Annotated in this window: 37 protein-coding genes, 4 pseudogenes and 1 other annotated feature; of the genes and pseudogenes, 17 read left to right on the top strand and 24 right to left on the bottom strand. The window is 66.3% G+C overall.

Annotated elements, in window-relative coordinates:
• Nucleotides 1-92: 92 nt before the first annotated feature.
• Complete coding sequence (locus J2852_RS29345) at nt 93-1,994, bottom strand: glycosyltransferase family 47 protein (protein WP_209882535.1); 1,902 nt, start codon at nt 1,992-1,994, stop codon at nt 93-95.
• A 15-nt stretch (nt 1,995-2,009) separates the two neighbouring features.
• Complete coding sequence (locus tag J2852_RS29340; protein WP_209882534.1) at nt 2,010-2,351, bottom strand: tetratricopeptide repeat protein; 342 nt, start codon at nt 2,349-2,351, stop codon at nt 2,010-2,012.
• Nucleotides 2,352-2,821: 470 nt separating this feature from the next.
• On the opposite strand from J2852_RS29340, the gene J2852_RS32170 reads away from it, so the two are divergent.
• On the top strand, nt 2,822-4,396 hold the full coding sequence (locus J2852_RS32170; protein ID WP_209882533.1) for a M10 family metallopeptidase C-terminal domain-containing protein: 1,575 nt from the start codon (nt 2,822-2,824) through the stop codon (nt 4,394-4,396).
• A 13-nt stretch (nt 4,397-4,409) separates the two neighbouring features.
• On the opposite strand, the gene J2852_RS29330 is transcribed toward J2852_RS32170, so the two are convergent.
• Nucleotides 4,410-5,648, bottom strand: coding sequence for a tetratricopeptide repeat protein (locus tag J2852_RS29330; RefSeq protein ID WP_209882532.1), 1,239 nt, complete (start codon nt 5,646-5,648; stop codon nt 4,410-4,412).
• A gap of 10 nt (nt 5,649-5,658) precedes the next feature.
• Nucleotides 5,659-6,732 (bottom strand): M23 family metallopeptidase, encoded by a 1,074-nt coding sequence (locus tag J2852_RS29325; protein WP_209882531.1) that lies wholly within the window; start codon nt 6,730-6,732, stop codon nt 5,659-5,661.
• A 142-nt stretch (nt 6,733-6,874) separates the two neighbouring features.
• Between J2852_RS29325 and J2852_RS29320 the strand changes: the two genes are divergently transcribed.
• A complete protein-coding gene (locus tag J2852_RS29320) occupies nt 6,875-8,935 on the top strand; it encodes a glycosyltransferase (RefSeq protein ID WP_209882529.1) in 2,061 nt (686 codons plus the stop codon).
• Here J2852_RS29320 and J2852_RS29315 read toward each other — a convergent pair.
• Nucleotides 8,921-10,141, bottom strand: coding sequence for a glycosyltransferase family 4 protein (locus J2852_RS29315; protein ID WP_209882527.1), 1,221 nt, complete (start codon nt 10,139-10,141; stop codon nt 8,921-8,923). The two genes, J2852_RS29320 and J2852_RS29315, sit on opposite strands and share 15 nt — an antisense overlap.
• Between J2852_RS29315 and J2852_RS29310 the strand changes: the two genes are divergently transcribed.
• Entirely contained in the window at nt 10,141-11,298 is a 1,158-nt protein-coding gene (locus J2852_RS29310; protein ID WP_209882525.1) for a hypothetical protein, read from the top strand. The two genes, J2852_RS29315 and J2852_RS29310, sit on opposite strands and share 1 nt — an antisense overlap.
• Nucleotides 11,299-11,604: 306 nt before the next feature.
• Here J2852_RS29310 and J2852_RS29305 read toward each other — a convergent pair.
• Both J2852_RS29305 and J2852_RS29300 read right to left on the bottom strand, forming a co-directional pair.
• A pseudogene (locus J2852_RS29305) lies at nt 11,605-12,178 on the bottom strand (transposase); the annotation flags it as partial.
• A gap of 34 nt (nt 12,179-12,212) precedes the next feature.
• Nucleotides 12,213-13,182 (bottom strand): annotated as a pseudogene (locus J2852_RS29300) (IS3 family transposase); the annotation flags it as partial.
• Nucleotides 12,803-12,919, bottom strand: a sequence feature (AL1L pseudoknot). It overlaps the preceding pseudogene by 117 nt.
• A gap of 308 nt (nt 13,183-13,490) precedes the next feature.
• On the opposite strand from J2852_RS29300, the gene J2852_RS29295 reads away from it, so the two are divergent.
• Genes J2852_RS29295 through J2852_RS29275 form a run of 5 tightly spaced genes read left to right on the top strand, consistent with a single transcriptional unit; the run spans nt 13,491 to nt 19,558 of the window.
• A complete protein-coding gene (locus tag J2852_RS29295; protein ID WP_209882523.1) occupies nt 13,491-14,618 on the top strand; it encodes a DegT/DnrJ/EryC1/StrS family aminotransferase in 1,128 nt (375 codons plus the stop codon).
• A complete protein-coding gene (locus tag J2852_RS29290) occupies nt 14,618-16,318 on the top strand; it encodes a class I SAM-dependent methyltransferase (protein ID WP_209882521.1) in 1,701 nt (566 codons plus the stop codon). Before J2852_RS29295 ends, J2852_RS29290 begins: the two co-directional genes overlap by 1 nt.
• A 32-nt stretch (nt 16,319-16,350) precedes the next feature.
• Complete coding sequence (locus J2852_RS29285; RefSeq protein WP_209882519.1) at nt 16,351-17,343, top strand: NAD-dependent epimerase/dehydratase family protein; 993 nt, start codon at nt 16,351-16,353, stop codon at nt 17,341-17,343.
• A 41-nt stretch (nt 17,344-17,384) separates the two neighbouring features.
• The gene (locus tag J2852_RS29280; RefSeq protein WP_209882517.1) at nt 17,385-18,494 is read left to right on the top strand and encodes a CgeB family protein; all 1,110 of its coding nucleotides are present in this window, start codon (nt 17,385-17,387) and stop codon (nt 18,492-18,494) included.
• Between the two features lie 29 nt (nt 18,495-18,523).
• A complete protein-coding gene (locus J2852_RS29275) occupies nt 18,524-19,558 on the top strand; it encodes a glycosyltransferase family 4 protein (RefSeq protein WP_209882515.1) in 1,035 nt (344 codons plus the stop codon).
• A 17-nt stretch (nt 19,559-19,575) separates the two neighbouring features.
• Here J2852_RS29275 and J2852_RS29270 read toward each other — a convergent pair whose 3' ends face one another.
• From J2852_RS29270 to rfbC, 5 genes are all read right to left on the bottom strand, one after another.
• The gene (locus tag J2852_RS29270) at nt 19,576-20,529 is read right to left on the bottom strand and encodes a UDP-glucuronic acid decarboxylase family protein (RefSeq protein ID WP_209882513.1); all 954 of its coding nucleotides are present in this window, start codon (nt 20,527-20,529) and stop codon (nt 19,576-19,578) included.
• A gap of 47 nt (nt 20,530-20,576) precedes the next feature.
• On the bottom strand, nt 20,577-21,440 hold the full coding sequence (rfbA, locus tag J2852_RS29265) for a glucose-1-phosphate thymidylyltransferase RfbA (protein WP_209882511.1): 864 nt from the start codon (nt 21,438-21,440) through the stop codon (nt 20,577-20,579).
• A gap of 55 nt (nt 21,441-21,495) precedes the next feature.
• A complete protein-coding gene (gene rfbD / locus J2852_RS29260) occupies nt 21,496-22,404 on the bottom strand; it encodes a dTDP-4-dehydrorhamnose reductase (protein ID WP_209882509.1) in 909 nt (302 codons plus the stop codon).
• On the bottom strand, nt 22,401-23,480 hold the full coding sequence (rfbB, locus tag J2852_RS29255; RefSeq protein WP_209882508.1) for a dTDP-glucose 4,6-dehydratase: 1,080 nt from the start codon (nt 23,478-23,480) through the stop codon (nt 22,401-22,403). Before rfbB ends, rfbD begins: the two co-directional genes overlap by 4 nt.
• An 84-nt stretch (nt 23,481-23,564) precedes the next feature.
• Nucleotides 23,565-24,116, bottom strand: coding sequence for a dTDP-4-dehydrorhamnose 3,5-epimerase (gene rfbC / locus J2852_RS29250; RefSeq protein ID WP_209882506.1), 552 nt, complete (start codon nt 24,114-24,116; stop codon nt 23,565-23,567).
• A 229-nt stretch (nt 24,117-24,345) separates the two neighbouring features.
• On the opposite strand from rfbC, the gene galE reads away from it, so the two are divergent.
• Nucleotides 24,346-25,356: a UDP-glucose 4-epimerase GalE gene (gene galE, locus J2852_RS29245; RefSeq protein ID WP_209882504.1), complete on the top strand. Its 1,011-nt coding sequence runs from the start codon at nt 24,346-24,348 to the stop codon at nt 25,354-25,356.
• A 63-nt stretch (nt 25,357-25,419) separates the two neighbouring features.
• On the opposite strand, the gene J2852_RS29240 is transcribed toward galE, so the two are convergent.
• The 4 genes and pseudogenes from J2852_RS29240 to J2852_RS29225 all read right to left on the bottom strand — a co-directional run bounded on the left by J2852_RS29240 (nt 25,420) and on the right by J2852_RS29225 (nt 29,209).
• Nucleotides 25,420-25,716 (bottom strand): hypothetical protein, encoded by a 297-nt coding sequence (locus J2852_RS29240; protein WP_209882502.1) that lies wholly within the window; start codon nt 25,714-25,716, stop codon nt 25,420-25,422.
• A gap of 105 nt (nt 25,717-25,821) precedes the next feature.
• A pseudogene (locus J2852_RS29235) lies at nt 25,822-27,024 on the bottom strand (aminotransferase class I/II-fold pyridoxal phosphate-dependent enzyme).
• 38 nt (nt 27,025-27,062) lie between these two features.
• A pseudogene (gene pseB, locus J2852_RS29230) lies at nt 27,063-27,981 on the bottom strand (UDP-N-acetylglucosamine 4,6-dehydratase (inverting)).
• Nucleotides 27,982-28,270: 289 nt separating this feature from the next.
• Entirely contained in the window at nt 28,271-29,209 is a 939-nt protein-coding gene (locus J2852_RS29225) for a replication protein RepA (RefSeq protein ID WP_209882500.1), read from the bottom strand.
• A gap of 533 nt (nt 29,210-29,742) precedes the next feature.
• Between J2852_RS29225 and J2852_RS29220 the strand changes: the two genes are divergently transcribed.
• From J2852_RS29220 to J2852_RS29200, 5 genes are all read left to right on the top strand, one after another.
• Complete coding sequence (locus tag J2852_RS29220) at nt 29,743-31,179, top strand: mannose-1-phosphate guanylyltransferase/mannose-6-phosphate isomerase (RefSeq protein WP_209882498.1); 1,437 nt, start codon at nt 29,743-29,745, stop codon at nt 31,177-31,179.
• A gap of 122 nt (nt 31,180-31,301) precedes the next feature.
• Entirely contained in the window at nt 31,302-32,372 is a 1,071-nt protein-coding gene (gmd, locus tag J2852_RS29215) for a GDP-mannose 4,6-dehydratase (protein ID WP_209882496.1), read from the top strand.
• Nucleotides 32,356-33,324, top strand: coding sequence for a GDP-L-fucose synthase (gene fcl, locus J2852_RS29210; protein ID WP_281418495.1), 969 nt, complete (start codon nt 32,356-32,358; stop codon nt 33,322-33,324). Before gmd ends, fcl begins: the two co-directional genes overlap by 17 nt.
• Before the next feature lie 10 nt (nt 33,325-33,334).
• Nucleotides 33,335-34,384 carry a glycosyltransferase family 61 protein gene (locus J2852_RS29205; RefSeq protein ID WP_209882494.1) on the top strand — a complete coding sequence of 350 codons (1,050 nt, stop codon included), beginning with the start codon at nt 33,335-33,337 and terminating at the stop codon, nt 34,382-34,384.
• 12 nt (nt 34,385-34,396) lie between these two features.
• Nucleotides 34,397-35,329 carry a glycosyltransferase family 2 protein gene (locus J2852_RS29200; RefSeq protein ID WP_209882492.1) on the top strand — a complete coding sequence of 311 codons (933 nt, stop codon included), beginning with the start codon at nt 34,397-34,399 and terminating at the stop codon, nt 35,327-35,329.
• 27 nt (nt 35,330-35,356) lie between these two features.
• Here J2852_RS29200 and J2852_RS29195 read toward each other — a convergent pair whose 3' ends face one another.
• The 5 genes from J2852_RS29195 to J2852_RS29175 form a co-directional block, all read right to left on the bottom strand.
• Complete coding sequence (locus J2852_RS29195) at nt 35,357-36,283, bottom strand: hypothetical protein (protein WP_209882490.1); 927 nt, start codon at nt 36,281-36,283, stop codon at nt 35,357-35,359.
• Nucleotides 36,284-36,780: 497 nt separating this feature from the next.
• Nucleotides 36,781-38,346, bottom strand: a complete 1,566-nt coding sequence (locus J2852_RS29190) for a glycosyltransferase family protein (RefSeq protein WP_209882488.1) — start codon at nt 38,344-38,346, stop codon at nt 36,781-36,783.
• On the bottom strand, nt 38,346-39,560 hold the full coding sequence (locus J2852_RS29185) for a glycosyltransferase family 4 protein (RefSeq protein ID WP_209882486.1): 1,215 nt from the start codon (nt 39,558-39,560) through the stop codon (nt 38,346-38,348). The genes J2852_RS29190 and J2852_RS29185 overlap by 1 nt, the downstream gene beginning before the upstream one ends.
• A 19-nt stretch (nt 39,561-39,579) precedes the next feature.
• A complete protein-coding gene (locus J2852_RS29180; RefSeq protein ID WP_209882484.1) occupies nt 39,580-41,220 on the bottom strand; it encodes a tetratricopeptide repeat protein in 1,641 nt (546 codons plus the stop codon).
• Nucleotides 41,199-43,127 carry an O-linked N-acetylglucosamine transferase, SPINDLY family protein gene (locus J2852_RS29175; protein WP_209882483.1) on the bottom strand — a complete coding sequence of 643 codons (1,929 nt, stop codon included), beginning with the start codon at nt 43,125-43,127 and terminating at the stop codon, nt 41,199-41,201. The genes J2852_RS29180 and J2852_RS29175 overlap by 22 nt, the downstream gene beginning before the upstream one ends.
• A 100-nt stretch (nt 43,128-43,227) precedes the next feature.
• Between J2852_RS29175 and J2852_RS29170 the strand changes: the two genes are divergently transcribed.
• Complete coding sequence (locus J2852_RS29170) at nt 43,228-43,509, top strand: hypothetical protein (protein ID WP_209882481.1); 282 nt, start codon at nt 43,228-43,230, stop codon at nt 43,507-43,509.
• Between the two features lie 5 nt (nt 43,510-43,514).
• On the opposite strand, the gene J2852_RS29165 is transcribed toward J2852_RS29170, so the two are convergent.
• Both J2852_RS29165 and J2852_RS29160 read right to left on the bottom strand, forming a co-directional pair.
• The gene (locus J2852_RS29165; RefSeq protein ID WP_209882479.1) at nt 43,515-45,014 is read right to left on the bottom strand and encodes a calcium-binding protein; all 1,500 of its coding nucleotides are present in this window, start codon (nt 45,012-45,014) and stop codon (nt 43,515-43,517) included.
• Nucleotides 45,015-45,453: 439 nt separating this feature from the next.
• Entirely contained in the window at nt 45,454-47,079 is a 1,626-nt protein-coding gene (locus tag J2852_RS29160; RefSeq protein ID WP_209882477.1) for a tetratricopeptide repeat protein, read from the bottom strand.
• A 90-nt stretch (nt 47,080-47,169) separates the two neighbouring features.
• Here J2852_RS29160 and J2852_RS29155 point away from each other — a divergent pair, with 90 nt between their 5' ends.
• Nucleotides 47,170-47,913 (top strand): hypothetical protein, encoded by a 744-nt coding sequence (locus J2852_RS29155; protein WP_209882475.1) that lies wholly within the window; start codon nt 47,170-47,172, stop codon nt 47,911-47,913.
• Nucleotides 47,914-47,926: 13 nt separating this feature from the next.
• Nucleotides 47,927-48,094 (top strand): hypothetical protein, encoded by a 168-nt coding sequence (locus J2852_RS29150; RefSeq protein WP_209882473.1) that lies wholly within the window; start codon nt 47,927-47,929, stop codon nt 48,092-48,094.
• Between the two features lie 148 nt (nt 48,095-48,242).
• Here J2852_RS29150 and J2852_RS29145 read toward each other — a convergent pair whose 3' ends face one another.
• Nucleotides 48,243-48,923: a glycosyltransferase gene (locus J2852_RS29145; protein WP_209882471.1), complete on the bottom strand. Its 681-nt coding sequence runs from the start codon at nt 48,921-48,923 to the stop codon at nt 48,243-48,245.
• Nucleotides 48,924-49,130: the final 207 nt, after the last annotated feature.

Genomic DNA, 49,130 nt, shown 5'->3' with positions numbered 1-49,130 from the left:
ACTCCTCAAACCGACGCTCCGCCGCGTCCTGCCTATCCAAACTCGCCTGTGTCATAGACCCTATATGGGATCAGATTTATGACACAGTAGTACTAGGGCAGGTCGCGACCGGCCCGTAGGGCCGACCTGATCTGGTTGCGCCAGTAACCGACCATGGCCTTGTCGAGCCGGCGGGGAGTCGCCTGTATCCGTTGATACTCACGCTCCAGGAAGGCTTCGTCGATGATGTCCCACCGGTCCACCGCGACCAGGGGCAGGTCCGCGAAGGAGCGCATCCACGTCCCGGTCTGGACAATCGGGATGACGCCGAGGGAGACCGCCTCCCAGGTTCGGTGGCAGTCTGGCCCGTTGCCTGGTGGCGAGATGCAGAAACGGTGGCTTGCCAGTTCCTCCAGATAGGGCCGGTAGGGTTTGGGTGGGGACTGCGTGACGAAGGGCTTGTCCTTCAGGAGATCGAAGATGGGCTGGCGCGCCGCGCGGTTCGTCCTGATCTCGAAATTTGCGTAGAGCAGGCCGGTCTTTGGCCGGTCCTCGCGGGCGACGGCGCTGAGCGCTGCCGTGTCCCCGTGCGGCCATTGGGCGTTGGCGAGACCAATGGGAAGCGCCGACAGCTTGGGATGCTCCGTCTCCGCGTTCTGGGCGAAGCAGTGAATCAGCCGGACATCGTCCAGGAAGGGCCGGTAGCGATCGCCGATCCGGTGGTCGCTGTTGTGACAGACCAAGACGAAGCGCTGCGTCAGGTGCGGCAGGATATGGAGGATGAAGCTGTCGAGCAGATATGGATAGACGAAGATGACGGACGCCCGCTGCAGTTCGCGGAGTTGGGCCGCCCCCTCGACGGTCAGGTGGTTGCGAGGGCCTGCGAAGCGGCACAGGCGGATCGCCGGGGTGGCCCGCAGGCTGGTGTGGAATGCATAGGTGGAGTCGTCGATCACCGAGATGTCGGCTAGGGCCTGAAGGCGCTCCCCCGTGATGATCTCCGCTTCCGGCAGATCGGCCGGAATGGCCGGGGGCGGTGGGGCAGGCGGTACGGCGACGATGGGCGGGCGTGACCGGTGGACGGCCAGATCCTTGGAATGGATGTGCAGGTTGACGATGGGCCAGAATCGCTCGCCGCCCTCCGGTCCTGTGCCGCCCAGATGCGGGATGCGCCGCCCCTCGGCATCGGGAATCAGGCGAAAACGGTAATTGGATGGCTGATAGACGGCGCTTTCGTTGAGGAAACCGACCGTGCGCCGTCCCCGCACGTTGCGCGGATCGACGCCGCCCAGATACTGGCCGAGCGCGCCGGTGTCGAACACGGCCTGGATCGCGTCGAAGTTCCGGCTGTAGAACGCCGGGTCGGCCGGGGTGTGTCCGGCTAGGCTGCCCACCGGCGGCGGACCACCCGTGGGGATGACGGGAAGCGCGTCCATGAAGGCCGGCCCCAGCCGCTCACGAAACAGGCCCAGCAGGATCATGTCGTTGATCCGCACGCCGGGATTGCGCGCGAAGAACTCGGCGATGAAATGGGTGAAGCTTCCCATCGCAGCGGCGTCGCGGGCATACATCAGCCCGGCAATGCCGCGCCGGTCGTTGTCGAAAGGAACGGCGAGGCCGGGATAGAGCCGCTCCAGTTCCGGACACAGCTGTTCGGTGTCGGCGTAGAGGAGGTTATCGGTTTCCAGGTGGAGGACATTGGTGAGGCCGAGCGCGGCCATTGCAGCCTCGACATGGAAGAACCGCTCGATGACGTAGGTCCAGAAGCCAAAGCGGAAGGCGCGGTCCGTAGTGGCGGTTTGGCGGAATGTCTCCAGCTTCGGCGAAACCGGCAGTTCCTCCACAGGAAGCAGGCGGATGCCGAGCGCGGGGTCCGGCGGCGTGGCGGCCATGGCCGCCGCGTTGCCGATCAGCAGGATCTCGCCCTCGTTGAACAGCCGCGCCTGGGCGAGCGCGTCGTCCAGATAAGGCGGCAGCGCGTCACCCAGGTGAACGAACACGATGGCTGAAGACATGGCTGGTCCGGTGTTTCAGCGGCCAAGCGGCGATAGCCGCGGGGGAATCGGCGACGCGGCGTGGGCGTACGCCGCGTCCACCGTGAAGCCGAGGTCGAGTTCGACGGTACCGGATTCGGCCCTGCCCCTGCAGGCGCGCCAGTGTGGCACCGGCCGCTCCGGAAGATGCGAGGGGGCGAGCACAATGGCCTGATGGAAGCAGGGCAGGGCTTCGTCCAGCCGACCGAGAGCGGTCAGAATCACCCCGGCGTTGTGGTGGGCCTCGGCGGCCAAAGAGGCGACGGCGATGGCGCGGCGCGCGAATCCGAGGGCTACCGCGCTGTTCCCGCCGCCATGCAGGGTTAGGGAAAGCATCATCAGGACGGCCGGGTGATGGGAATGCTCCGCCAGAAGAGCCCGGCAAATTCTCTCCGCTTTCCCAAAATCACCGGCCCGCCAGCACGCGAGGGAACAGGCCAGAGAATGAGCCAGGACGTAGGAGGGATCGTCGGTGGGGGGCATCACGCGAAGCGGGGCTCGCTTGTGTTGCGAAGAGATTGCCTTGCGGAACAAGATGATTGCACACGGGCGCGCGGACCGTTCTTGTAGCAGAGCAGCGTCCTTTCCGTCCATTGCCGATCGTGTGTTCGGTATGGGCGATTCGGTCCAGCTTTTCTCTCAAGCCGAGGCGAAACATCGCATGGACATCACGGCAAGAAGGAAAAGAGCGACGTTGTCGGGGCACCGTGAATTCGCTAATTTCCCCACAATTTGCAGAAAATCGCGCAACCAGCAGGCGCACTGCGATAGAACGAATTTCCCCGGTCCGGGGCCAGGAGAGATTGCTTATGGCGACGCCCACCAGCAGCGAGCGGGTTTCTGAGGTTCTCAGCTCTTCGCAGGCCTACATCAACGCGCTTTTGTCCGAGACCAAATGGGGCGGACCGGTCGGAACGGGCCTGTCGCTGACCTACAGCTTTCCCACCTACGGCAGCAGCTGGTCGTCGGCACCGGTGGGCACCGGCGGCTATGGCCCCAGCACCGGCAGCGGGGAGCCCTGGGGGAACAACCTGACGCCCCTGAACGCGATCCAGCAGAGCGCCTTCGTCCAGGCCCTGCAATCCTGGTCGGCCGTCGCCAACGTCAGCTTCGTGCAGGTGTCCGAAACCCCGTCGCAGGTGGGCGACATCCGCGTGGCCTTCAGCGCCACCCTGCCTTCCAGCACCTCCGGCCACGCCTATTTCCCGTACAGCTCCGAGGGGGCGGGCGGAGACATCTGGCTCAACCCCAACGGTTCGGCCAACCAGTCGCCCCAGCCCGGCAACTTCGGCTTCATGGTGATGGTGCATGAGATCGGCCACGCGCTGGGGCTGAAGCATCCCTTCGACGGCGCCATCACGCTTCCGTCCGGCACGGAGACCAACCAATACACCGCGATGTCCTACAACAACGCTCCTGGAGCGGGGGTCTTCCCGGCCGGGCCGATGCTGTACGACATCGCGGCGATCCAATACCTGTACGGCGCCAACACCTCCTACCAGACCGGCAACGACACCTATCAGTTCAGCGCCTCGGCGGAGGAACTGAGGACCATCTGGGATGCCGGCGGGATCGACACGTTCGACGCGTCCAACCAGGTTCTGGGGGCGACCATCAACCTGAACGCCGGCGGCTTCAGCTCCATCGGCGTGAAGGGCGGCGGCTCCCCGGCGCGGCAGAACATCGCCATCGCCTATGGGGCCGTCATCGAGAACGCGGTCGGCGGCACCGGGTCCGACGTGCTGACCGGCAACGCTGAAGGCAACGTCCTGGAGGGGCGGACCGGCAACGACACGCTGTTCGGCGGGGCCGGACGGGACGTCCTGCGCGGGGGCGCCAACAACGACCTTCTCTGCGGCAACCAGGGCGAGGACACGCTGTTCGGCGACGACGGCGACGATCAGCTCTACGGCGGGGTGGACAACGACACCCTGTGGGGCGGTGAAGGAAACGACCAACTGAACGGGGACAACGGCGCCGACCTCCTGTTCGGCAATCGCGGGTCCGACACGCTGTTCGGCAACATGGGCTCCGACAGCCTCTACGGCGGTGCCGGCGATGACCTGCTGTACGGGGGCCGCGACGACGACCGGCTGTACGGCGACGTCGGCAGTGACACGTTGGTCGGCGGTCTCGGGTCCGACATGCTGTTCGGCGGCGATGACGCCGATGTGTTCCGCTTCCAGGTGGGGGATGGAGCCGATACGATCCTGGACTTCAACTACGCCGCCGGCGACCGGATCGAGCTTGCCAGCGGGCGGGGCTATGCCCTGAAGGCGGTCGGTTCCAGCAGCATGATGCTCGACTTCCTGAACGGCGACACGATCACCTTGGCGGGCAACACGCCAAGCCAGTTTTCCGCGTCCTGGCTGGTGTTCGTGTAACGGGAACTCCTCCTCACCCCCCCGACGTCGCCGCGACGAGCTGGCACAGCTCGTCGCGGAGTTGGGCGACGACCGGTTCCCAAAGGCCGAGGGACGGCTGCCGGAAAAGCCGCAGGGTGGGATACCAGGGGCTGTCGGACCGGCCGCGCATCCAACGCCAGTCCGGGTCGGCCGACAGCAGCACCCACGCCGGCTTTCCGAGCGCGCCGGCCAGATGCATGACCGCCGTGTCCACGCCGATGACCAGATCCAGCGTGGCGACGACCGCCGCGGTGTCGGCGAAGTCGCCGAGCGTCGCGCCATGCCGGATCACCCGCTCGCCGCCCGCCACCTGCTCCAGATCGGACTCGGCGGCTCCCTTTTGCAGGCTGTGGACCTCCACGCCCGGCAGGGCGAGAAGCGGGGCCAGTTCCTTCAGGGTGCAGGAACGGTGGAGATCGTCGGGATCCTCCGCCCGCCCCGCCCAGACGAGGCCCACCCGCAAGGGGCCATCACTCCCGGCACGCTCCGGGATCGGCGTCTTCAGATAAGGCACCGAAGCGGGGATCGTGTCGAGGGTGGTCCCGAACAGGAGCGGCAGGCTCATCAGGGGGACATGGGCGGCGTAGGGCGGCACGGCCTCCCCCTCGGACAGGACGCTCGCGCACCCTTCCAGCCCGGCCATCAGACGCCGCAGCTCCTTGGGCACGGCCAGCACCACCCGCGCGCCACGGGCGGCGGCCAGAGGCACATAGCGGGCGAACTGGATGCTGTCGCCGAAGCCCTGCTCGGCATGGACCAGGAGGGTTTGGCCGTCGAGCGGCCGGCCGTCCCAGAACCGATCCCAACGCGAAATCCAGGGGACCGGCCCCTTGAGCCGCCACCGCTGCTCGTACAGCCGGAACCCCTCCTCGACGGCACCGGCGCCCAGCAGGGCCATGGCCAGATTGTAGCCGATGCGCGCGTCCTGCGGGGCGAGCGCATGGGCGGTGCGGAAATGCGCAAGCGCCTCGTCCGCACGGCCCGCCTTCATCAGGCTGACGGCCAGGTCGCCGTGGACCGCCCGATTCCCGGCCGCCACCGCGGCGGCGAGCAGGTGGGCCGCACCGGCATAGTCGCGGCTCAGATGATGAAGCACGCCGAGCCGGTGGAGGACGCCGGAATGGTTCGGCTCCTCCCGCAGCAGGGCGCGGCAGGCCTCGACCGCCTCGGCGAACCGGCCGGCCTGGAAGAAGGCATCCACGTCAGCAAGACGGCGATCCGCGTGCGTCATGGCCGGAGGCCTACCGGATCTCGACGCGGCGTTCCAGCTCAACCACGGGCTTGCCGCCGCGAACCAGCGTGAAGACGCCACGGTACGAACCCGGCACCCACCCTTCCGGAGGCTGCTTCACGCCGCTGAAGCCGAACCAGGAGACGTTGGACGCGGAGAGGACGTTCATGCGTTCCGACAGGACGCGCCCGTTGGGCGCCACGATGCGGAACCGGGCTTCGTCGCCGGCCATGGTCCCCATCACATCGACCCAATAGACCAGGCTGCTGGAAGCGCGGCCCAGCACCTCCTCGCGATGGGCGCCACGCCGGGTCTGTTCGGCGTCCGGCGGATCGGCAGCGAAGCCGGCGACCAGACCGGCGCTCTCGCGGTAGGCGAGCTTGGCGGCGGCGGCGGCGCTCCACAGCGGCGCGCGCGGGGCGTTGCAGTCGCCAGCGTTTTCCGGCCCACTGTTTTTCGGGCCGACGAAGGGGTCGATCGTCGCCGAACCCCGGCGCAGCTCGAAATGCACATGGGGAAACATGGTCAGGCCGGACAGCCCGATCAGCCCCAGCTTCTGGCCGGCTTCCACCCGTTCCCCCGGCTTCACCGCGACGCTGCCCCGGCGCAGATGGCCGTAGATCGTCTGCCAGCCGTCCCCGTGATCGAGGATGACGGTGTTGCCGCCGCCACGGTTGCGCAGCGTTGCGGGGTCGGCGTCCCGCATGTCCACATCGTCCATCTCGTCGCGCGTCGCGCGCACGATGCCCGGCGCCGCGGCGACGACCGCCACGCCCTGGCGCATGGCCGGATGATCGGGAACCCGGATGTCGGTTCCGCCGTGCCCGTCGTAGGACAGCCGGCCGCAGGCGTAGTCGCGCCGGCCGGGGCCGGGGTCGTGATCGACGTAGTTCTGCACGAAGCAGCGCTCACCCATCGCGCAATCGACCGGCAGTTCCAGCACGGGCGGATCCGCCGCCGCCGGAGCCGCAAGCCCGCCGGACAGCATCAGGGTGAAGGGAAGCAGAACGGCCGCGAAGCTGAGAAGGGCAAGGCAGCGGAACCGGCGGACCGGCGGGGTTCTGTCGGTCGGAATCTCGGGCATGAAAACTCCGCGTGAAAACTCTGGCTGGTCCGGAAGGGCCGCGTTCGGACGGACGGGCGGCGGCACCGGATACGGAAGTGGCTTGGCCTGAGGGGGGCTTCGGCGCTACTCCTCGGGAACCGCCTCATGGGACGTGGGAATAGTGCCCAGGGCACTCCTGGAATGCAACGAGATGCCCGACCCGTCAAAACCCGTTTCCGTCTGCATCGTCACGCATGAATTCGCCGGCCTGCCCGGCAGCGGCGGCATCGGCACCGCCTTCGCCGGCCTCGCCGAGGCACTGAGCGCGGCGGGCCATGCCGTGACCGTCCTGTGCACGGGCCTTCTGCCGGTGCCGGCCGGGTTCGAGACCGATGGCGCGGCGGCGAAGGCCGGGGTGACGGTCGTCCGGCTGCCGGACAGCCCGGTTCGGGTCGAGGGCGACCAGTTCCTGCGCCTGTCGCACGACGTGTTCGCGTGGCTGGCCGAGCGGCGCTTCGACGTCGTGCATTTCGCCGACTGGACGGGGTTGGGCTTCTGCGCGACCGCCGCCAAGCGTCAGGGTCTCGCCCTCGCCGGCACCACGCTGGCGGTGGGGCTGCACGGCCCGACCCGCTGGGTGCGCAGCGCCACCGGCGGCGGGCTGGAAGGCTCCGGCGAACTGGCCATCGATTTCCTGGAACGGCGGTCAGCCGAATGGGCGGACGTCGTCGTCAGCCCAAGCCGCTATCTGCTCGACTGGCTGCGCGGCGCCGGCTGGTCGCTGCCGGCGCGGGCCGAGGTGCGGCAGAACATCCTGCCCCGCCCCGCCGGATCGGCCGTCTCCCCGCCCACCGCGCCGCGTCCCGTGCGCGAGCTGGTCTTCTTCGGACGCCTGGAAACCCGCAAGGGCGTGACGCTGTTCTGCGACTCCCTGGACCGGCTGGCGGCGGAGGGCGGCTTCCCGGATCTTGGCATCACGTTCCTGGGCGGTTCGGCGCCGGTCGATGGCGAGGACGGAGCCGCCTACGTGCGCCGCCGGGCGCGGGCTTGGCCCTGGCCGGTGGGTTTCCGGCACGGCCTTTCCTCCTCCGAGGCCCTGGCCTATCTGGGCGGCGAGGGCCGGCTGGCCGTCATTCCCTCGCGCATCGAGAATTCCCCCTGCACCGTGGCCGAATGCCTGATCCGGGGGCTTCCCTTCCTGGCGAGCCGGGTCGGCGGAACCGCCGAGTTGATCGCCGACGAGGACGCCGAACGGGTCCTGTTCGTCCCGGAGGCCGAGGCTCTGGCGGCCCGGCTCGGCCGGACGCTGCGGGACGGCGCCGCCTCGGCGCGGCTGCGCATCGCCCAGGATGCCGTTGCCAAGGAGTGGCGCGCCTGGCACGTCGCCGAGGCCGCCGCTCCGCCGGCACCAAGCACGGAACCGCCGGCCGAGCGGGATCCGGCCGCCATCGGCTACACGCTAATCGCCGATCCCCGGATGCGCCTGCTCGACGGGGCGGCCGGGCGGATGGCCGCCGTGGCCGCACGGACCGGAGCGGCCGTCGTCACCGGAGCCGTGGACGAGGAGGGGGGATCACGCCGCTGGCTCGCCCCGGGCGGACCGGCGGCGCTCGCCGCGTGGGGCGACGTGGCCGGATCCGGTCCCCTGCTCGTGCGCCGTGACCTGCTGGACGGAACGGCCCAGCGGAACGGCTGGCTGACCGGTCTGCTGCTGGCCGGGCACCGCATCGAGGTCATGCCGGTGCCGATGGCCGCCGCCGTGGAGCCCCCGGCACCGGCAACGCCCGCGGAGCGTCTGGCGCCCTTCCTGGCGACCGGCACGGATGAGACGGTCGCCGATCTGGCGCGGCTGGCCGTGGGGCTGGACGCCTTGGCGGCACGGATGTCGGCCGAGCGGAACGGCCTCGCCGCCGCCCTGGAGCAGGCGCGCGGCGAAGCGCAAGCCCTGCGGACCGAGCGGAACCGGCTGGCCGCCGCCCTGGAGGGCACCACCGTGCCGCCGGAAGCGGCGGAGCGGACGGCGCGCCTCGCCGGGCTGCTCGGGTCGCGCTCCTGGTCCCTGTCCGCGCCCTTGCGGCGGCGGTTCGGCGGGGTCGAGGACGCGCGGCTGGCGGGTTTGCCGGCGGACCGCGCGGCCGAGACGATGCTCACCTCAGTGTGGTGGGACCTCGCCGCCCCCTGGCGTCTGGCCGCCCGCCTGTGGCGGTGGGGGCGCCGCCGGCTGCGCTCACCCCGCGCGTAGACCCAGGCTCTTCAGCATCCGGTCGATCCGCAGGTCCCAGGTCCATTCTTCCTGCATCCGCCTTGCGGCCGCCTCGCCAACCGCAAGGGCGGCGGCGCGGTCGGTGTAGACGCGTTCCAGCGCGTCCACGATCTCGTCGATCGCGGATTCGCCCCAGCCGTCGGTCCCCATCCCGTCCGGGCCGGCGGTCACCGGCGCCTGCGCGCGCAACGGGTAGCAGGGAATGTCGGCGATGAGGTCGCGGTGCCCGGTGTTGTCCGACAGGATGGTCGGAACCCCGCAGGCCATCGCCTCCATGGCGACCAGATTGGTGCCGCCTTCGCACCGGTTGGGAAACAGGGCGACGTCGGCCTGCCGCAGCAGCCTGCCCATTGCCGTGTTGGGCACGGGCGGCGCGACCTGGAAGGAGCCTTCCGGCAACCCATTGTCCCGCAGCCAGCCGGCCACATCGACCCGCCCCTGCGCATCGAGCCGGGGAGCAACGTCAAGATGGGGAGAGCGGGCCATGCTTTGCGCCACGGTGGGCCAAGGGCTGAACCAGCCCGCGACCAGAAGCGCGTCCGGATGGCGTTCGTGGAAGCGGCGGAAGGCGGCGACGGTGATGTCCTGCCCCTTGCGGAATTCCAGCTTGCCGCCGGAATAGACGACGAAACGGCCGCGCGCGTGGTCGCGTGGCGGGCCGGCGTGGAAGATGCGGCTGTCGATGCCCTGGGGGCAGACGTCCACGTGATCCAGTCCGGCGCCGCGCAGCACCTCCGCGGTCCAGGTGGCGCCGGCCGCGATGCGGGCGAACCGCCGGCCGCGCTCCACCGCGTCGGGACCGAGGCTGGTGTCCTCCAGGAAGACGATGGCCAGATCCGGCGCCCCGAAGAGCGAGGTGGAGGCCGGCGCCCAGCCCAGCCCGTTGCCCAGACCGTGCAGGATCGGGAACGCCCCCCGCACGGGGCTGGACGGGTCGGGCCGGCCAGCCAGGGCGTCGGCGATGATGGCGGCGTTGGCGTTCAGCCGCTCCATAAGGCCCGCGTCAACGGTGTTCCGGTCGACGGAAGCAAGCGTGTAGAAGGGCATTGGATCCAGATCGCCGCCCGCCAGCATGTGACGCGCGATGCTCAGACCAAGAACACCCCATCCTGAATAGCTGCCAAGCTGCCAGACGATTCCGACCTTCCGAGCGCCGCCGCCGAGATCGACTTTCGTGCCGGTCATTGGAACGCGCACCGTTCCGGCTGGGGATGGTGGTCATCGGTCGCGGTCGGACCGTTCATCGTCGTCTCTTTCCTGAAAAGGCCGGTGCCGACCCGCGGCCCGACAGTTGTCTACAGGGCGTCCCAGGGCATGCTTGGGGCAGGGTGGCGGCACCATGCGGCAATCTTCCCCTGGATGGCAATCGGCTTTCCGGGATGAGGCCGCTCCTCCTTGACAGGGCGGAGGGGAAAGCCGAAGGTCTGGCTTCTTTTCGTTCAGGACCCGGCCGGCGCGTTTCCCGCACCATGCGCATACTGATCACGATTCCGCACTATTGCGGTCCGCCAAAACCGGATGCGACCGTCCGCTATGGGTCGACGCACGGGGATCAGGCGGATCGCGTCACGGCGCTGCGCGATGCCATCATCGCTTGCCACCGCCATTTCGGTCCACAGGGCATGATGCACAGTCAAGGAGCCAAGCGCATCGTGCGCCGCTCCAACACTGGCTTCGTGACCGGCATCGACGTGGTGGTGGTCACGACGGGCGGGCGGCATCTTCTGGATGCGCTCGACCTGCCGGCCGGCTTCTTCGAACATCAGCCGGTGGACGCGGCCCCCATGATGCTGGGCTTCGCCTGCCACAAGGTGCTGGCCGAGCGATTGGGTCGTTACGATTACTACGGCTACATCGAAGACGATCTGGTCATTGAGGACGCCAGCTTCTTCGACAAGCTGAGCATCTTCAACAAAGTGCACGGGGAATCCAGCGTTCTGCTGCCCAACCGTTATGAAACGGCCCTGGTGTCCAATTACCGGAAGCTCTACATCGACCGCGCAATGCTGGAGCATTTGCCGATCCAGAGCGTCGAGGGGGACGACCGGCGCATCATCCAAGGGCCTTTCCTGAACCGGACGCTGGTGCTGGAACGCCCGTCGAACCCGCATTCCGGCTGCTTCTTCCTGGATGAACGCCAAATGCGGATATGGCGGTCCCGCCCCTTCTTTCTCGACCGCGACACGAGCTTCGTCGGTCCGCTGGAGAGTGCCGCGACGCTTGGAATCCTGAAAACCTTCAAGATCTTCAAGCCGCACGAATCCTGCGCGAGTTTTCTCGAAATCCGTCACGCCTGCAACCGCTACTTGGAGCAGGAGGTGAAAACCATCGCCGATGGATGAACGAGCGGGTGCCGCTGCCGGGCGTCTTGGCAAACCGGCCCTTCGGCGCACCCGGCTGGACCGGGTTTGCGAAAGGACCAGTTCCTGTAGACGTTTGGCGCTGTGTCGGGTTCATTCCACGGACACGACAAAAAGAGAGATGGGCACAACGAATCACCTTGTAACGGTTTCAGCCATCCCCTAGGTTAAAAGAGCCCATCTAACCAGATTCGATGCCGCTTCGTGGCGGCTGATTCCATAGAAGACCAATAGGGAAAACTATTGGTCTTTCTTTTTCGCCTAAATTTTGTGCGGCGCTAAGGCCTGTTAGCTCTTGCCCCAATGGAGAGCGGCGGCGAGGCAAAGAACGCCGATGAGGGAATTGGCGGTTTTCTCGTAGCGGGTTGCGATGGCCCGCCACTCCTTGATCCTGGCCCAGAAGCGCTCGACGAGGTTGCGGTTGTTGTCGATCCACGCTGGGCAGGCGACCGGTGCATCGGTCCTTTTGTGCGGGATCGCCGGCAGATCGGGGGCTTGGCCGGGCGCTAGGGCGAAGCCGAGAGCGCGCCCACCACCTCCACGATCACGCAGGCTTTTGTGCCATAGCCACCACGAGAGCGCCCAAGCGCTTCACGCTCGTCCCGCTGTGCTCCAGATCCCCCTTTCTCGACGCGCCCGCTGCCTTGGCGTGCGCCCGGATGGTCGTGCCGTCCAGGAAGGTCATGCCCAAGACGATCCCCCTCTGCTGGGCAAGATCGAGCAGACGCTCCCACACGCCCAAGCGAGCCCAGCGGATGAAGGTCTGCGCCGCCATCCACCATGGCCCCAACTCGGGCGGGACACTCCTCCACTTCGCTCCGTTCTGGTTCCGCCAGAGGATCGACTCGATCGTCCGGCGCAGGATCTCCCATTCTGCCTCCGTCAGAACCTCTACTGGCGGGAGGACTGCTGCCGATGGGGTCGAGGAGGAGGCGATGGTTTGAACCAGTCGACCCATTTCAGGGTGGCGAACTCGACGGCCTCCATGGTACGCCATGGTCTGCGGCGCCAGATCACCTCGGCCTTGTCGAGGCCATTGATGGTCTCGGCCAAGGCGTTGTCGTAGCTGTCGCCGACGCTGCCACGGAGGGTTCGACGTCGGCGTCGGTCCCACGGTCGGAGTGATGGATGAGGCCGCTGCCCTTGGTCGGCCGGCGGTCGTGCAGCGCCTGCTCGAGCGCATCTGGAACTGGCACTTCACCCGGTCGGCCGGGCACGGCACCGCCCGGTCGCTGATCGTGGTGTGCACCGCCTTACCGCGCGTCGCCTCCTTCAGACCCATTTGGCGCATCAGCCGGGCCACCGTGCAGCGGGCCACGTCGAGACCCTCCCGTCGCAACTGCCGCCAGACTTTCCGCACCCCATAGACCTGGAAGTTCGCATCCTAGACCCGCCGGATAGCCACGCTCAGCTCCGCGTCGCTTCGCGAGCGGGCCGGCGCCTTGGACGGATCGGCCCGCCGGGCGGCGTGAGCGTGATAGGTGGACGGGGCGATCGGCAGCACCTTGCGGATCGGCTCGACTCCGTAGACGGCACGATGCGCGTCGATGAAGGCGATCATTTCTTGAACGGGCGGTCGAACTCCGCCTGGGCGAAATACGTCGACGCCTCGCGCAGGATCTCGTTGGCCTGGCGTAGCTCGCGGTTCTCGCGCTCCAGCGCTTTGATCCGCCCCTGCTCTTCCGTCGTCGGACCGGGCCGCTTGCCCAGGTCGCGCTCGGCCTGCCGGACCCAGCTCCGCAGCGTCTCGGGATTGCAGCCGATCTTCGCCCACTGCGAGGCGTGCTCACCTTCGTGCTCGAACACCATCCGAACCGCGCGCTCGCGGACTTCAGGAGCGTATTTGGGTGATGCCGGTTTCGTCATGATGACCCCAGCCTCTCAGAAGATGGGGCCTCCGGGAGACCCAGCGCAGTTCGGAGCAAGGTCTGCCTCACCCCCTGGGTTCCCTCTTCCACCGCTTGAATTCACAACCATCTCCGGAACCACCCGGATCGGGCGCCATGACCCTGGGGACGGGGTACAGACCGCTTGAAACCAGCGGGGAAGCACGCTAGTCATCCCGAGCCTCAGGTTGCCGTCCGGGACCTTTCTGCCCATTGTTGGCGCCGCCAACGGTGGACCGGCATCTGGTGCGAAAAGCGGCGCCACCACATAATCCAGGCGGGACATCCATGATACTCCAGGTTGATCCGCATGCGGGCTATCGCGAAGACAAGGCTCTCGTCGATGCGGCCGTCCTGCGCGTGCTGGACTCCGGCCAATACATCATGGGCCAGGAGGTCGAGGCCTTTGAGGCCGAGTTTGCCGCCTACATCGGCGTCCGCCATGGCATCGCAGTTGCCAATGGCACCCAGGCGGTGGAGATTGCCCTGCGCTCGGTCGGCGTCGGCTCCGGCGATCTGGTCCTGACCGTCTCGCACACCGCTGTCGCCACCGTCACCGCCATCCGCTCCTGCGGGGCCGAGCCGGTGTGGGTGGACGTCGCCGAAGGCGGCTTCACCATGGATGTTGGGCTGCTCGACGAAACCGCCGCGACCCTGCGCGCCGGACCGGACAGTTCCCGGCTGAAGGCCGTGGTCGCGGTCCATCTCTACGGCGCCATGGTGCCCCCCGAGGCCTTGCTGGAGGTCTGTCGGCGCCATGGCCTGAAACTGGTCGAGGACTGCGCCCAGGCGCATGGCGCCGCCTGGAACGGCAAACGGGCCGGCAGCTTCGGCGACGCGAGCGCCTTCAGCTTCTACCCGACCAAGAATCTCGGCGCGCTCGGCGACGGCGGCATGGTCTGCACCGGCGACGATGGTGCCGCCGAACAGGCCCGGCTGATCCGTCAATACGGCTGGAAGGAACGCTACGTCAGCGCTATAGAGGGCATCAACAGCCGGCTCGATCCGGTGCAGGCGGCGATCCTGCGCATCGGCCTGACCCGGCTGGACGAGCGCAACGCCCGTCGCCGCGCCATCGCCGCCCTCTACGATGAGGAGCTGGCGGGAACGGCGGTTGCCACCCCGGCCGTGGCGGTGGAGCTGCTTCACGCCTATCATCAATATGTCGTGCGCACCGCCGGCCGCGACGGGCTGGCCGCCCGGCTGCGCGCCGAGGGCGTAGGCTCCGGCATCCATTATCCGGTCCCGGTCCACGCCCAGCCGGCCTACCGCGGGGGCTTCGACCGCCATTGCCGGACGCTGCGCAACACCGAGGCTCTGGCCGGCGAAATCCTCAGCCTGCCCATGTACCCGCAACTCGCGCATGACAATGTGCGGCGTGTTGCCGGCCTGATCCGACAGTTCCAGGGGTCCTGATGGTGCCGCCCGTCCGTTACTATTGCTCATACTTCGACCATCGCTACCTGCCGCGTGGACTGGTGCTGATGGAATCGATCTGGGCTTACAATCCGGCTGCGCGTTTCTTCGTCCTGTGCTTCGACGAGGAGTGCAAGCGACTGCTCGATCGGATCGCCCATCCCAACATCACCGCCATTCCCTTGGCGGAGTTGGAGGCGGCCGATCCGGAGCTGCTCGCGGCCAAAGCCAACCGCTCGTTGGTGGAGTATTACTTCACCTGCACGCCGAGCTGGCCGTCCTACCTGCTCGACCGCTTTCCCGAAATCGACCTCATCACCTACCTCGACGCCGACCTTTGGTTCTTCGCCGATCCGGAAACTGTGCATGAGGAGATCGGCGACGCCTCGGTCGCCATCATTCCGCACCGTTTCTCGTCCGAACGCCGCCACCTCGCCAAGTTCGGCCTGTTCAACGTCGGCTGGGTCTCCTGGCGCAACGACGAGGAGGGCCGCCGTTGCCTCGCCGACTACCGGACCGACTGCATTGCCTGGTGTTACGACCGGCTTGAGGGTGCGCGCTTCGCCGACCAGAAATACCTGGACTCCTGGCCTACCAAATACCCGCGCCTGCACGTTGTTGAACACATCGGCGCCAATCTCGCGGGCTGGAACATCAACAACCACAGCCTGTCGATGGTGGACGGCATCCTGTTCTTTGGCGACAAGCGGGTGGTCTTCTACCATTACCACGCCCTGCGCGAGACCCCGGACGGGCGCTGGAATCTGAACATCGACAACGAGCTGGTACGCCGCCACCCGCTGCTGGTCGAGGCCATCTACCGGCCCTACGTTGAACGGCTCAAGGCCAAGGGCGCCGAGCTGGAGGAACGCTATGGCCCGATCCAAAAATACACCGACATCCGCTACACCAGGGAACAAGAGGTCAAGGTGAAGCCCGTCCCCACCTCCGGCTGGGTCTATGTCGGAGCGGAATGGCCGGCGCCTGTCGATCCGCAGAGCGGTGGCTGGTCCTTCAAGGACATCGCCGACATCCGCCGCAAGCAGATCGCCGATTTTCGCAAGCGCCCGCCCGTCTTCGCGGCCGGCGACACGATCCTGGAGCAGGCCAACACCCTGATCCCCGCAATCGCGCTCCACCATGCCCAGGCGCGGCGGCACGGCGCGGTCGATCCGGTTTCAGTGCTCGACTGGGGCGGGGCGATCGGCCTGACCGCCGAGGTGCTGCGCCTGTTGGTGCCCGCCGTTCCGCTCACCTACACGGTCAAGGAGGTGGACGACATCTGCCGGATCGGTGCCGAGCTGATGCCCGGCATCGCATTCATCAATGACCAGGACAAGGCTCTGGCCGCGCGCTACGATCTGGTGATCGCCAGCGGCGCATTGCATTACAGCAAGGATTGGATGGGCTTGGCGGCCGGACTGGCCGACGCATCCCGCAACACCCTGCTGATCGCGCGGCAGCCGACGGTCCGGGACATGCCCTCCTACGTCGCCCGCCAGTACGCCTACGGCACGGCCTTTACCTGCTGGATCCTGAACGAACGCGAGGTGGTGGAGACCTTCCGCCGACGCGGTTTCGAGGTGGTGCAGCGTTTCCTGTCCGGCGATGCCTGCCAGATCGAGGGTGCGCCCAAGCAGCCGACCTTCCATTCCTACCTGCTGGAGCGGGTGCGCGATGTGCCCGTCGACCAGCCGTGACAAACCAGCCGTGACGACTGCGGGAGGTCCCGATGCGTGATGATTTGGCCAGCCTGGAGGGCAGCAACGTCCTGATCATCGGGGGGATCGGCTTCATCGGCTCCAACCTCGCGATGCGCTTGGTCGGGCTGGGAGCCTCGGTCCTGCTGGTCGACAGCATGAACCCGCTCTACGGCGGCAACCTGCGGAACATCGCCCCCATCAAGGACCGCGTCCGCGTCAACATCGCCGACGTCCGGGACAAGCACAGCCTGTCCTATCTGGTGAGGGACCAGCAGTACATCTTCAACCTGGCGGGCCAGACCAGCCACATGGATTCCATGGCGGATCCGGTCACCGATCTTGAGATCAACTGCACCGCGCAGCTTTCCCTGCTGGAGGTCTGCCGGGCGTACAATCCCGACGCCAAACTCGTGTTCGCCAGCACGCGCCAGATCTACGGACGTCCGCAATATCTGCCTGTGGACGAAAAGCACCCGATCCGGCCCGTCGACGTGAACGGGATCAACAAGACGGCGGGCGAGTTCTACCATATCCTCTACAACGACGTGTACGGGATCCGCGCTACGGTGCTGCGCCTGACCAACACCTATGGTCCGCGCATGCGCATCAAGGACGCCCGGCAGACCTTCCTGGGGATCTGGATCAAGAGCCTGTTGCAAGGCGCCCCGATCGACGTGTGGGGCGGAACGCAGCTTCGCGACTTCAATTATGTGGACGATGTCGTCGATGCCCTGCTGATCGCGGCCCTCGACCGCGCCAGCGACGGCAAAGTCTACAACGTCGGCAGCGATGAGATCCTGTCGCTGGAGGAGGTCGCTCGTCTGCTGACGGACTTTATTCCCGGCGCGCATTACAGCGTGCGGGAATATCCGCCGGAAAGGCGCAAGATCGATATCGGCGACTATTACTCGGACTTTACTCTCTTCCGGACCAGCACGGGCTGGACGCCCAAAACCTCCTTCCGCGAAGGGGTGGAGAAGACGGTAAAATTCTTCCAGGACAATATGGACTATTACGCCTGAGTCGTCCTAACCGACCGCGCTCAGGCCACGGGGGTTTTTCCATGCGCTTTCTGATCGTCGACACCGTCTATGACGGATTTCTCCGCTGGCTCTACAACCAGCGGGCACCCGGCCTGACGTCGCGGTCCTTCAACGACCAGTATCAGGCGCAGGTCCAGGGCTTCTTCCACACCGCTGGGGCATGGGCAGATCCCCTGCGCGCCCTGGGGCACGAGGTTCTCGACATCACCGCGAACAACGCGCCCCAGCAGGTTCGCTGGATGGTCGAGAACGATCGGCTGGACGTGGCGAAGACGCTGAGCGACGCCCTGGTGTTCGGCGGCTACAGTTTGCAGCAGAAGCATGATTTCGGCTGGCAGCGCGGCTTCGTCGCCGAACAGGTGCGCAAGTTCCGCCCCGACGTGCTCCTGTGCGCCAACCTCTATCTGTTCGACGACACCTTTCTGGAGGCGGTCAAGGGCAGCTACGGCATCGCCGTCGGCCAGCATGCCGCGGTCATGCCCCGCAACAGCCTGAAGCGCTACGACCTGATCATTTCCTCGCTGCCCAACCAGGTGGCCGAATTCTCCCGCCACGGCATCCGCAGCGAACTGGTGAAGCTTGCCTTTGACGAACGGCTGCTGCCCCATCTGACCGACAACGGCAAGCCGCACGACGTCGCCTTCATCGGGCAGATTTCCCCTCATCACCAGGGGCGTGCCCGTTTCATCGCCGAGGTGGCGCGGGAAATCCCGATCGCCTTTTGGGGCGGCGCCTCCTGGCCCGAGGGCATCGACCCGGCCACCTTGAAGATCGCCAGCAATCCGCCGCTGTGGGGGTTGCCAATGTATCAGGCGCTGAAGGACTGCCGGATGGTGCTGAATTTTCACCTCGACGCCGCCGGCCAATACGCCAACAACCTGCGCCTGTTCGAAGTGACGGGCGTCGGCTCCGCCCTCGTCACCGACAACAAGCTGAACATCCGGGACTATTTCGAGCCGGGCCGCGAGATCGTAGTCTATGACGACGCTTCCGACTGCGTAGCCGCGATCAAGCGGCTCCAGTCCGCGCCGGACGAACTGGCGGCCATCGCCAAGGCCGGGCAGCAGGCCGTGCTGTCTCGGCACACCTATCATCACCGGGTTCACGATCTGCTGCCTTTGCTCGGCTGAGCGACGGGAAGCCGGAAGGGAGAGGCAACGTGAGGATCCTGGCCGTTTCGGGCAACCTCGACTATTCGGGATCGTCGCTCGCCCTGTTCCGATTCCTCAAGGCGGCGGTGACGGGGGAGATGGCGGACCGTCATCAGGTGGACGTGCTGTGGGCGCAACGCGGCCCGCCGTCGCTGAAGGACGACTACGCGGCCATTGGGATCCCAGTGGTGCTGGACGCGGCGGCGAGCGCCTACGACGTGATCCTGTGCAACTCCATCCTGACTGGCCCGCTGGTCCAGCGTTGCGCCGCCCGCCGCCCGGTGGTGTGGTGGATCCACGAGCCGCGCTTCGGCGCCGATATGGTCCGCAAGAATCCGGCGGTGCCCGACGCCTTTGCGGCCGCGGCCGCCATCGTCTTCCCCACACGCTGGCAGGCCGCCGAAGTCTATCGGGAGTGGCTGACGCGGGACAACTGGATGGTGGTGGAAAACAGCGTAGCGGTCGATCCCACCCCCCGGCCCCGGCCCGCCGACATGCCGGCGGGTCAATTTACGATCCTGCAATTGGGTGCGGCGGAACTCCGAAAGGGGGCCGACCTGACGCTGAAAGCGGTGCGCAGGATGGCCGACCCGCGCGTGCGACTGATCTACGTCGGTCCGCGTCACCCCAACTTCATGCCGAAACTGACCGACGACGAAGCTTCCCGCATCCATTTCGCCGGAGCGAAGAACGAGTCTCAAGTCGCCGCCTATCTACAGCATTGCGACGCGCTGTCTTGCCCGACCCGCGACGATCTGGTCGCCCTGGCCATCCTGGAAGCCCTACAGGCCGGTCTTCCGGTCGCCACCAGTGACCTGGGGTCGATCCTCGAGACGATCCGTCACGAATGGAACGGGCTGCTTTCTCCGGTCGGAGACGTGGAGGGACTGACCACCAACCTGGCCCGCCTGCGCGACGACGCGGAACTATCGCGGCACCTTGCCACCAACGGGCAGGCCACCCACCGGGAGCGGCACACCGTCGAACGGCATCGGGACGGCTTGCTGCGCGTTCTGGAGCAGGCCGCCGGGCTTTCCTGGTAACGCGGCGGCTTGCGCCGTCAGGCGAAGAAGCGTTCGCGGAAATAGGCGATGGTCCGCTCCAGGCCCGCGTCGAGCGGAACGGTGGGCTCCCACGTCAGCAGGGACTTGGCCTTGGAAATATCGGGGCGGCGCTGCTTGGGATCGTCCTGGGGCAGCGGCCGGTGCTCGATGCGCGAGGTGGAACCGGTCAGCCGGATGACCTTCTCGGCCAGTTCCAGCATGGTGAACTCGCCGGGGTTGCCGAGGTTGATCGGGCCGGTGATGTCGGCCGGCGTGTCCATGAAGCGCAGGAAGCCTTCGATCAGATCGTCGACGTAGCAGAAGGAGCGGGTCTGCTGGCCGTCGCCGTAGACGGTGATCGGCTCGCCCTTCAGCGCCTGGATGATGAAGTTCGACACCACGCGCCCGTCGTTAGGGTGCATGCGCGGGCCGTAGGTGTTGAAGATGCGGATCACCTTGATCGGCAGCTTGTGCTGGCGGTGATAGTCGAAGAACAGAGTTTCGGCGCAGCGCTTGCCCTCGTCGTAGCAGGCGCGCGGGCCGATGGTGTTGACGTTGCCCCAATAGTCCTCGGTCTGCGGATGTACGGCCGGGTCGCCGTACACCTCCGACGTCGAGGCCTGCATGATCTTCGCGTTCAGCCTCTTGGCCAGCCCCAGCATGTTGATGGCGCCGTGGACACTGGTCTTGGTCGTCTGCACCGGATCGTGCTGGTAATGCACCGGGGAGGCGGGGCAGGCGAGATTGTAGATCTCGTCCACCTCGACATAGAGCGGGAACGTGACGTCGTGCCGCATCAGCTCGAAATGCGGGTTCGACAGCAGATGAACGATGTTGTCCCGGCTGCCCGTGAAATAATTGTCGGCGCACAGCACGTCGCAGCCCTGCTCCAGCAGGCGTTCGCAGAGGTGCGATCCGAGGAACCCGGCACCACCGGTGACGAGAACCCGCTTTCTATTGAAGCCACGCATGCTTGAGGACTTTCACAGGAGAAACGGAGGAAATATCGGGAAAGGCCTCAGCCGAGCAGGCTCAGCAGATAGCGGCCGTAGTCGTTCTTCTTCAGCGGTTCGGCCAGCCGGGCGACCTGCTCGGCGTCGATCCAGCCCGAGAGGTAGGCGATTTCCTCCGGACAGGCGATCTGAAGACCCTGACGGTGCTGGATGGTGCGGACGAACTCCGCCGCTTCCAGCAGCGAGTCGTGGGTGCCGGTGTCGAACCAGCCGTACCCCCGGCCCATCTGCTCGACGTCGAGCAGGCCGCGCTCCAGATAGGCGGCGTTGACCGAGGTGATCTCCAGCTCGCCCCGCGCCGACGGCTTCACTGAGGCGGCGATGTCGAGCACCTGGTTGTCGTAGAAATACAGTCCCGTCACGGCCCATTTGGACCGGGGCGCCACCGGCTTTTCCTCGATGCTGAGCGCCCGGCCGTTCTCGTCAAACTCGACCACGCCGTAGCGTTCCGGATCGCGCACGGCGTAGGCGAAGACGCGGGCGCCGCTGGTCTTCTCGCCGGCCGACCGCAGCAGCTGGGTCAGGCCGTGGCCGTAGAAGATGTTGTCGCCCAGCACCAGAGCGCAGGCGTCCGAACCGACGAACTCGCGCCCGATGATGAAGGCCTGGGCCAGCCCGTCGGGCGACGGCTGGACCGCGTAGGACAGCGATACCCCCCACTGCGACCCGTCACCCAGAACCGTCTGGAACAGAGCCTGATCGTGCGGCGTGGTGATGATCAGGATGTCGCGGATCCCCGCCAGCATCAGCGTGCTGAGCGGGAAGTAGATCATCGGCTTGTCATAGATCGGCAGGAGCTGCTTGCTAATCGCGCGGGTCACGGGATAGAGCCGGGTCCCGGACCCGCCCGCCAGAATGATGCCTTTCATATCCGCCGCCTGCTTGTCTGTTTTCGTGGATCGCCAAAGGGAGGGAAGGCCGCCGTCAGTTCGGGCCGGAACCTTGCTGGAACAGTTCGTCGAGGACGCGGTCCAGGCTGTCCTCCCACCGGGGCGTCTCCACGCCGAAGGCGGCGCGCAGGCGCCCGCAGTCGAGCCGCGAATTGGCCGGCCGGCGCGCCGGGGTGGGATAATCGGCGGTGGCGATCGCCCGCAACGTCGGCCGGCGGCCTTCCTCGCGCTCCAGGCGCTGGAAGATGCGCTCGGCGAAGCCGAACCAGCTCGTCTCGCCGGATCCGGTCAGGTGATAGGTGCCCCACGGCACGTCGTCCGGGCCTTCGGTGGTGCGGGCGGCGATGCGTTCGGCGATCCGGACGATGGTCGAGGCGATGTCGTCGGCCGAAGTCGGCGCCCCGATCTGGTCGGCGACCACGCCCAGCTCCGGCCGCTCCCGGCCCAACCGCAGCATGGTCTTCACGAAATTGGCGCCATGGGCGGCATAGACCCAGGAGGTGCGCAGGATGACGTGGCGGGGGGCAAGGTCGCGCACCGCCGCCTCTCCGGCTTCCTTGCTGGCGCCATAGGCGTTGACGGGGGCGACCGGGTCGTCCTCGACGTAAGGGACGGGCTTGCTCCCGTCGAAGACGTAGTCGGTGGAGATGTGGATCAGCGCGGCACCCCGCGCCGCGCAGGCCGCCGCCAGATGGGCCGGGCCGTCGCGGTTGATGGCGAAGGCCGTGTCGCGCTCGCTCTCGGCCTTATCCACGGCGGTGTAGGCGGTGGCGTTGACGACCAGATCCGGCGCGTGTTCCGCCATCGCCCGGTCGAGGCTGCCGGGATCGGCCATGTCCACCGCCGGCCGGGCCAAGCCGACAACGTCGGCGTTCGCCGGCCAGGACGCGCGCATCAGGGCATGGCCGACCTGCCCGCTGGTGCCGAGGACGAGGATCTTCACGCCGCGCTCCCGGCTTCGGCCATCGCGTCGTTCAGCCCCAGCCGCTCGCCGCGGTAGGCGCCGCTCTGCACCGCCTCCCACCAGGAGCGGTTGGCGAGATACCATTCGACCGTCTTGCGCAGCCCGCTCTCGAAGGTCTCCTGTGGGCGCCAGCCCAGCTCGCGCTCGATCTTGTCGGCGTCGATGGCGTAGCGCTTGTCGTGGCCGGGGCGGTCGGTCACGAAGGTGATCAGCCGGTCGTGCGGAGCGCCATCAGGCGCCAACTCGTCCAGCAGGGCGCAGATGGCGCGCACCACCTCAAGGTTGGTCCGCTCGTTGTGGCCGCCAATGTTGTAGCTCTCGCCGATGCGGCCCTTCTCCACCACCAGCCGCAGGGCGCGGGCGTGGTCTTCCACGTACAGCCAGTCGCGCACGTTGTCGCCGGCGCCGTAGACCGGCAGCGGCAGCCCCGCCAGACCCTTCAGGATCACCAGTGGGATTAGCTTCTCCGGGAAATGGTAGGGGCCGTAGTTGTTGGAGCAGTTGGTGAGAACGACCGGCAGCCCGTAGGTCTCGTGCCACGCGCGCACCAGATGGTCGCTCGACGCCTTGCTGGCCGAATAGGGCGAGTTCGGGCTGTAGGCGGTCGTCTCGGTGAAGAACCCCTCCGGCCCCAGGGAGCCGAACACCTCGTCGGTGGAGATGTGGTGGAAGCGGAAGGCGTCCTTGCGCTCGCCCGGCAGGGCGGACCAATAGCCGCGCGCCGCCTCCAGCAGCCGGTAGGTGCCGACGATGTTGGTCTGGATGAACTCGCCCGGCCCGTCGATGGAGCGGTCGACGTGGGACTCCGCCGCCAGATGCATCACCGCGTCCGGCTGGTGTTCGGCGAAGACGCGGCGCAGGGCGTCGCCGTCGCAGATGTCCACCCGCTCGAAGGCGTAGCGCGGATTCGACGCGGCCCCCGGCAGCGAGGCCAGATTGGCGGCGTAGGTCAGCTTGTCGAGGTTGACGACGCGGTGCTCGGTCTCAGCCAGCAACTGCCGGACCACGGCGGACCCGATGAACCCGGCGCCGCCGGTGACGAGAATGCACTTCATCAAAACACCTGTGCCCTATCGGAGACGAACGGCCGGACCGGGGAAGTTCTTGCGCCAAAGGAATCGCCTTGAACACGGTCCTTTTTAGAACAACTCGGTGGCCTCGGCCAAACGGGGATGCTTGTGGTCCTTGTCGGACAGGAGGGCCTTGCCGGGGGCGATCGGCCACTCGATGCCCAGATCCGGGTCGTTCCACAAGATCCCGCGGTCATGCTCCGGCGAATAGAAGTTGGTCACCTTGTAAATGACTTCGGTGTCGGGTTCCAGTGTGCAGAAACCGTGTGCGAAGCCCACCGGGATCAGGATCTGGTTCCATTCCTCGGCGCTGATGACAGCCGAGACGTGCCGGCCGAAGGTCGGCGAGTCCCGGCGGATGTCCACCGCGACGTCGAAGACCGCGCCGCGCACCACGCGCAGCAGCTTGTCCTGGGCGAAGGGCGGCAATTGGTAGTGCAGTCCCCGCACGGTGCCGATCTCGGCCGACAGGGACTGGTTGTCCTGGACGAAATCGAGAAGAAGGCCGGCCGCCTCGAACGCCCGCTTGCTGTAGGTTTCCGAGAAGAACCCGCGATGGTCGCCGAACTTCTTCGGGCGGATGATCTTCACGTCGGGAATGGCGAGTGCGGCGATGTCCATGCTCAAAGCTCCTCTTGCGCCGTATGGTGCGGCGTCCGGCTGACTTGGTATCCTTGCACGCGGCTGAAGTCCATGATCGAACGCCATGCCCATGGCGCGATCGGTTCGCGGAGTCCCCTTTTGGGGAAGCGCGAAAGCACCAAGTGAGCCACGCGGAATAAGCTGGCGCGGTGGCGGTGGGCGTCCGATATTCTGCCAAGCCTTTGCGACGCAACATGAATGGTTTCAAATGGCCGATCAGACATCCCGAGAACCCGTGCTCGTGACGGGCGGCGCCGGCTACATCGGCTCCCATGTCGTGCTGGCGTTGCGGGATGCCGGACGGCCGGTGGTCGTGATCGACGACCTTTCGACGGGCCGGCGCGCTGCCATTCCCGACGGCGTCCCCCTGGTCGAGGGCAGCGTCGGCGATCCGGATTTGGTCGCCCGCGCCATCGCCGACCACGGCGTCGGCACGGTCATGCATTTTGCCGGCAGCATCATCGTGCCGGAATCGGTCGAAAGGCCGGTGGACTACTACCGCAACAACACGGTCAACAGCCTGTCGCTGATCGACACCTGCCTGCGGATCGAGGTGGGACGCTTCATTTTCTCATCCACCGCCGCCGTCTATGGCATGCCCGAGGTGATGCCCATCGACGAGGACGCGCCGACCCGCCCGATCAATCCCTACGGCCGTTCCAAGCTGATGACGGAATGGACGCTGCGGGACGTCGCGGAGGCGCACGGGCTGCGCTACGTGGCCTTGCGCTATTTCAACGTGGCGGGGGCGGATCCGGCCGGCCGGTCGGGACAAAGCTCCAAGGTGGCGACCCATCTCCTGAAGATCGCCGCCCAGGCGGCGACCGGGCAGCGGCCGGAGATCCAGATCTACGGCGACGACTATCCGACGCCGGACGGCACCTGCGTGCGCGACTACATCCACGTCAGCGATCTAGCCTCGGCCCACGTCGCGGCGCTCGACCATCTGGAGGCCGGGGGCGAGAGCCGCACCCTGAATTGCGGTTACGGCCGCGGCTATTCGGTGCGCGAGGTCCTGGACATGGTGGAGACGGTGCTGGGCCGCTCCCTGCCGATCCGCACCGCCGGCCGCCGGGCGGGCGATCCGCCGACCCTGGTCGCCAAGACCGACCGGATCGGCGAGGCGCTGAACTGGACCCCCCGCTTCGCCGACCTGAAAACCATTGTCGAAACGGCGCTTGCCTGGGAGGAAAAGCTGCTCGCAGAGGCGCCGCAATAATTCGGACCGATACCGGGGACATCCCGGCCCAGGCGCTGAAGGCGTGGGCCGGGCCGGTTGGTGTCAGGTCACCTGAAGGTAGGCGGGGTCGAGCGCGCCGTGCCGGAAGGGGATCCAATCCTTGTGGTCGGCGCGGTATTGCAGGCCGTAGGGGTTCTTGAAGAAGATCTTCACCAGGGGCTGCCCGCCTTCCGCCCGGGTCCGCTCATGGTCGATGAGCGGGGAGGCGGCGAACACCTTTTCCCACAGTTCGGCGTTGTCGACGTCGCGCCCGGCATTCTTCACGTAATCGCGCGCGGTATCGCTGAGCTGCCACGCCTCTTCGACCATTGCGTAGTAATCGACGGTACCTTCAGCCATAGCTCACGCTCCCTGCTTTACGGAGGACAAGGCTTAACGGAAAAGCCTTTTTTAGGAAAGCCCTAAGGCTGCGCGCCGAACTGCGGGAGCCCGGGGTCGTCCGCGTCAGCCGCAGGCGCCGGTCAGTGCCTTCTCCAGGCTGGACACAACGCGGTCGACATCGCCGTCGGCCATGCCGGGAAACAGCGGCAGCGACAGCGTCCGCTCGTAGTGCGACAAGGCCCCAGGCAGAGGAAGATCGCCGTAGCGCCGCCAGTAGGGCTGGCGATGGACCGGAATGTAATGGACTTGGCTGCCGATTCCCGCCTCCCGCAGCGCCGCCATCACCCGCGACCGCGACCGGCCGGCGGCCGCGAAGTCGATACGGACGGCACAGAGATGCCAAGCCGGACGGCACCACGGCACCGAAGCGGGCGCTTCCACCAACGGGGCCAAAGGGGCCAAGCGGGCCGCGTAGAGTTCCATAAGCCGCCGCCGCGCGACGAAACCGTCGAGCCGCCGAAGTTGGCTAAGGGCAAGCGCCGCATGGATGTCCGAGAGCCTTTGATTGAAACCCGGCTCCTGCATTTCGTAATATCAAGGATTCGGTTTGCCATCGCCGTCCCGCGCGGCGTCCGGGTCGGCAAAATCCGGTTCCCCCGGCGCCCCGCCGTCCGTCCGGGCGCGCGGCATGCCGTGGTTGCCGAGACGACGGACCCGCGCCATCAAGGCTGCGTCGTTGCCGGTCACGGCCCCGCCCTCGCCGGCGGCGATGGTCTTGACGGGATGGAAGGAAAAGACAGTCAGCGTGCTCTCGGCACAGTCCCCGACCGGGACGGCGCCGCCGGGAAGCAGGTCCACGCTGCCGATGGCGTGGCAAGCGTCCTCGACCACCGCCAGTCCATGGAAGCGGGCGAGAGCCCCCAGTTCGGCCATCGGTGCGGTCTGTCCGGCGTAGTGGACGGGGGCCAGGGCGCGCACCCGCCATCCGGCCGCCAGCCCACGTTGGATGGCGGCCTCCGCTTGGGCGGCTCCCATCAAGCCGGTCACCGGATCGACGTCGGCAAAGGAGACCTCCGCCCCGGCGTGACGGGCGGCCGAGACCGTAGCCAAAAAGGTGTTCGACGGGACTACAACCGCATCGCCGGGGCCAAGGTCGAGCGCGCTATAGGCTAGGCGCAGCGCGGCGGTGCCGTTCGCACAGGCGGCCGCCTCGGCGGCTCCGGCCCGTTCGGCGAGCGCGCGTTCGAAGGCCGTCACCGCCGGCCCTTGGGTCAGCCAGTCGCCGCGCAGGACCGCCGCCACTGCGGCGATGTCCTCCTCGTCCACCGCCTGCCGGCCATAAGGAAGAAAGGGCAGGGCGTCCGTCACAGCGTTTCGTGCAGCATCGACCGCAACCGCTCCCCATTGAGCCAATCCTCGTTGCTGTCGCTGGCATAGCGGAACCCGTCCGACACCCGACGGGCGTTCAGCCGCTCATAAGGGTCATGCCGCCAGAAGGCAAAAGCCGGCTCGATGACGTAGCGGTCGGCCAACTCGTAGGTTTGGCGGGAATCGTCTTCGGTGATCATCACCTCGTGCAGTTTCTCGCCCGATCGGATTCCGATGACCTTCTGCGGCAGGTCCGGGGCCATCGCATGGGCCAGATCGGTGATCCGCATGCTGGGGATTTTGGGAACGAAGATCTCGCCACCCTGCATAATGGAAAAGCAGGACAACACAAAATCGACGCCATGCTGCAAGGTGATCCAGAAGCGGGCCATCCGACTGTCGGTGACGGGAAGGTGATCGCTTCCCTGCGCGATCAGCTTGCGGAAAAGCGGAACGACGCTGCCGCGGGAGCCGACCACGTTGCCGTAGCGCACCACCGAAAAGCGCCTCTCCAGCGTACCTGACAGATTGTTGGCGGCGATGAAGATCTTGTCGGAGGCCAGCTTGCTGGCGCCGTACAGGTTGATCGGGTTGGCGGCCTTGTCGGTGGACAGCGCGATGACCTGGCGCACCCGTCGCCAAAGCGGCGCGCATGACGTTCTCTGCGCCGTAGACGTTGGTGTGAATGCATTCCATCGGGTTGTATTCGGCAGCCGGCACATGCTTCAGCGCGGCGGCGTGGACGCAAAAATCGACGCCGCGCATGGCCAGTTCCAGCCCCTCGCGGTCGCGGACATCGCCGATGAAGTAACGCAGCGTCGATGCCCATTCTGGCGGCATGGTCTGCTGCATCTCATATTGCTTGAACTCGTCGCGGGAGAACACGATGACGCGGCGCGGTTTGGCGTTGCGCATCAGCGTTTCCACGAAACGCCGTCCGAAGGACCCGGTGCCGCCCGTCACCAGGACCGAGTGGCCGTCCAGCATCCGCAGACCGGCATTGAAGGAGTCCTCCACGGAGAAGAGGCTGAGCCCACTGTTGAACGTCTTCACCGCCGGTTCCGTCCCCTGATCATGACCGAAGAGCAATCCGACCTTAACCGGATACTCTGATCAGGGGGTTAATTCAGTCCGCACGGACACGCAAGGCGTGTCGGCCGTGGCAAGCGTTTGGAGTCTTGTCGCAGGCCCCCACGCCGCAGTTTCATCGGCAGAGCTGGGCGAACTTCCGCTCCGGGATGGGCGGGGGCGAGGGATGCAGCATCAGCCCTTGCTCCTCGACGTCGACGCGGGCGTCGGGATAGACGGCGAGCGCCAGTTGAAGGGCTTCGATGAAGCGTTTGCGGAAATCGCGCAGTCGGCTGTAGCCGGCTCCGAACTGCTCGAACACGGCCAGCCAGGTGATCGGAGTCGAGCGCGACAGGCTGTGCAGGCGATAGGCCAGCCAGATGTAGATGTCGATGCTGGTGCTGTTGTTCTGGATATGACGCAGCGCCGGTTCCCAGATCGGGACGGGATGGGCCTTGAGTTCCCGGAAGAAGGACTCGGACAGCAAAACCCGGTCTTCCCACAGCGATCCCTGCTCCGATTCCGGATTGGCCGAAAAATGAATTCCGCCCTTGACGATGGAACCCTTTTCGAAACCGATGCTATGGGCATCCTCCCAGGCAAAGGTCAGGTTGCAGGCCGCGATGCGCGACGCCTGTTCGCGGATGTCGCGATAGGTCTGGCCGCCGACCGAGAGGCCCATACGGTCGAGCCACTCGTGCATGCTGCGGCCCAACTCGACCTCCCGGCTGTCGGTCTGGATGGCGCGGGTCTGCAGATAGAGCAGGATCATCCGGGCACGGCTGCCGTAAGGGACGCCGTAAAGCTTAAAACCTCCGTTGCGGATCGGCAGTCGTCCAGGCTCGATCAGCAAGCGGATCTTATGACCTCGCCGCTCCCAGGGCTGATCATCGGGTAAACGACGATGAGGAAGCGCGGTCAATGCAAAGCCGGAATAGGTGATTCCCAGCTCCTGCCGCTCCTCTTCCATGACGGAAGCGGCAATATCGACTAGCGAGCGCCTGTCGGCATCGGACTGGAGAGCCCTGGCCTGGTCGCGTCCAAGCTGAGTGATCAGGTTGTGTATCTGGCCCATAGCGCGCTGACCTTGGCACGACATCGTCGAAATCCGTATATCACGCCGAACCAACGCCAGCAATTTGGAGTCTTGTCGCCCGAACTATTTGTTCGATTATTTGGTTTAGTTAATAGTTTGCGCGACAAGACTCCAGTAGAGAATCGCGAGTCGCGCGACAAGAGTCCAGAATTGCCGCGACAAAACTCCAACGGATAATCCGCATGGCCTGTGGATTGCTCAGGGTGCGCGACAAAAATCCAGGAGGAAATCTTCGATTCGCGCCGGATTCGCTCGCGCCGGACAGTTTTCCGAGTCGCTTGGGAGGCTCCCTGGGCGGATCGGAAACCGTCCGACGCCCGGATCGGAAGGGTTTTGGAGTTCTGTCGCGCGGGCGCGACAAGACTCCAAGCCTGTGGCCAAGCCTTCGCTTGGAGTCTTGTCGCGCATCACGGTCTCCAGCCGGATGGCTCCGGAGGGTCGCTTGTGGTCACGGAATGGCGCGGTCTATAAGGGTTCGGATTTCGTGACGGGGCAAGTTCCAGGACGCAGAAATGGCCAGTGTTTCCGCACAGACAATCGTACCGGTGCTGTTGTCCGGCGGTTCCGGGTCACGTTTGTGGCCCCTGTCGCGGGACCTCTACCCGAAGCAGTTCCTGTCCCTGTGCTCCGACCGCACGATGTTTCAGGACACCGCCCTGCGGGTCGGCGACCCGGCCACCTTCGCCCCGCCGCTGGTCGTCTGCAATCAGGAGCACCGCTTTCTCGTCGCTGAGCAGTTGCGCCAGTCCGACCTCAAGCCACGTGGCATCGTGCTGGAACCGATGGGGCGCAACACGGCCGCCGCCTGCGCCGTCGCGGCCCTGACCGTCGCGGCGGAAAATCCGGACACGCTCTTGCTGGTGTTGCCGGCCGACCACGAGATCCGCGACGCCGAGGCGTTCCGCCGGGCTATCGCCACTGCGGCGCGGGCCGCCGAAGCCGGTCGTCTGGTCACCTTCGGCATCGATCCCACCGCGCCGGAAACGGGATACGGCTATATTCGCCACGGCGGCCCCCTGGAGGGTGTCGAGGGCGCCTTCGAGGTTGCCGCCTTCGTCGAGAAGCCGACGCTGGACGTTGCGCGCAGTTATCTGGACGAAGGCGGCTATGCTTGGAACAGCGGCATGTTCCTGTTCCCCGCCGCCCGCCTGCTGGCCGAGTTGGAACGCCACGCCCCGGCGGTGCTTGCCGGCGCGCGCGAGGCTCTGGAGGCCGGCGTGTCCGACCTCGACTTCTTCCGGTTGGACGCCGAGGCCTTCGCCAAGACGCCCAGCATCTCCATCGACTATGCGGTGATGGAGAGAACCGCCGCCGCCGCCGTGGTGCCCTGTGACATCGGTTGGACCGACGTCGGCGCCTGGTCGGCTCTGTGGGACGTTGGGACCAAGGACGCAGCGGGCAACGTCGCCGTCGGAGACGTCCTGCTGGAAGGGGCGCAGGACTGCTACGTTCGCAGCGAGAACCATCTGACCGCCGTGGTCGGGCTGGAAAATGTGGTGGTGGTGGTGGTGGACGATGCGGTCCTGGTTGCTGACCGCAACCACGCCCAGGATGTGAAGCGGGTCGTCGACCGCCTGAAGAAGGACGGGCGAAGTGAGCCGGTCAGTCACCGCAAGGTGCACCGCCCCTGGGGCGCCTATCAGTCGCTGCACACCGGGGAACGTTTCCAGGTCAAGAGCTTGACCATCGCGCCCGGCTCGCGCCTGTCCCTGCAAAAGCACCATCACCGGGCGGAGCATTGGGTCGTGGTGAACGGGACCGCGCTGGTCACGCGCGGCGAGGAGCAGATCTTCGTCTACGAGAACCAGTCCGTCTACATCCCCATCGGCACGGTCCACCGGCTGGAGAACCCCGGCAAGGTGCCGCTGACCATCATCGAGGTGCAGTCCGGTTCCTATCTGGGCGAGGACGACATCGTCCGGCTCGAGGACTCCTACGGGCGAAACTGAGCACATCGCTTGACGCTTCTTGCCAAGTGGTGAATTACAGGGCGTCATCCGCCGCTGCGGCGGTGGGAACGCAGCCCGGCCGGTCCGGAACCTGATGCCGGGACCGACAAAAGGAAAAGCGTATGTCAGACAAGGTCGCGTTGATCACCGGAGCCACCGGCCAGGATGGTGCCTTGCTTGCGGAGATGCTGCTTGCCAAGGGCTACCGCGTGCATGGGCTGAAGCGCCGTTCATCGTCCTTCAACACCGCCCGCGTCGATCACCTCTACCGCGACCTGCACGAGCCGGACGTCCGCTTCGTCCTTCACTACGGCGACCTGACCGACGCCACCAACCTGATCCGCGTGGTGGAAGAGGTCCAGCCGACCGAGATCTACAACCTCGCCGCCCAGAGCCACGTCCAGGTCAGCTTCGAGACACCGGAATACACGGCCAACGCCGACGGCATCGGCACCCTCCGCCTGCTGGAGGCGATCCGCATCCTGAAGATGGGCGACCGCGTGCGCTTCTATCAGGCGTCGACGTCGGAGCTGTTCGGCAAGGTGCAGGAGACGCCGCAGAAGGAGACGACCCCCTTCTACCCGCGCAGCCCCTACGCCGCCGCCAAGCTGTACGCCTACTGGATCACGGTGAACTACCGCGAGGCCTACGGTCTGCACGCCTCCAACGGCATCCTGTTCAACCACGAAGGCCCGACCCGCGGCGAAACCTTCGTGACCCGCAAGATCACCCGCGCCGTCGCCGCCATCCAGCTCGGCCGGCAGAACCGGCTCTATCTCGGCAACCTGGACGCCAAGCGCGACTGGGGCCACGCCCGCGACTTCGTGGAAGGCATGTGGCGCATGCTCCAGCAGCCCGAACCGGACGACTATGTGCTGGCCACGGGCGAGACGCACAGCATCCGCGAGTTCGCGGAGCTGGCCTTCTCGCACATCGGCCGCCGCATCGTCTGGAAAGGAACCGGCGTCGACGAGAAGGGCATCGATGAGGCGAGCGGCGAGGTGCTGATCGAGGTCGATCCGCGCTATTTCCGCCCGACCGAGGTCGATCTGCTGCTGGGTGATCCCTCCAAGGCCCGGGAAAAGCTGGGCTGGGTCCACCGCACCCCCTTCCCCGAACTGGTCCGGGAGATGGTGGAATCCGATCTGAAGGCGCTTGAGTTGGAGGCCCCCCGTTATGGCGACCGTGGCTGAACCGTCCTTCCCACTGAAGGGCCGTCGCGTCTGGGTGGCCGGCCACCGGGGCATGGTGGGATCCGCCGTCGTCCGCCGTCTGGCCGGTGAGGACTGCACGGTCCTGACCGCCGGCCGCGATCGGGTCGATCTGCGCCGGCAGGCCGAGGTCGAGGCCTGGATGGCGGACGAGCGGCCGGATGCGGTGGTGGTCGCCGCGGCCAAGGTGGGCGGCATCCTCGCCAACTCCACCCGGCCGGCGGAGTTCATCTACGACAATCTGGCCATCGAGACGAACATCATCCACGCCGCGTGGCGGACGGGGGTGTCCAAGCTTCTGTTCCTCGGGTCGTCCTGCATCTATCCGCGGCTGGCGCCGCAGCCGATTCCTGAGGACGCGCTGCTGACCGGCCCGCTGGAGCCGACCAACGAGTGGTACGCGATCGCCAAGATCGCCGGCATCAAGCTGTGCCAGGCCTACCGCAAGCAGTACGGCTGCGACTTCATCTCGCTGATGCCGACCAACCTGTACGGCCCCGGCGACAACTTCGACCTGACCTCCAGCCACGTGCTGCCGGCCCTCCTGTCCAAGATCGACCGCGCCAAGCGGGACGGCCTTGAGGCGGTGGAGCTGTGGGGCAGCGGCAAGCCGCGCCGCGAGTTCCTGCATGTGGACGACCTCGCCGACGCGTCGGTCTTCCTGCTGCAGAACTATTCGGGCGACATCCCGCTCAACGTCGGCACCGGCACGGACGTGATGATCAGCGAACTGGCCGAACTGATCGCCGGCGTGGTCGGCTACACCGGCCGCTTCGTCTACGACACCAGCAAGCCGGACGGGACGCCGCGCAAGCTTCTGGACGTCGGGCAACTGGCCCGTCTGGGCTGGACGGCCCGCATCGACCTGCGCGCGGGCGTGGAGAGCACCTACGACTGGTACCGTGCCAACGTCGCCCAGCCGGCGGTGCCCTGATCCTCCGCCGATGGACGCCCCCCCTTCCCTGCATCGTGGGGCGCGTTTTGCATCCGTGTTCGAGGTGGGGCGGCTGATCGGCGCCCTGGCGCCCCAGGGAATTCTGGTCCGGGACGCTCACGACATCCGGCTGTTTCCGGCGCTGTTCGCGCTCGACGGCGTACTCGCCGTGCCGCCGGACTGGAGCTTCCTGACCGGTGACGGGCGGCTGATTGTGGACGGCACCGCCATCAACCCGTTCCTGATCCGTAAGGGGCGTTTTCCGGCGATCCGTCCGATCGGAGGCGATGGGTGCGTCCTGACGCTGGAGATGGCCGATTCCATCGACGAACCGGTCCTGTTTGTCGGCGGCGACGTGATGGGGAACTATTATCACTGGCTGATCGATTTCTTTCCCCGCCTCGTCGTCTTCTCGCGGCTGAAAGCGCGCCTCACGGCGATGGGGATTCGGCGGATCGCCCTGCTGCGCGACCCGCCGGCCTTCGCCCGCACCCTGCTTCACGGCCTCGGCATCCGTGAGGAGGAGATCCTGTGGATCGACGGTGCGCGGGCGACTCCGTTCCGCTCGCTCTGCGTCCTCTCCAACCTCTCGCAGTACGGCTTCGTGCATCCGCATGGCGTGGAGATCCTGCGGGCGGCCTTTCAGAGGAAGGTCTCCGGCACGCGCAAACTCTACGTGTCCCGCCGTGACGCCGCATCACGCCGCATCCACAACGAGGCGGAGCTTGCCGCGACGCTGGAGGCGGCTGGTTTCGAGACCGTGGTCCCGTCCCATTTGCCCTTCGCGGAGCAACACCGGCTGTTCGCCGAGGCGAGCGTGATCGTGGGGCCGCACGGCGCCGGCCTGACGAACATGCTGTTCGCCCCGCCGGGAGCGGCGGTGGTCGAGCTGTGGCCCGACGTCGCGCCCTTGCGGCATTTCGCCGTTCTCGCCCGCGCGCTGGGCCATGGTTACGGCGCGCTTCGAGCGACTGCGGCGGACACCGACCGGCCCAGGGATCACAACGCAGGCTTTTGCATCGACCCGGCCCGTGTCATCGAGGCCCTGAACCGAAACTGAAAGTCCGAAGCGATGTCCCCGCCGTTGGTTTCCGTGATCATCCCGTCCTTCAACCGCTTGGCTCTGCTGCTGGAGGCGGTGGACAGCGTCCTGGCGCAACGGGTGGAGGGCAGCGCCGAGGTGCTGGTGATCGATGATGCGTCGGACGACGGCACCCAGACCGCCGTGGAGGAGCGGTACGGCGGCGAACACACCGTTCGATATCTGCGGCACGCCGCAAACCGGGGCGTCTCGGCCGCCCGGAACACGGGCATCGACGCCGCGCGGGGGCGGTTCCTGGCCTTTCTGGACAGCGACGACGTCGTCCTGCCTGGACGACTGGAAAGCCAGCTCGCCCGTTTCGCGGCTTCCCCGAACCTCGTCGCCGTGGGGGGTGCCATAGCCGTATCCGGACCGGATCTGCGCGTCACGCATACGATCGGCTATCCCGAACAGGATCTGGACATCCGCTGGCGTGGGCTGTTCGCGCCGATGCTGTGCCTCAGCGCGACGATGGTTGACGGACCGGCCCTGCGCGCAGCATGCGTGCGTTTCGACGAGAGTATTCCCATCGCCGAGGATTTCGACTTCCTGTCCGCGCTGCTGGTCCACGGGCCAGCGGCCAACTTGCCCCGGCCCTTGATCAAGCTGCGCAAGCATGCCGGAAACAGCGCGATCCGCTCGTTCGATGCCTACCGCCGCACCCTGCTGCGTTGCGCGTTGCGCAACGTCGCGGCTGTCGGGATGCCCATGGAGCCGGATGACCTCCAAGGCATTCACACCTTCCTGAACAACGGCGAACCGGTGAAAGCGGGGATCAGCCGGCGCCGCTGGACCGCACTGTACGCGCGGACACGGGCGCTGCTCGACGCCGTACGGCGCCATTCCCTTCCCGCACCCGAGCGATGCGCTGCCCTGGCCGCCATACTGGATGACCGCCTCCGACTGGTGCCGGACGATGCCTGATACCGGCGAGCGCTTGAATTGGCCTTTTTAAGCGCTCACCGGCATGAGCGAGCGGATCGAGCGGTAGTCGAAGGCCGTCGTAATGTTTTGGCCGGACAGGGTCCGCGCCTCCAGCGGGGCCATCTTGTCGGCCAGGGAACGGCCGCTGTGGATCAGGTGGAGGATCTCGATGGGATCGTGCGGTGGCTGGGGAACGTGCAGGCGTCCCGTCGTCCCGTCGATAACCGGCTGCGCCTCGCCCAGCACCCAATTGAACCGGGCCGGCAGGAAGGCAGCGTCGGCGTGGTGCCGGTGAACCGCGAGGTTGAGGGCCGTCTGCTCGAAGATATGATAGAGCGTGCCTGACCGTTCCGCAGAAAAGTCAAGGATCGGGCCGATCTCTTCCGCCCAGCGCTTCCAGACGGGCGACCCTGCGGGCATGGCGAAGACGCCCGAGCACAATTCCCCCAGCACCAGCATGGTCTGCGCCAAGGCTTCCGGAAGCAGGGTCCGGTAGACCGGCAGGATGGCCGTCCGCGCCTTCAGGGCATCCAGCCCGTGATAGCGGACATAGGCCGGATCCACCGTCGGCACGATGGCGATGTCCCGCCCGCTCGTGGCGGCAACCAGCGTCGCGAGCGCGGTCGGGGTGGCGACCCAGGTGTCGGCGTCAAGCCAGAGATAGGTCCGGTAGCCGGGAAAATAGTCGCGCAGGTGGGGCCGGGCGGTCATCGCCTTGATCCATTCCGGCGGCTGGAAGCGGGCGCGCTGCACATCGCTCATGTGCCAGTCGGGAACGGCGGTCCGCTCGACCACCGGGCTGAGCCCGTCGCGGTCCGCCGGGCTCAGCCCGGTGTCGAGAATGCCGACAGGGAAATCCGCCCCATGGTCGCGCAAGGACTCCAGAAGCCCATTCAGCAACGGCACATAGGCCGAATTCGCTGAGGTGACGATGATCGTGTCCGTGCGCTTCATGAACGGCTGCCTTTTAGAGGATGATGGGCGCGCAGGTCGTCGTCCAGGCGGTCGAGCGCCGGTCGCCAGCCGTCGTCGAGGGTGCCCAGCCGACCGCTTGTTCCACCGCAAGGCGACAGTTCGTCGCGTAACAGTGTAGAACCGGCTCCGCTTGGCACCGGGCGCGACCCGATAGGAAGCCGGCTCCGGCGGAGTGCCGGCCCTTGAGGTCCGTGCGCCCGACCGAAAAAGCATCCGGGTGATATGAGACGGCGGCGGCGGCGGGCATGGCGACCTTCGACGTTTGCGGTTGCAGGGAGGGCGGGAGCGCGCTTGCCGCGCCCGCTTAAGCGAACTGTCGTTCGCTTAAGATTCAAATAGCCTCGCTTGCCGGCTCTCAGCGGATGCTGTGGCATCCGCCTGCCGCCAGCGGGAACTGCGTTCCCGCGAGAGGCCGGACTTCGGACACATGGGCGCCCAGGTCCGCCGTCGCGGTCCAGAGGGGATCGAAATCCGCTCTAGAGGCGCAAGGCGGGAACCCGTTCGAAAAGGCGGGCGTCAAGTTCGTCCTTGCGCTCCAGCAGGGACCGGTACCAATCCAGCCGCTTGCGGAAATGCTGGGCCATCAGGCGGTTGTCGCGGACGTAGCGATAGGCGCGCTCCGCGATGCCGGCGCGCCATTCCGTGTCGGCGATCAGCCGGTTCAGCCGGTCGGCGAAGTCCTCCGGCGACCGGAAGAGGACTCCGGTTTCCCCGTCGCGGACCGTTTCATCGTAGACGACCGGACTGGCCAAGGCAACCACGCCGTGGGCAGCGCACTCGATGTATTTCAGGTCGGATTTGCTGCGGTTGAACAGAGTGTCGTTCAGCGGCAGCAGCCCGACGTCGCAACGCCGCAGAGCCTGGATGTAGCCGTCGTAATTGCAGGTCGGCATGAAGCTCTTGTCGTCGGTTTCCAGCGCGTCGAAGAAGGCGCGGTCGTGCACGACCTGCACGCCGACCCGCCCCGGGTTGGCGGCCAGGATCCGGTTGAGCGGCGCCAATAGGGGATGCGCGTCGTCGCCACGGTTGAAGGCGCCGAAGAACAGAACCGTCTTCCCGTCCGTGCGCGGCGGGCGCGGCGGAGGAAGGGTGGCGATCTGGTTGGGGAAGACGGCCAGTTCGGGATTGTAGGCGCTCAGTTCCCGGGCCAGGAGATCGGTCGAGGTCTGGACCGCGTGCACCGCCCGAAAGGTCAGGTGCCCATACTTGAGCATGTTCGGCCAGTGGTTCGGATGGTCGTCGAACTCCGAAACCAGAAGATAGCCTTCCCGCACGATCTCCCTCAGGCTAGGAAGGTCGTTTGGTCCGCAGATGCGCCGTTGCAGGATGGCGATCCGTTCCTCGCCCGCAAGCCGCGCGATGTTGCTGACATGCTCGATCGCCGCCTTGGTTCGGATCCCCGGTACCGTTTCCAGAAAGGCGTTGGGCAGATCGATCCGGGTGTCGTTGCAGGCCCCGGCCGGACGCAGGGTCATGGCGCTGACGTAGAGGCGGCGGAATTCGGACTTTCGCGCCGCTCGGACGATCAGGTGCGATACGGCGGGGGGCTGAGAGGTTTCCGGTTGGTCGCAGGCCGGCTGGGGGATGAAGATCCGGGCGGCGGCGTCGACGATCAGGTCGCTCCCCTGCAACGCCCCTTCCTCCAGGGCCGCTTGGATGGCCGTGATGAGAGAAGAGGACGATCGCTCGACGCGCTGCCGCTCGCACCAGCCGTACGGCAGCACCAGGAGAATGGGGCCGCCGGGCCTCAGATGGCCAAGAGCGGTCGCCATCGCCGCGAACGGATCCGCTAGATCCAGGAACGCTTCATGGAACAGCAGCGCGTCGAAGCGCGGACGGGGCGGTCCGAGGAGATCGGGCAGGTTCGGCGCGGGTAAGTCCGTCGGGGAGCCGGCGGCGGGCAGCGGCAGAACGGCGAACGAGGTCACTGGGTTGCGCAGACGGACCCGGCGCGCGACCGAGTCCCCTGGGCGGCACATCTCGAACACGGTGCGGGCATCGGCCGGCACCAGATCGGCCAGCCTTGCGGCGACCGCGTCCATCACGACCTCCGCACCATGGAGTGGATGAGGGACATCTGCTGCTTCAGGCAATGGGCGAGGTCGTACTTGCGCAGCACGGTGCGTCGGCCTGCGCGGGCGACCTCCGCGAAGTCGCCACGGTCCTTCAGAACCGAGACGACCTGATCGGCGACGTTTTCCGGCGAGAAGAAATCGACCAGAAGCCCGTTCTCGCCGTGGGTGATGACCTCCTCCACCGGCTTGGTCCGCGAACCGATGACGAGCGCGCCGAGCGCCATCGCCTCCAGCATCGACCAGGACAGCACGAAGGGGAAGGTCAGGTAGACGTGAGCCGACGTCACCTGAAGCATCCGGGTGAAGCGGTCGTAGGGCAGGTAGCCCAGGAAGAAGACGCGGGACGGATCGACGGGCACCTCGGCCAACATCTTTTCCCGCCAGTTCGCCGCGTCCTGCGGGGCGCCGCCGTAGCTGACGCCGTCGCCGCCGACGATCAGGATCTTGGCGTCGGGACGCTGTTCGCAGATGCGCGGGATCGCGCGCATGAAGGTCGGGAAGCCGCGGTAGGGCTCCAGGTTGCGGGCGACGTAGGTCACCACCTCGTCCTGCCGGGTCAGCACGGTGCCGTCGGGCAGCTCGAACGTCGCCTCGGGGTTGGGTTGCAGAGCGCCGGTGTCGACCCCCTCGTGGATGACCGCGATCTTCGAATGGTAGATCTTCGGGTGAACGCTGCGCTGCCATTGCGTGGGCGAGAGACCCCGGTCGCAGGATTCCAGCGACAGCAGAAGATGGCTGTTGCGCACGCGCGAGCGCAGGATACCGTCGAGTTCCGGCGGGTTGGATGGATCGAAGTCGAGATCCTGGCCACGCGCCTGATAGTAGAACTCGCAATGGTTCAGCAGCGGCGTTTCCGGGAAAACGTCCTTGGCGAACAGCGCCTCGCCCCAGCCGGGGTGGGTGATGATGATGTCGGGGATGAACCGTTCCCGCCGCATCTGGAGCAGGATGCGGGCCACTGCCTGCCCGTGCAGGACCGCATCCTCCGCCCGGTACAGATACTGGTGGATCGTCTTGCTGGGCGCCCGCGTCAGATCGTAGCTGATCCGCTTGACGCCCGGCAGCTCGCGGTCCTTGCGCTTGGTTATGAAGACCACCTGGTTGTCGGGGTTTTGCGCAAGACGGGCGGCCAGGTGCTTGTATTGCCCCGGCATGTTCTGATGGATGAAGACAATTTTCATGGCGGGCCGGGAAGAAAAGTCATGGATTCCGGCGGCCGGGACCGACGGCCGGGGTGGTTCGAGTGTGGGTGAGGTGGGCGGCGACGGCGCGGACCACGCCCGTCCAGTCGCCTGGTGTGGCTTGGCGGAACAGGGTGGCGGTAGGATACCACGGACTATCCGAACGGTCCAAAAGCCATCGCCAGTCTGGTGAATAAGGCAGCATCACGCAGACCGACCGACCCAGCGCGCCGGCCAGATGCGCCACCGACGTGTCGACCGTCACCACCCAATCCATGCGCTGGAGGAAGGCCGCCGTGTCGGTGAAATCGCCGATGGCGGGGCCGAGGTCCACGACCACTCCCTCGCGATCCGCGTCGGCGAGGGCGCGCGCCTTGTCTCCCTTCTGCACGCTGTAGAAGGTCACGCCGGGAATGGCCAGCAGCGCCTGCAACGCCTCCAGATCGAGGGAGCGCTGCCGGTCGTTGCGGTGGGCCGGGTCGCCGCCCCAGACCAGCCCGACGGCCAAGGTGCCGGGACGGCCTGGCGGCAGGACCGCCCCGCCGGGCGCGCGCAGATAGGGCGTGGAAGACGGTATGTCATCCAGCTTGGTCCGAAAGACCCGGGGCAGGCTCAGCAGCGGAAGATGCGCGTCGAAGGCGGGCAGGGGATCGCCGGCCGGCACCACCGCCACGCCGGGAAAGCTGTCGGCGAGCAGACGGGAAAGCGGCGGCTGGCATTCCAAAACCAACTTTCCGCCTCGCGCCGCCGCCTGCTCCATCACCAAGGGCAGGTAGCGGACGAGATGCAGCGTGTCGCCCAAACCCTGTTCGGCGTGGACGAGCAGGATTCGCCCGTCCAGCGCTTCGCCGGTCCACAGGGGCCGGTCGAAGGGGCGGGGCTGGCATTCGGCCAGACGCCATCGCCATTCATACTCATCCCAGCCCTCGGTCAGCCGCCCCGACAGCAGCAGGGTCAGAGCGCGGTTCCAATGGGCGACGGCGTTGTCGGGATTGTCGGCCAAGGCCCGGTCGTAGCAGACGAGAGCCTCGGCCAGACGGTTCATCCGGTGAAGGGCCATGCCATGGTTGATCGCCGTGCCGTCGCAATGGCCGCCGGCCGTGACGTTGGCGATCTCGTAGGCACGGACGGCCGCGCGGTCGCGGCGCAATCCCAGGAACAGGTTGCCCAGCCTGACCCAATATTTGGCCCGCTCCGGCTGGAGCGCGACCGCGCGCCGGAGAAAGGGTTCCGCCTCCTCCGGCCGATTTGACAGGAGCAGGAGATTGGCCAGGTTGAAACTGGTTTCCGCCTGATCCGGCGCGATCCGCAATGCGCGGCGAAAGCCGCGCTCGGCCTGATCCGACGCCCCGCTTCCCTGCTGGGCGGTGCCCAGATTGGTCCGGAAGGACGCGACGTCGGGCGCAAGAGCCACCGCGCGGGCAAGGCGCGGCAGGGCATCGGTCGCCCGCTTGTCGCTCAGGGCAGCCAGGCCATGCAGATGATGGCTGTCGGCGTTGGCGGGAAACCGCGTGGCCAGATCGCGGCAAAGAGTTTCCGCGTCCTCCGGCCGACCAGCCCGAATCAACGCCAGGGCCTGTTCCAGGGCGGTCCGCAGGTCGGCGGAGGCGGTGTCGGAAACCCCGGCGGCCACCCGCATCACCGGCTTTGGGTCTGACACCAGCGGTTCCACATGTCACGATAGGCCGCCTCCATCGCGCGGGTGAAGCCGGGGCCATCGCACAGCGGCGACCGGGCCATCCGGTCGCGCAGGGTGGCTCGCAGTTCGGCAAGCTGGTCCAAGTCGCCGGCCAGCCGGGCGGCGATCTCCCCGAACTGCTCCGGATCGGTCGCCACCAGCTCGCCCAGCCCGACCGCGTTCAACACGCTGTTGCCGTAGCGCGCGCAGGTCCGATCACCCAGCATGGTGACGACGGGAACGCCCATCCACAGCGCCTCGCAGGTCGTGGTCATGCCGCCGTAGGGGAAACTGTCCAGGGCGATGTCGATCTGGCCGTACTGGTTGAGGTGGTCGTCCTGTCGCTCGTTGCCGTTGGCGAAGTCGATGCGCGACAGGTCGGCGCCCGCCCGCCGGAAGCGGTCGAGAATGGCCTCGCGCGATTCCGCGCTGCCGATGTAACGGGACTTCAGGAGCAGCCGGGCGGTGGGCACACGGTTCAGCGCGGCGGTCCACAGGCGGGCGGCGGTGTCCGACACCTTGGCGAAGTTGTTGAAGGAGCCGAAGGTGACAAAACTTTTGGCCCGGGCGGGCAAAGCGTTGGGTTCCGCGGCTTCGGGTGCCCGGAAGCAATGGGAAACCCGTGGCAGGTTGTAGACCTGTTCGGAAAAGATCTCCGGCGTGTCGTCGGGGGTCAGCCAGGGGTCCGATATGCGGTAGTCGATGGCCCGCAGGCCGGTGGTGCCGGGGTAACCCAACCAGGTCGCCTGCACGGGCGCCGGCTTGCAGGCGAAGGTGATCAGGCTATTGCGCCCGGTGTGGCCGGCAAGGTCGATGAGGATGTCGATCCGGTCCTGGTGGATTTGCCGAGCGAGTTCGGTTTCCGTAAGGGTGTCGACGTCGCGCCAGACATCCACGTTGGCCTTCAATTGGTCCGTCACCTTGTCCGCCCGTTCCAGATTGGCGTAGGCGTAAATTTCGAAGGCCGACCGGTCGTGATGGGCCAGCAGATCCATCATGAACCAGGCGCAGGAATGGAATTTCAGGTCCGGCGAGACGTAGCCGATGCGCAGACGCCGGCCCGGCGACGGGTCGTTGCGGTGCTTGGGCCAGGAACGGCGCAACGGTTCGGCGTGGCGGACGTCCCATTCGTGATGAAGCTCATACAGCTTGCGCGCCGTCGTGTCTTCCAGATACTGGCTGTAGAAAAGCAAATTGCTGCGACAGCGGTAATTGGCCGGCTGTCCGGCGATCAGCCGCTCGAACGCTTCCACCGCTTCACGGCCCTTGCCAAGCGAAGCCAGGGCCAATCCATAATTCCCGTAGATCGGCAGATAGTTCTTGTTGATCTTCAGAAGATCACGCGCAACGTTCGCGGCCATTTGGGCATTCGAATGCTTGTGCGCGATGGCAACCAAGTTCAGATAAGCCGTGTATTTTTTTGGATTGTGCGTGATGCACTGCCGATAGGCGTGGATCGCGGCGCTCGCGCCCTGGACATCGTACACGCACAGGCCAAGCGCATACCAAGCCTCGGCATTGTTCGGATCCTGGGCCAGAAACTGCTCCAGAACCGCTACCGCTTCCTTGTTGCGCTTGAGGTGGTGCAGGCTCAGGGCGTGGGGAATCCAATCCTTCTGGATCTTTTCCCCCCGGACGTGAAGTTGCGCGAAGACCGCCTGCGCCTTTGCCCAATCCTTTCGTCCGAACTGTGCATGGGCAAGGTTGCGCAAAAGCTCGACCCGGCCGGGAACGATGCCCAAAGCCTGCTCGAAGCAGCGGCAGGCCTCGGCGTAGTCATGGGACGCATGGAAGGCCAGACCTAAGGCGTTCAGAGCGGGAATGCTCTTCGGTTCCAGCGACAAGGCCAGTTGCAGCAAGGGAACGGACGCCTTGGGCGTGTTCGTCAAGGTTCCGATCGATCCCAGGAGAATCAGACTGTCGGCCACTGAATGACCTGCCTTGAGCGCACTGCGGCAGCAGGCCGCCGCCTCCGCGTATCGACCCGCCATGAAGAAGCTTCTGGCATCGGCGAACGGATCGGCCGAAGACAAAGCCGGAGACGGGGAAGACGAAAGCGGAGGGGACAAGGTCATCGCGGACGGAAACCGGCAGGGGAAAGACGCCGCGTACCTTATGGGCAGGCGCGTGGAGAGGCAATGGCCGGAACAAAAAAGACGCAGAATCGGCCGTGGCGATCAAAAAGCAGCCCGTTGCGCTTTCCCGGAAAAAGCCAAACGGCGCGCAAGAAAAAAGGGGCAGGCTTTCGCCTGCCCCTTTTCTGGACCGTAAGCAGATTACGCGATGATGATGAAATCGCTCGCGCTGACCTGCGTGACGCCGTCGAGGGTCGCGATGGCGCTGCGGCCACCGGTCGCTTCGAGCGGGTTGGCGTCGTAGAACAGAACGCTGCTGGTCTGGTCGAAGATCAGGTAGGTGTTCGACAGACCGGCGTTCGTGCCAGCACCGGCAGCCGAGTAAACCTGGCCCTCGACACCACCGGCGTTCAGCGCGGTAAAGGTCGCCGTGGACAGAGCGATCTTGTCCGTGCCGCGCTCGAAACCGGACACGAAGTCGACGCCCGCAGCCGCGGTGATCGACGCGGTACCGCTGGAGGTCGCGACACCGAGGTCGTTGAAGACCAGCACGTCGGCACCGGCGTCACCGACCAGACGGTCGGAACCGTTGCCACCGTACAGGGTGTCGGCGCCGGCGCCACCGTACAGGGTGTCGGCACCCGAACCGCCGTAGATGACGTCGTTGCCGGCGTCGCCGTACAGCACGTCGCTGCCGCCACCGGACGCGGCGGAGGCAAAGCCGTCACCATAGATGGTGTCGTTGTCGCCACCGCCGTAGATGGTGTCGTTGCCGGCGCTGGAGCCGTAAATGGTGTCGGCACCGGCGTTGCCGGCCAGCAGAGTGCCTTCGCCGGCGCTCGCGGCGCCGTAGATCAGGTCGTTGCCGGCACCGCCATAGATGGTGTCCGCGCCGCCGACTTCACCAGAGGAGCCATAGCCGTAGATGGTGTCGTTGCCGTTATCGCCGAACAGACGGTCGGCACCCGAACCACCGTAGATGGCGTCGTTGTCGGCGCCACCATAGATGGTGTCGGCGACGCCGCTGCCCACGATGGTGTCGTTGCCGGCGTTGCCGAACAGAAGGTCGCCGTTGGTGTCGCTGGCAGTCGCAACGAAGAGGTCGTTGCCCGCACCGCCGTAAATGGTGTCGGCGCCGTCGCCACCGGTGAGGGTGTCGTTGCCGTTATCGCCGGAGATCAGGTCGTTGCCTGTACCGCCGAGGATGCTGTCGTTGTCGGCACCGCCATAAATGGTGTCCGCACCCGCACCGCCATGGATGGTGTCGGCGCCGGCGTTGCCGAACAGCAGGTTGCCCGCAGTGTCGGCGACGTCGATGGCCAACACGCCGCCCAGGATCGAGTCGGCGCCGGCGCCACCGTAGATGGTGTCCGCGCCAAGGCCACCGATCAGGGTATCGTTGCCCAGATCGCCAGAGATCAGGTCGCTGCCAGCGGTGCCATTGATAAGGTCGGAATCAGCGCCACCGAACAGGCTGTCGTCACCCAGGCCGCCCGTGATGTTGTCCGTGCCGGCGTTGCCGAAATACAGCTGACCGACGGTGCTGTTCGGGCCAACCAGGGTGTCTTCGCCCGTGCCGCCATAGATCGTGTCCGCGCCGAGGCCCGTCAGGGAATCGCCACCGCCCAGACCCAGGACCAGATCGGCCTCGGACGACGACGTCAGGGTATCAGAGTTCTCAGTAAGAGTAATCGTTGCCATTTGAGCCCCTCTAACCAATAAACCGGTTCGTTTGGATCCAAGGGGGGCAGTACCGTAGGCACAGCCCTGGCGAGCCAGGCCGATAGTCCCTTGAACTGTGCATACGCATAAGGGGTGTCGCACAAAAAGGCAAGCTCATCGGGTGCGATGCTCCCGTTTTCGAGCTTCCGCCAAAATCAGAACGCACAATTGTTGCATATCAGCCACACAGTTAGACCTGAAGAAGCATAACGGCGCACAGAACAGAGATTCCCAAGGCATACGGGGCAGTTTTGGCGGACACGCACGCTCTGCTCACGATGGACAAGATGCGCTGCCCATTAACGCTCCTGGTCGCCCTATTGGCGTCACGAAATAACGACGTGTCTTGTACAATTAACCTGCATGACAAGAATTGATTCGCTTCCGATGAACGATCCCGCACCTGGATCGCGACTGCTTACGCTCTATTCGGAAAACGGCTGAGATCCCGGCGCACCCGCTCAAAGACCGGCGCCCAATCGTTGGCCTCGGCTTGGCGGTACAGGCGCATGGACGGGTACCAGGGACTGTCCTCCCGCTCTATGAACCAACACCACAGGAAACCGGTCTGCCGGGCCAGCAGCGTCCAGACCGGCACCCCCAGCGCACCAGCAACATGGACCGTCGTGTTGCTGATGGAAATCACCAGATCCAGCGCGCCGACTTGAGCCGCGAATCCGTCCAGGTCGGTCAGGGGATCGATCATCTCGTCATGGATGATCGAAACATCCTGGTCACGGCGCACGGCTTCCAGATCCGCCGAGCGGTCGCCGTACTGCAGGTCGATGAAGGTGATGCCGGGCAGGTTCAGGACCGGCTTCCACAACGGCAAGGGCGCGCTCTTGAAATCCCGATGCGTGGGGTTGGCTGAATGCCAGGAGATCCCGACTAGGCGGTCACCACCGGCCATCGCACGGTAGCGACTCCGTAAGGCGGCGACCCGCTCCGGATCTGCCGCGAGGTAACGGTGGCGGCGGGGAAAGGCCGCGAAATCCGGGCGCAACCAACGCCCGAGGTCGCCAAGCGACGACTGGGCGGCCAAGTCGGACCACGCGGTCGCCGGGTGCGGCGGTGTTTGGCGCGGCACGACCTCCACATCCGGGAAGGAGCGGGCAAAGAGCGGCACAAGTCGCGGAGCGGTCTCAAGGACGCAGCCGATGCCGCGCGCCGCCAGATCGGGGATCATGCCGGCCAACAGGATCTCGTCGCCGACGCCCAGTTCGCCCCACGCGAGCAACCGTTTGCCGCCCAACGTCGACCCGTCCCAGGAGGGGAGCGGCGAATCAAAACGGGTCGCCGCGTTCTCCGCCGTGTTCCAGCGGGCAGCATGGTTTACCCAACCGGCAGCCAACTCCCCGGTCAGCAGTTGCGCCGAGCCGAGATTGCTGCGCGCTTCAGCATAACCTGGGTCAATTGCAAGCGCGCGGGCGTAGCAGCGCTTGGCCTCGTCCAGCCGGCTCTGGAACTGCAGCATGATGCCGAGATTGCCGTGCGCCGGGGCCGCTCCCGGATGCAGAGCGATCAGGGTCCGATAGGCGGAGATTGCCTCGTCCAGCCCACCGCCCTTCCGCAGGGAATCGGCCAGCCCGTGGTAACCGGCGGCGTTGTGCGGAGCCAGCCGGATCAAACGGCGGAAGACCGCGGCCGCCTCCCGCTCCAAGCCGAACTCGCGCAGCATGGCGCCGAGATTGTGAAGCAGGGCCGATTCCGCCGGGGCTAGGGACAGGGCGTGGCGGCAGGCGGCCCGCGCTTCGCCGTACCGCCCCAGCCGGCGCAGCGCGGCGGCCCGGTTGCCGTGCGCCTGGGCATAGTCCGGCCGCAGCGTCGCCGCCCGCCCGAACAGAGTCAGGGCCTCCGGCACCCGGCCATCGTGAAGCGCGACCATGCCCAGAAGATGGGCGGCTTCCTCGTCCTCTGGTTGCTCCGCCAGAATCCGCCGGCACAGTTCTTCGGCCCGCTCCCATTCTCCGGCCAGGAACCGGTCACGCCCCGTCGCGAGCCGCGCAGTTGCGGGGGAGATGGGCTGCGTGTCTTGTGGCAGCATGGAGGACATGACGCTCACGCGCTGTTGGAACGACCGGCACTATGGCTTATGGATGAAGCCCTTGACCATAGGGGCTCGCACGCGGCACGCATGAACCTACTCTGGATTTTATCGGGTAACCTGGAGCACCGGAACGGCCGCCTGTTCTCCCCGCTCGGCAGCCATCGGCTGCGCTGCCTCGATCCGGCCGCAGCCCTGGCCCGCCGGGGGCACCGCATCGCCCTGGCCCAGGCGGAGACCCTGGCGGGCAAGCTGGACTCCTCGGAACTGAGGGCCGCCGACGCTGTGATCGTCGCCAAGCAGTTCGCCGACATTGCCCCCCTCCTGTCGGCGGTGAAGGAGCGCGGCCCGCTCGTCGTTGTAGACCTATGCGACGACGTTCTGGGCCTGGACCATTTGCGGGAGACCTATGCGGGCATGCTGGAAGTGGCGGACGCCTTCACCGCGGCCAGTTCCGTATTGGTCGACCGCATCCGCCCCGGCCGGACGACACCCGTGGCCCTCGTACCCGATTGCGTGGAGGGCAAGGCACAGCCGCCGGCCTTCGATGCGGGTCCCGGTCGGCCCTTGCGTCTTCTCTGGTTCGGGCAGCCGGGAAATCTCGACGCGCTGGACAAAGCGATCTCCGACCTTGGACGGCGGCTGACGGAGTTTACCCCGACGCTCACCATCGTCACCTGGCTTTCGCCGGATGTCGCGGAGCGCTTTCCGAAACGGCGCGACGGCCTGTCGATCCGATGCTTGCCTTGGTCGCCGGAGGTCATGCGCGGCGCGTTTGGGGACTGTGATCTAGTACTACTGTGTCATAGACCCTATATGGGATCAGATTTATGACACAGTAGTACTAGTGATCGTCCCAAGCACCGCCACCGGGGACAAGCTGGCGAAATCCTCCAACCGCGTGGCCTCGACCCTGTGGGCGGGGCGACTGCTGGTGGCCTTTCCGCTACCCAGCTACCAGCCCTTCGCCGACTCCGCCGTGCTGGCCGACGATCTGGTCGACGGCATCCTCTGATCTCTGGCGCATCGGGCAGCGGTGCCGGCGCGCATCGCCCAGGGCCAGGAACGGATTGAACGGGACCTGACCCCGCAGGCCGTCGCCGAACGCTGGGAAGAGGTCTTGACCGGTTTCCTGTCGGCCCGTTCGTGACGGTTCTGACCGCTCATTTCTGCATGGCGTAGAGCATGCGGTCGCGCTCCTTCAGCCACAGGTCGGCGTAGCCGCAATCCAGGTACTTTTCGAAATACGGGCCGCCGATGGTGTAGTGCAGGTTCGAGATCTCTTCGCGCGGAACCAGGGGATCGTAATCGACCAGATGGTTCCAGCGGTGCGGCAGTTCTCCGATCAGATCGTCGTTGCCCAGCCAATGGAACTGGTGAAGCTCCATGCCGCTCGCCGTGTTGACGTACTCCGGCGTCAACGCAGTGCAGCGGGCGTTGTTGAACAGCATTACGCTGGACCAGTTCTTCTTCGCGTAGCGGGTCTGGGGCTGGTCGAGGAACTTGAGCTCCTCCTGCGGAACGTGGTCGTGCTTAACGACCTGCACGGCGTAACGGTCGTTGGCCAAATCCCAAAGCCGGGCGATGTCGTCCTGCACCAGCATGTCACAATCGAGAAAGATCGCCCACCCCTCGTACCCGCACAGATAAGGCACGAGGAAACGGGAGAAGGAAAAATCGGTCGATTGTAGCGGGTGACGTTCCCGCCACATCACGGACTTCAACTGCGAGAGCATCAGGGGCGTAATCGAGACGGGGCGGGACGCCCGCCTGTTGATACTGTGTTCGAGCACGCTGAAGGCCACCGCTTCGCGCGGGTCGTAGCCGATGAAAACCTTGATCATTCGTGAAGCCGCCATGGAAGTCGCGCCAGCCCTGCGGCGGGCTGCGGGATGGTAGGTGAAGCCATCTCTCCGCTCAAGCCCAGCGTCCAACGGTTAATGCTAGTGGCCTGAGTTAGAGCGCCTAACGAAACCGGGATTTGGCTGTTGGGAGGGGCATGGCAGCTCCTCTCGTTTCCGACGCCCTGTGGGCACTGATTGAACCGTTGC

Origin of the sequence: Azospirillum soli (assembly GCF_017876165.1) — a bacterium.
GTDB lineage: Bacteria > Pseudomonadota > Alphaproteobacteria > Azospirillales > Azospirillaceae > Azospirillum > Azospirillum soli.
Note: the sequence above shows the minus strand (reverse complement) of the source record. Positions and strands in the feature narration are given on the sequence as shown.

Coding starts and splice junctions, on each gene's coding strand:
- J2852_RS29345 (WP_209882535.1), bottom strand. CDS start 1,994: ATGTCTTCAGCCATCGTGTTCGTTCACCTGGGTGACGCGCTGCCGCCT.
- J2852_RS29340 (WP_209882534.1), bottom strand. CDS start 2,351: ATGATGCTTTCCCTAACCCTGCATGGCGGCGGGAACAGCGCGGTAGCC.
- J2852_RS32170 (WP_209882533.1), top strand. CDS start 2,822: ATGGCGACGCCCACCAGCAGCGAGCGGGTTTCTGAGGTTCTCAGCTCT.
- J2852_RS29330 (WP_209882532.1), bottom strand. CDS start 5,648: ATGACGCACGCGGATCGCCGTCTTGCTGACGTGGATGCCTTCTTCCAG.
- J2852_RS29325 (WP_209882531.1), bottom strand. CDS start 6,732: ATGCCCGAGATTCCGACCGACAGAACCCCGCCGGTCCGCCGGTTCCGC.
- J2852_RS29315 (WP_209882527.1), bottom strand. CDS start 10,141: ATGACCGGCACGAAAGTCGATCTCGGCGGCGGCGCTCGGAAGGTCGGA.
- J2852_RS29295 (WP_209882523.1), top strand. CDS start 13,491: ATGATACTCCAGGTTGATCCGCATGCGGGCTATCGCGAAGACAAGGCT.
- J2852_RS29290 (WP_209882521.1), top strand. CDS start 14,618: ATGGTGCCGCCCGTCCGTTACTATTGCTCATACTTCGACCATCGCTAC.
- J2852_RS29285 (WP_209882519.1), top strand. CDS start 16,351: ATGCGTGATGATTTGGCCAGCCTGGAGGGCAGCAACGTCCTGATCATC.
- J2852_RS29280 (WP_209882517.1), top strand. CDS start 17,385: ATGCGCTTTCTGATCGTCGACACCGTCTATGACGGATTTCTCCGCTGG.
- J2852_RS29270 (WP_209882513.1), bottom strand. CDS start 20,529: ATGCGTGGCTTCAATAGAAAGCGGGTTCTCGTCACCGGTGGTGCCGGG.
- rfbA (WP_209882511.1), bottom strand. CDS start 21,440: ATGAAAGGCATCATTCTGGCGGGCGGGTCCGGGACCCGGCTCTATCCC.
- rfbB (WP_209882508.1), bottom strand. CDS start 23,480: ATGAAGTGCATTCTCGTCACCGGCGGCGCCGGGTTCATCGGGTCCGCC.
- rfbC (WP_209882506.1), bottom strand. CDS start 24,116: ATGGACATCGCCGCACTCGCCATTCCCGACGTGAAGATCATCCGCCCG.
- galE (WP_209882504.1), top strand. CDS start 24,346: ATGGCCGATCAGACATCCCGAGAACCCGTGCTCGTGACGGGCGGCGCC.
- J2852_RS29240 (WP_209882502.1), bottom strand. CDS start 25,716: ATGGCTGAAGGTACCGTCGATTACTACGCAATGGTCGAAGAGGCGTGG.
- J2852_RS29225 (WP_209882500.1), bottom strand. CDS start 29,209: ATGGGCCAGATACACAACCTGATCACTCAGCTTGGACGCGACCAGGCC.
- J2852_RS29220 (WP_209882498.1), top strand. CDS start 29,743: ATGGCCAGTGTTTCCGCACAGACAATCGTACCGGTGCTGTTGTCCGGC.
- gmd (WP_209882496.1), top strand. CDS start 31,302: ATGTCAGACAAGGTCGCGTTGATCACCGGAGCCACCGGCCAGGATGGT.
- fcl (WP_281418495.1), top strand. CDS start 32,356: ATGGCGACCGTGGCTGAACCGTCCTTCCCACTGAAGGGCCGTCGCGTC.
- J2852_RS29205 (WP_209882494.1), top strand. CDS start 33,335: ATGGACGCCCCCCCTTCCCTGCATCGTGGGGCGCGTTTTGCATCCGTG.
- J2852_RS29200 (WP_209882492.1), top strand. CDS start 34,397: ATGTCCCCGCCGTTGGTTTCCGTGATCATCCCGTCCTTCAACCGCTTG.
- J2852_RS29195 (WP_209882490.1), bottom strand. CDS start 36,283: ATGAAGCGCACGGACACGATCATCGTCACCTCAGCGAATTCGGCCTAT.
- J2852_RS29190 (WP_209882488.1), bottom strand. CDS start 38,346: ATGGACGCGGTCGCCGCAAGGCTGGCCGATCTGGTGCCGGCCGATGCC.
- J2852_RS29185 (WP_209882486.1), bottom strand. CDS start 39,560: ATGAAAATTGTCTTCATCCATCAGAACATGCCGGGGCAATACAAGCAC.
- J2852_RS29170 (WP_209882481.1), top strand. CDS start 43,228: ATGAAGAAGCTTCTGGCATCGGCGAACGGATCGGCCGAAGACAAAGCC.
- J2852_RS29165 (WP_209882479.1), bottom strand. CDS start 45,014: ATGGCAACGATTACTCTTACTGAGAACTCTGATACCCTGACGTCGTCG.
- J2852_RS29160 (WP_209882477.1), bottom strand. CDS start 47,079: ATGCTGCCACAAGACACGCAGCCCATCTCCCCCGCAACTGCGCGGCTC.
- J2852_RS29155 (WP_209882475.1), top strand. CDS start 47,170: ATGAACCTACTCTGGATTTTATCGGGTAACCTGGAGCACCGGAACGGC.
- J2852_RS29145 (WP_209882471.1), bottom strand. CDS start 48,923: ATGATCAAGGTTTTCATCGGCTACGACCCGCGCGAAGCGGTGGCCTTC.